The organism is Quyinboa ferrireducens (genome assembly GCF_042436675.1).
GTDB lineage: Bacteria > Bacteroidota > Bacteroidia > Bacteroidales > UBA5342 > JBHJHP01.
The window spans coordinates 173,014-230,684 of sequence record NZ_JBHMVA010000003.1; the positions used below are offsets into that span (position 1 = coordinate 173,014).

Annotated in this window: 40 protein-coding genes (2 of these 40 only partly in view); 28 read left to right on the forward strand and 12 right to left on the reverse strand. The window is 39.9% G+C overall.

The window, feature by feature from the left end:
- The 3 genes from ACE01N_RS06855 to ACE01N_RS06865 form a co-directional block, all read left to right on the forward strand.
- Window positions 1-1,812 carry the 3' portion of a malectin domain-containing carbohydrate-binding protein gene (locus ACE01N_RS06855; protein WP_380586166.1) on the forward strand. It extends 1,542 nt beyond the left edge of the window, so the window shows 1,812 of its 3,354 coding nt (coding positions 1,543-3,354); its start codon lies off the left edge, out of view; the stop codon is at window positions 1,810-1,812.
- A gap of 54 nt (window positions 1,813-1,866) precedes the next feature.
- Window positions 1,867-4,497 carry a glycoside hydrolase family 3 C-terminal domain-containing protein gene (locus tag ACE01N_RS06860; protein ID WP_380586169.1) on the forward strand — a complete coding sequence of 877 codons (2,631 nt, stop codon included), beginning with the start codon at window positions 1,867-1,869 and terminating at the stop codon, window positions 4,495-4,497.
- A gap of 153 nt (window positions 4,498-4,650) precedes the next feature.
- Window positions 4,651-8,019, forward strand: coding sequence for a CotH kinase family protein (locus tag ACE01N_RS06865; protein ID WP_380586172.1), 3,369 nt, complete (start codon window positions 4,651-4,653; stop codon window positions 8,017-8,019).
- Window positions 8,020-8,175: 156 nt separating this feature from the next.
- Here the strand turns inward: ACE01N_RS06865 and ACE01N_RS06870 are convergent, their stop codons facing one another.
- The 4 genes from ACE01N_RS06870 to ACE01N_RS06885 form a co-directional block, all read right to left on the reverse strand.
- Entirely contained in the window at window positions 8,176-9,690 is a 1,515-nt protein-coding gene (locus ACE01N_RS06870; RefSeq protein ID WP_380586175.1) for an InlB B-repeat-containing protein, read from the reverse strand.
- A gap of 75 nt (window positions 9,691-9,765) precedes the next feature.
- On the reverse strand, window positions 9,766-12,579 hold the full coding sequence (locus tag ACE01N_RS06875) for a pectinesterase family protein (RefSeq protein WP_380586179.1): 2,814 nt from the start codon (window positions 12,577-12,579) through the stop codon (window positions 9,766-9,768).
- Between the two features lie 16 nt (window positions 12,580-12,595).
- Window positions 12,596-13,840, reverse strand: coding sequence for a pectate lyase family protein (locus ACE01N_RS06880; protein ID WP_380586182.1), 1,245 nt, complete (start codon window positions 13,838-13,840; stop codon window positions 12,596-12,598).
- A 255-nt stretch (window positions 13,841-14,095) separates the two neighbouring features.
- On the reverse strand, window positions 14,096-15,520 hold the full coding sequence (locus ACE01N_RS06885; RefSeq protein ID WP_380586185.1) for a DUF1593 domain-containing protein: 1,425 nt from the start codon (window positions 15,518-15,520) through the stop codon (window positions 14,096-14,098).
- A 337-nt stretch (window positions 15,521-15,857) separates the two neighbouring features.
- On the opposite strand from ACE01N_RS06885, the gene ACE01N_RS06890 reads away from it, so the two are divergent.
- A complete protein-coding gene (locus ACE01N_RS06890; protein WP_380586188.1) occupies window positions 15,858-18,242 on the forward strand; it encodes an alpha-L-rhamnosidase-related protein in 2,385 nt (794 codons plus the stop codon).
- Between the two features lie 3 nt (window positions 18,243-18,245).
- Here ACE01N_RS06890 and ACE01N_RS06895 read toward each other — a convergent pair whose 3' ends face one another.
- Entirely contained in the window at window positions 18,246-19,490 is a 1,245-nt protein-coding gene (locus ACE01N_RS06895) for an outer membrane protein assembly factor BamB family protein (protein WP_380586191.1), read from the reverse strand.
- A gap of 229 nt (window positions 19,491-19,719) precedes the next feature.
- On the opposite strand from ACE01N_RS06895, the gene ACE01N_RS06900 reads away from it, so the two are divergent.
- From ACE01N_RS06900 to ACE01N_RS06915, 4 genes are all read left to right on the forward strand, one after another.
- Window positions 19,720-20,958, forward strand: a complete 1,239-nt coding sequence (locus ACE01N_RS06900) for a DUF362 domain-containing protein (protein ID WP_380586194.1) — start codon at window positions 19,720-19,722, stop codon at window positions 20,956-20,958.
- Between the two features lie 57 nt (window positions 20,959-21,015).
- Complete coding sequence (locus ACE01N_RS06905) at window positions 21,016-21,909, forward strand: permease (protein ID WP_380586197.1); 894 nt, start codon at window positions 21,016-21,018, stop codon at window positions 21,907-21,909.
- A 262-nt stretch (window positions 21,910-22,171) separates the two neighbouring features.
- Window positions 22,172-22,795: a YdeI/OmpD-associated family protein gene (locus tag ACE01N_RS06910; RefSeq protein WP_380586200.1), complete on the forward strand. Its 624-nt coding sequence runs from the start codon at window positions 22,172-22,174 to the stop codon at window positions 22,793-22,795.
- Window positions 22,796-22,897: 102 nt separating this feature from the next.
- Window positions 22,898-23,752: an FkbM family methyltransferase gene (locus ACE01N_RS06915; RefSeq protein ID WP_380586203.1), complete on the forward strand. Its 855-nt coding sequence runs from the start codon at window positions 22,898-22,900 to the stop codon at window positions 23,750-23,752.
- Between the two features lie 128 nt (window positions 23,753-23,880).
- Here ACE01N_RS06915 and ACE01N_RS06920 read toward each other — a convergent pair whose 3' ends face one another.
- Window positions 23,881-24,831 carry a glucosaminidase domain-containing protein gene (locus ACE01N_RS06920; RefSeq protein ID WP_380586206.1) on the reverse strand — a complete coding sequence of 317 codons (951 nt, stop codon included), beginning with the start codon at window positions 24,829-24,831 and terminating at the stop codon, window positions 23,881-23,883.
- A 180-nt stretch (window positions 24,832-25,011) separates the two neighbouring features.
- Here ACE01N_RS06920 and dnaE point away from each other — a divergent pair, with 180 nt between their 5' ends.
- Window positions 25,012-28,629, forward strand: a complete 3,618-nt coding sequence (gene dnaE / locus ACE01N_RS06925; RefSeq protein WP_380586209.1) for a DNA polymerase III subunit alpha — start codon at window positions 25,012-25,014, stop codon at window positions 28,627-28,629.
- A gap of 178 nt (window positions 28,630-28,807) precedes the next feature.
- The gene (locus ACE01N_RS06930) at window positions 28,808-29,164 is read left to right on the forward strand and encodes a hypothetical protein (protein ID WP_375728385.1); all 357 of its coding nucleotides are present in this window, start codon (window positions 28,808-28,810) and stop codon (window positions 29,162-29,164) included.
- A 69-nt stretch (window positions 29,165-29,233) separates the two neighbouring features.
- Here ACE01N_RS06930 and ACE01N_RS06935 read toward each other — a convergent pair whose 3' ends face one another.
- Together ACE01N_RS06935 and ACE01N_RS06940 are read right to left on the reverse strand one after the other, a co-directional pair.
- Complete coding sequence (locus ACE01N_RS06935; RefSeq protein WP_380586213.1) at window positions 29,234-30,397, reverse strand: galactokinase; 1,164 nt, start codon at window positions 30,395-30,397, stop codon at window positions 29,234-29,236.
- A gap of 29 nt (window positions 30,398-30,426) precedes the next feature.
- Entirely contained in the window at window positions 30,427-31,425 is a 999-nt protein-coding gene (locus ACE01N_RS06940; RefSeq protein WP_375728383.1) for a GntR family transcriptional regulator, read from the reverse strand.
- Between the two features lie 473 nt (window positions 31,426-31,898).
- On the opposite strand from ACE01N_RS06940, the gene ACE01N_RS06945 reads away from it, so the two are divergent.
- From ACE01N_RS06945 to ACE01N_RS06975, 7 genes are all read left to right on the forward strand, one after another.
- Window positions 31,899-34,553 carry a CotH kinase family protein gene (locus tag ACE01N_RS06945; protein ID WP_380586217.1) on the forward strand — a complete coding sequence of 885 codons (2,655 nt, stop codon included), beginning with the start codon at window positions 31,899-31,901 and terminating at the stop codon, window positions 34,551-34,553.
- 147 nt (window positions 34,554-34,700) lie between these two features.
- Window positions 34,701-36,161 carry a sodium:solute symporter gene (locus tag ACE01N_RS06950; protein WP_380586220.1) on the forward strand — a complete coding sequence of 487 codons (1,461 nt, stop codon included), beginning with the start codon at window positions 34,701-34,703 and terminating at the stop codon, window positions 36,159-36,161.
- A gap of 205 nt (window positions 36,162-36,366) precedes the next feature.
- On the forward strand, window positions 36,367-37,620 hold the full coding sequence (locus tag ACE01N_RS06955; protein ID WP_380586223.1) for a hypothetical protein: 1,254 nt from the start codon (window positions 36,367-36,369) through the stop codon (window positions 37,618-37,620).
- A 2-nt stretch (window positions 37,621-37,622) separates the two neighbouring features.
- Entirely contained in the window at window positions 37,623-38,918 is a 1,296-nt protein-coding gene (locus tag ACE01N_RS06960) for a hypothetical protein (protein WP_380586225.1), read from the forward strand.
- A gap of 133 nt (window positions 38,919-39,051) precedes the next feature.
- Complete coding sequence (locus ACE01N_RS06965) at window positions 39,052-39,381, forward strand: cupin domain-containing protein (RefSeq protein WP_375728378.1); 330 nt, start codon at window positions 39,052-39,054, stop codon at window positions 39,379-39,381.
- Window positions 39,382-39,383: 2 nt separating this feature from the next.
- The gene (locus ACE01N_RS06970) at window positions 39,384-39,605 is read left to right on the forward strand and encodes a hypothetical protein (RefSeq protein WP_380586227.1); all 222 of its coding nucleotides are present in this window, start codon (window positions 39,384-39,386) and stop codon (window positions 39,603-39,605) included.
- 96 nt (window positions 39,606-39,701) lie between these two features.
- Entirely contained in the window at window positions 39,702-40,358 is a 657-nt protein-coding gene (locus ACE01N_RS06975; protein WP_380586230.1) for a 4Fe-4S binding protein, read from the forward strand.
- Here the strand turns inward: ACE01N_RS06975 and ACE01N_RS06980 are convergent.
- Window positions 40,355-41,062: a hypothetical protein gene (locus ACE01N_RS06980; RefSeq protein ID WP_380586233.1), complete on the reverse strand. Its 708-nt coding sequence runs from the start codon at window positions 41,060-41,062 to the stop codon at window positions 40,355-40,357. The two genes, ACE01N_RS06975 and ACE01N_RS06980, sit on opposite strands and share 4 nt — an antisense overlap.
- Before the next feature lie 138 nt (window positions 41,063-41,200).
- Between ACE01N_RS06980 and ACE01N_RS06985 the strand changes: the two genes are divergently transcribed.
- The 4 genes from ACE01N_RS06985 (at window position 41,201) to ACE01N_RS07000 (ending at window position 47,093) form a co-directional block, all read left to right on the forward strand.
- Window positions 41,201-42,508 (forward strand): MATE family efflux transporter, encoded by a 1,308-nt coding sequence (locus tag ACE01N_RS06985; RefSeq protein WP_380586235.1) that lies wholly within the window; start codon window positions 41,201-41,203, stop codon window positions 42,506-42,508.
- Between the two features lie 56 nt (window positions 42,509-42,564).
- On the forward strand, window positions 42,565-44,775 hold the full coding sequence (locus tag ACE01N_RS06990; RefSeq protein WP_380586238.1) for a RelA/SpoT family protein: 2,211 nt from the start codon (window positions 42,565-42,567) through the stop codon (window positions 44,773-44,775).
- 206 nt (window positions 44,776-44,981) lie between these two features.
- Window positions 44,982-46,172 (forward strand): right-handed parallel beta-helix repeat-containing protein, encoded by a 1,191-nt coding sequence (locus ACE01N_RS06995; protein WP_380586241.1) that lies wholly within the window; start codon window positions 44,982-44,984, stop codon window positions 46,170-46,172.
- Window positions 46,173-46,256: 84 nt separating this feature from the next.
- Entirely contained in the window at window positions 46,257-47,093 is an 837-nt protein-coding gene (locus ACE01N_RS07000; RefSeq protein ID WP_380586244.1) for a UDP-2,3-diacylglucosamine diphosphatase, read from the forward strand.
- Here ACE01N_RS07000 and ACE01N_RS07005 read toward each other — a convergent pair whose 3' ends face one another.
- Entirely contained in the window at window positions 47,094-49,832 is a 2,739-nt protein-coding gene (locus ACE01N_RS07005; protein WP_380586247.1) for a putative LPS assembly protein LptD, read from the reverse strand.
- A gap of 194 nt (window positions 49,833-50,026) precedes the next feature.
- On the opposite strand from ACE01N_RS07005, the gene ACE01N_RS07010 reads away from it, so the two are divergent.
- From ACE01N_RS07010 to ACE01N_RS07035, 6 genes are all read left to right on the forward strand, one after another.
- Window positions 50,027-51,154 (forward strand): N-acetylmuramoyl-L-alanine amidase family protein, encoded by a 1,128-nt coding sequence (locus ACE01N_RS07010; protein ID WP_380586250.1) that lies wholly within the window; start codon window positions 50,027-50,029, stop codon window positions 51,152-51,154.
- 17 nt (window positions 51,155-51,171) lie between these two features.
- Window positions 51,172-51,957, forward strand: coding sequence for a hypothetical protein (locus tag ACE01N_RS07015; protein ID WP_380586253.1), 786 nt, complete (start codon window positions 51,172-51,174; stop codon window positions 51,955-51,957).
- Window positions 51,958-51,986: 29 nt separating this feature from the next.
- Entirely contained in the window at window positions 51,987-53,207 is a 1,221-nt protein-coding gene (locus ACE01N_RS07020) for an MlaD family protein (protein ID WP_380586255.1), read from the forward strand.
- 53 nt (window positions 53,208-53,260) lie between these two features.
- Window positions 53,261-54,145 (forward strand): lysophospholipid acyltransferase family protein, encoded by an 885-nt coding sequence (locus tag ACE01N_RS07025; protein WP_380586258.1) that lies wholly within the window; start codon window positions 53,261-53,263, stop codon window positions 54,143-54,145.
- 80 nt (window positions 54,146-54,225) lie between these two features.
- Window positions 54,226-55,125: a metallophosphoesterase family protein gene (locus ACE01N_RS07030; RefSeq protein ID WP_380586261.1), complete on the forward strand. Its 900-nt coding sequence runs from the start codon at window positions 54,226-54,228 to the stop codon at window positions 55,123-55,125.
- A 243-nt stretch (window positions 55,126-55,368) separates the two neighbouring features.
- The gene (locus ACE01N_RS07035; protein ID WP_380586264.1) at window positions 55,369-55,506 is read left to right on the forward strand and encodes a hypothetical protein; all 138 of its coding nucleotides are present in this window, start codon (window positions 55,369-55,371) and stop codon (window positions 55,504-55,506) included.
- A gap of 310 nt (window positions 55,507-55,816) precedes the next feature.
- Here ACE01N_RS07035 and ACE01N_RS07040 read toward each other — a convergent pair whose 3' ends face one another.
- Together ACE01N_RS07040 and ACE01N_RS07045 are read right to left on the reverse strand one after the other, a co-directional pair.
- On the reverse strand, window positions 55,817-56,281 hold the full coding sequence (locus ACE01N_RS07040; protein WP_380586267.1) for a helix-turn-helix domain-containing protein: 465 nt from the start codon (window positions 56,279-56,281) through the stop codon (window positions 55,817-55,819).
- Window positions 56,271-56,582: a type II toxin-antitoxin system HigB family toxin gene (locus tag ACE01N_RS07045; RefSeq protein ID WP_380586270.1), complete on the reverse strand. Its 312-nt coding sequence runs from the start codon at window positions 56,580-56,582 to the stop codon at window positions 56,271-56,273. The genes ACE01N_RS07040 and ACE01N_RS07045 overlap by 11 nt, the downstream gene beginning before the upstream one ends.
- A gap of 230 nt (window positions 56,583-56,812) precedes the next feature.
- Here ACE01N_RS07045 and ACE01N_RS07050 point away from each other — a divergent pair, with 230 nt between their 5' ends.
- On the forward strand, window positions 56,813-57,671 hold the 5' portion of the coding sequence (locus ACE01N_RS07050; RefSeq protein WP_380586273.1) for a geranylgeranylglycerol-phosphate geranylgeranyltransferase. 125 nt of this gene lie beyond the right edge of the window; the window shows 859 of its 984 coding nt (coding positions 1-859); it begins with the start codon at window positions 56,813-56,815; its stop codon lies off the right edge, out of view.

Consider the following 57,671-nt stretch of genomic DNA (forward strand, 5'->3'; position numbering starts at 1 on the left):
TGTGAAAGTGCCATGGTAAACTTATGGATAGCCAATTACTCAAAGATTAATCCATTTTGGGATAAATCAAAGCTGGACAACTTATTCATAAACATGCTGGTTTACTATGATCCTGTAAATAAAGGGATGGGGTTGCCGGGTGGTTCTTATTCAGAATGGCAGCCTTACCTTGTTGCCCATTTAGGAGGCTATGCCCTGCAGACCAACCGTTCAGATGTTTGGCTGGCTCTTCAAAAAGACATGTACGAACGCAACTACCTGAACAGAAATCTGGTATTTAATCACGAATTAGGCGTTCCACCCAAAGTGACTACACCTACCTACATCGCAACATCCACAGACGGTTCTGATGAGTATATCAGTACACCTGTTCTCTGGCGTAACTTTTATAATCTGGCAGGTTATCACTACAATCAGTACACAGGAGAGTTATGGCTTGAACCTAAGCTATTTGAGGGAGTCAGCGAATTGGATAGCATTCCGCTCATTACCCCTGAAGGATATGTAACAATAAGCTATAAGGCATCAGGAGATTCAGGCCAGAACCAAACCATAACGTTTACGCCTGATAACGCCGTGCAGGTGAACGCAATTTATGTTTCTGATAAATATACAGGAGGAGACAATTCAGTATCCATGGTTCAGGTTAACGGTAGTGATGTAGCTTACGAACGTACAGGTAAAGGAGATCTCAGTCACATTAAAATATCGTATTCAGGAACAATTCCTTCTTCAGGAATAAATGTACAGGTAGAAGGAGACGCCCGGATAACAAGCGGCGATGCACCTTCAACTCCAACCGGTTTTAATGCGGCCTCATCCAGTGCCAGTCAGGTCGATTTAACATGGAATGCAACATCAGAAGAGCTGCTCGGTTATATCGTTGATAAAAAAGTAGACGGAAATTTCCAGACGCTCGCCATTTTAGGACCTGATGTCACCTCATACAGCGAAATAGGATTACAGGAAGCAACCGAATATACCTATCGCCTTCGAAGTTACAATGTTTTCGGTATCTCCAACCCAACAGATGAAGTTGTAGCTGCAACACAGTCCGTAGAGGAAGGTGTTATTGTTCAGGCATACAATTTTGGTGATACATATACGGCAGTTGATGGAACAGAATATTTATCCATGCCTTCACAATATGTTTCAGGGGGAAGATCGTATTCAACATCTTCAACCAATATTGCAGGAACTGAAGACGATGAGCTGTATAAAACGGAACAATTTGGAACATTCAGTATCAATATTCCTTTGGAGAATGGAAAATACAACGTCATCCTTAAAATGGCGGAGATCTATCATAACTCACCCAATAGCAGGTTATTTAATGTCAATGTTGAAGGAAAAAGAGTCATTGAGAACCTTGATATTTTCGCGCAGGTAGGCAAAGATGTGGCCTATGATGTTATCATTCCGGTTGAGATGACAGATGGAACACTGAATATCAACCTTATTACTGTAACGGATAATGCCAAAATTAATGCGTTAGCCATTGAAAAGCTTATCACCAGCAGTTTAAATGGCTCAACGACAGATCGGAATAACGGCTTTGCCCTGAATCAGAACTATCCAAATCCTGCAAGTACAACCACTACAATTAATTACAGTTTAAACCATCCGGGACAGGTTAATCTGGTTTTGCTGGATGTAAACGGACGGGAAATCAATCATGTTGTAAATCAACAGCAAAACCAGGGATCTTATAAAGAGGTTATGAATGTTTCTGCTCTTAACAGTGGCGTTTATTATTATCGTTTAGGTGTTGATGGTCAATTTAATACCAAAAGAATGATAATTATAAAGTAAACTACGGCAATTAAATTATTTTTAAAAAATACTATCTGAAATAAACTATCGCTTATGCATAAGAATCTGCATGCCATCCTTTTAATTTTAATACTCGGAGCAATCAGCAGTGTCATGCCTGCTCAGGAGAAGGAAGTTGATTTTTCCTACCTTGATTACAACCGGTCTTTCGAGGAACGGGTGGCAATTCTGGTGAATCAAATGACTCTGGAAGAAAAAGTCAGTCAGCTTATGAATGATTCCAAAGCCATACCGAGGCTGCATATTCCAAAATACAACTGGTGGAATGAATGCCTGCATGGTGTTGCACGTAACGGGTTTGCAACAGTATTTCCCCAATCCATTACGGTTGCTGCGTCATTCAATAAAGATTTAATGCACGACATCGGCACTGTGATCTCTGATGAGGCCCGCGCCAAATACCACGAATTTGTCAGGATCAACAAGCGCGAGATTTATACCGGGCTCGATTTCTGGTCGCCTAACATTAATATATTCCGTGATCCGCGCTGGGGACGCGGCCATGAGACCTATGGTGAAGATCCTTATCTCACAGGTGAACTGGCCACCCAGTTTATCACTGGCCTTCAGGGCGATGATCCGAAGTATTTCAAAACCATAGCAACATCCAAACATTTTGCTGTTCACTCCGGTCCAGAAGCTTTACGTCATCAGTTTGATGTAGATGTGAGCGACCGTGATTTATATGAAACATATCTTCCGGCATTCAGAAAAACCGTAGAAGATGCAAAGGTCTACTCCATAATGGGAGCCTATAACCGCTTCAGGGGCGAATCGTGCAGTGGCAGCAACTTCCTTCTAAATAAGCTGCTTAGGGATACCTGGGGTTTTGAAGGTTATGTAGTGTCTGACTGTGGTGCAATCCGGGATATTGAAACCGGTCATCATTTGGCTGATACTAAAGCTGAAGCTGCTGCAATTGGCATAAAAGGTGGTTGCGACCTGAACTGTGGCAGTTATTATAAAAACCTAACAGAAGCTGTAAAAGAAGACCTTGTTACCGAAAATGATATTGACCGTGCGCTCGAAAGGGTTTTAATGGCCAGATTCAGAATGGGTATGTTTGATCCGGATTCCATTGTACCATATACAGATATTCCGGTTGATATTGTATGCTGCTCGGCAAATAACAGTCTGGCCAGAAAAGCAGCACAGGAGAGCATTGTGCTTCTGAAAAATCAAAATAACCTCCTGCCCCTTGATAAAGAAAAACTTAAAACAATTGCCGTTATAGGACCCAATGCAGATAACTGGGAATCGCTGGTGGGAAACTATCATGGTACTCCGCTTCATCCGGTGACGTTTCTTAGCGGAATTAAAAACAAGGTTGAACCGATCGCAACGGTTCAGTATGCCGAAGGATCAAACCTGGATTATGAGACCCTTAATCTTAAACCGGTTCCATCCGTATATTTACAAACGGAAGACGGTAAGCAGGGACTCACTGCCAGATACTATAGCAATACGGACTGGGAAGGTGAACCTGTTTTGGAACGAACCGATGAGAATATTGAATTCTGGTGGGAACATAAACCGATTTCCAAAAATCTGATCGATGATTTCTCTGTTCGGTGGACAGGATATCTGGTTCCGCCTGAAAGTGGAAAATATGAAATGGGGCTCTTTTCAAAAAGAGGCATGACCATAAAAATAAACGGCGAAGAAATAACCAATGGTAAAGGGTCTGCTCATCATGCCAAATATGCCACAGGCACAATGCAGCTTGAAAAAGGAAAGCGATATCCGGTTGACATTACATTCTTTAGTGATAAATCGAATGCACATGCACAGTTTTTATGGGCCATGCCTGAAAAAGATCTGATTGACGAAGCTGTTGCCGTGGCAGAAAAGGCAGACATTACGGTTCTTGTTCTTGGTTTATCGCAACGTCTTGAAGGTGAAGGAGGAGACAGAAAGGATATTGAGCTTCCTGCGGTTCAGGAAAAGCTAATGAAAGCTGTTAAAGCTACCGGTAAACCGGTGATCCTGGTTCTGAACGCCGGAAGCGCCCTGGCAATTAACTGGGCCAAAGATAATGTTGAAGCGATAATCAATGTAGGTTATCCGGGAGAAGAAGGAGGGAATGCCCTGGCCGATGTTCTTTTTGGTGATTACAATCCTTCAGGCCGGTTGCCAATCACATATTATACGTCGCTGGAAGAACTGCCGCCGTTTGAAGATTACGACATGAAGGAGAGAACATACCGGTATTATACGGGTAACCCACTCTATCCGTTTGGTTATGGCTTAAGTTATACCAAGTTTTCATACACAGATCTGAAAGTTCAGAAATCAGTAAAAGCAGGCGAGAATGTTATGGTCTCTGTTACCGTTACAAACACAGGGGAAAGATCCGGTGACGAGGTTGTACAACTGTACCTGAAAGATGAAAAAGCTTCCACACCCCGCCCACTCCACCAGCTTGAAGGTTTTGAACGCATTCATCTCAATCCAGGGGAGAGTGAAGTGGTAAGTTTTAAGCTTGAACCAAGGCAACTGTCCATGATCAACAATAAATCTGAACGGGTTATTGAAGCAGGTTCATTTACTGTTTATGTGGGAGGAGAACAGCCGGGATTCAGCAGTGATCTGCATGCAGCCACCACGGAAGTCATTAGTACAGCATTCCGGGTCAAAGGCAAAGCTAAATTAGCTGAATTATAGAAACATACGATTTTTCTGACCGATTATTGTTCTTTTGTGGTTTCAAACAAAAAAATGATAACCTGAAAGTCTTTATCTAAGATGCTTCTAAATTATTTTGCAACGGTTGTCCGATGGCTTATATTTTTAACTTTACACTAAAAGAGTCAGGATTTGATAAAACTGAGGTATATATTGTTCTTTCTTTGTATTGTTATATCGGCTTCATCTCAGGAATTAATCAGGAGTGGTACTGAATACAAATATTATAAAGGATCACAAAGCCCTGGATCGGCAAATGAATGGACCCAATTAAATTTTAACGATCAATCCTGGACTGAAGGTTTGTCGCCGTTTTGGTATGGTGATGGATCCAATGGCACCGTTCTGGACGATATGCAGAATAATTACTCATCTTTCTACCTCCGGACTAAAATTGAAATTGACTCCTTAACCAATGTTGAAGATGTTTCTTTATTTCTCAATTATGACGATGGATTTAATCTGTTCATAAACGGCCATCTTACAATTAGTGAAAATGCGCCACAAAATCCGGTTTATAATTCATTCGCTACAGCATTACATGAATCCGGTAATTTTGAAAATTATATTATGTCTCCGAATGAGTCCTTTTTAAAGGCAGGAGAAAATATTATCGCAGTTCAGGTTTTTAATTACAATTTAACCAGCAGCGATATACACTTCGATTTATCCTTAAAGCTTAGAGTGAAAGAACCTGAAATTCCAAGAACCCAGAAAGTGGAATTCAGTCATGCAGCAGGTTTTTACGACACACCATTTGATGCGACCATTACTACAAAGACTTTAGGTGATCGTATCCGGTATACACTGGATTGCTCTGACCCGCAAACTTCGCCAACAGCCATAGAAACCACCAGTCCTGTTACGGTTAAGATTGATCCGGATGCCACAGGCAACCGTCCCCGGACACCTGGTGTTATTCTCAGGGCCTGTGCAATCAGCGATTCACTGGCTCCCTCGTGGTCAGGAACCGTTTCCTATATTTTCCCGGATAAAGTAAAAACACAAAACTATCCGGGTGGTCAATGGCCTTCACAGTCAGTAAACAGTCAGATTTTTGACTACGCTATGGATCCTGATGTTGTCAACAGTTCAGTCTATAAAAATCAGATTGAACTCGCACTGACCGATATTCCATCCATGTCGTTGGTGACGTCTACCGATAATCTGGTTAATGCATCTTACGGAATATATGTGAACGCCGGAATCCGCGGTCCTGACTGGGAACGGGCAGGTTCTCTGGAACTGTTTAATACACCTAACGAAGAAGAGGGATTTCAGGTCAATACAGGAATTCGAATCCGTGGTGGATGGAGCCGGCATCCCGATAATCCCAAACATGCATTCCGTCTGTTTTTCAGAAGCGAGTATGGCAATCCGAAACTGGAATATCCTTTATTCGGTGTTGAAGGAACTGATTCTTATGACAAAATAGATCTCAGAACGTCTCAGAATTATTCATGGAGTTATAAAGGAGATAAATTCTGTACCATGAACCGGGATGTTTTCTCCCGTGATCTTCAACGCGAAATGAACCAACCTTATACCAGAAGCCGTTATTATCATCTTTATCTGAACGGCATGTACTGGGGACTTTATCAAACACAGGAAAGAGCAGAAGCCCGTTTTGCGGAATCCTATTTTGGGGGAGATAAAGACGATTATGACGTTGTAAAAGTAAATACTCAGAATTATTCATCGCGGACGATTGAAGCAACCGACGGTAATCTGGAAAAATGGGATGAGGTTTACAATTTGTTTCGTCAGGGATTCAAAAATGATGCAAACTATTATAAACTTCAGGGACGTGATTCCGGTGGAAAAATAGACACCTCTATGGAGGTTTTGGTCGACATTGATAATCTCATCGACTACATGCTGGTTATTTTTTATACCGGGAATTTTGACAGCCCCTATTCAAAGTTTGGTAATTTCATTAATAATTTTTATAACATCCGAAACAGAACCTACAAGCGAAACGGGTTTCAGTTTCTTATTCACGATGCCGAACATTCCATTCTGGCCTACCCGGCTTCACCGGGAATCGGCCCCACAGAAGACAGGGTAAACATAACCATAAATGTTCCGGATATCAATTCGTTTCAGGCACAGTCCTTGCATAACAAACTATCTGAAAACGAATTGTACCGACATAGATTTGCAGACAGGGCTTACACTTTTTTATACAACAACGGTGTGTTGACTCCGGAACGATGTAAAGCACTGTTTTTATCCAGAGCCGATGATATTCAGTATGCCATTATCGGAGAATCTGCCCGCTGGGGAGATTCAAAGTCCTCGGTTGCCTTAACCAAAGCAGACTGGCAGGGAGATGTTCAGGACATCGTTGACAGGTTTCTGGAAGTGAGAACAGATATCTTAATTAGTCAGTTAAAAACAGCAGATTTACTGCCCGAAACGGAAGCTCCCGAATTATATATGAGTGTACAGAATCAGGCAATGCAAAAGGTAAATGGTCTTAGCTTATCCATTGTTGATACTGTTCTGATAATGCTAAAAAATACAAATGGAACAGGATCAATCGTATTGACAACAAATGGTGAAGATCCAATTTCTGTAAATGGAACATTAAATCCAAATGCCATATCAACATCCGAAGATACTTATACATTAAAAGTGTCTGAAACTACCGAAATCAAATCCCGTATTCTGAATTCAGATGAAACCAGCCCATTGCGAACCGTTCACGTTTTGGACACAAAACAACCGGATGATCTACGTCTAACAGAGATCCATTATAATCCGGATGATCTGGCTGGTAAATCAGGTAAAAACTATGAATTCATTGAACTTAAAAACATTGGTGATCAAGCCATAAATATTTCTGATTTAGTAGTATCGGGCGGAATAAACTTTACCTTTAATGCTCCTCAGATATTACAAGCAGGGCAATTTGCAGTACTGGTTTCTAACCCGTATCTGTTTGAATACGCCTATCAGAAAACAGCTACAGGATGGTTTAGCGGCAATTTATCGAACGGAGGCGAACAGGTAATTCTGGCCACAGATTATAATCACATTTTAGGATATGTATCCTACGGTATTGATTCGCCCTGGCCAAATATCGTTGATCTTGCCGGTTATTCGCTGGTTCCGTCAAACCCAAATCCCGAAACAATTAACACAAACGGAGAAAACTGGATCAAATCTTCTGTTTGGGGCGGGACGCCTTTTGCTGATAATTCTTCACCAGACGGACTAGAGTTTACCGCATCCAATACACACACAAATATTACAATATATCCAAATCCAACATCGGATTTCATTGTCATAAAAAGCAATAAAGCCATACATAATGCCAGGCTTTCACTTCATGATTTAAATGGGAAACGCATTTTTGAAAAAGCAAACGTCGATTTTTCCGTTGGAAACAACTTTATACTATCGCTATCAGCACTGAATATCAGCAACGGCATATATCTGATCAACATCTCATCCGGCTCTGTTACAGAAAAGCAACGGGTTATTTACATTCAATAGCATAATTTGCATCTTTGGAAATTACACTTAGAAAGCCTGATGTATTTTTAGTTTTTAAAGCTGAACTTAAGATCCTTTCTAAAAATACTAAAATCAAAAAAGGTCCTCCCGTAACGAGAGGACCTGTATTTATATTAATTATAGTTTTGACTTAACCTATTTGGCGACCTGAACTTTTTTCACCTGACCACCAACTTTTACAATATAAATTCCTGACTGACTTGGAATAGTTGCGACAGACTCAACAAACTGTCTTGTCATCAACTTACCTTCAATAGAATAAATATTAACATCTGACGGAGAATCAACAGCTACTTTAATGTAACCTGCACCCGTTGTTATAACAGAAGATGAAACCTGTGTTTTTGATATGGCTGTAACAGTACCATGAACTGTGAAATAATCAAGGTTAAAATTAAGGTTATCACCTGTATTTAAAGTTATACCGATTAATCTCACCTTAACCATTGCTTTATTATCAGCATCCGTTAAAACAGGATCTGCATATACCCATGTATTCCAGTGTGCTTCAGAATAGAACGCACCGCCATCAACCCAGGTTGTCCCGTTATCTACAGAATAAACCAGCTCCAGATAATCAGAAACATCGCTTTGTCCTCCGGAAAAAGAAAATTCTAAGCTGATATCTTTAAAACCTGTGGTTGGAAACTGGAATTCAAAATACTGATTATGCTGTGCAGGATCTGTAAAATCACTAACCGTATTGGCATCTGTCCAGTTAATACGGCATACCTGATTTTCTCCGGTTAAAGAAGTAAAAATAGTATCCCCTTTTGATGTTAAGTTGGAAGAACCCGTTGCAGGATAGTTATCAGGATAAACCATAGCATCTTTGAAACCCGGTCTCCATGAAATAGGTAACATTACAGGTATGAACGTTTCAACATCTCCACTTGAATTAGCTACATATTCGTTATCGAATGTCCACGATGGTAATGCATAGGTTTCTGTCATTGTCTCAAATACTGCTTTTATGTCAAGATCTCCTGTTATCGTATACGTAAATGGGTTTTCAGTAGAAAGGGAATTACCACTACCATCTTCCCAGTGGTTAAACGTATAACCAGCTAATCTTTGCGCGTAAAAAAGAACCTGACTACCTTGTGAAACACTGCTACCTGTAAAATCCTTTATGACCAATCCGCTATTTTCAGGGCTCACACCAGTTGTAACAGTATAATTCGGCACATCACCTGTAAATTTAAAGTAGTCAACATCATATAGCCAATCAGTTCCTGCATTTGTATTTTTGAAATACAGATAAAAATCGTGTTTACCGGTATAGCTTTCAGAAAAAGTTGAGGAGGTATACAACTTTATATCACTATCAATAGTAGCTGTAGCTATAACAGTTCCTACAGTCGGATCAGGATCATCGAGTATAAATAAAAGCTCACCACCAGCGTTATAGCTTACAATGTTAACTTCAATCGCTGTTTCATTTCCGTCAAATTCAATTTGACTTTCTCCGGTAAAACCTATATATAAACCATCATATATATACCCTACTTTACCGGTAAGAGCCCTGGGATTGTCTCCGTCGCTTTTTACCGTAAAATCTTCCGCTTGTACCACCTGACTGGTTGTAGCATTAATTGATAGTAAGCCTGCAAATAAAAAGCTTAATGATAGTAAAAATTGTTTTCTCATAGTAAATTATTTTTAAATTAGTAATTAATATAATTGATATATAGTTAGCTATAAACTAAAAACTTAAGTCATAAATTATTTCGGTGCTTTGTAAAATTTCTTTCCGTTTACAATGTAAAATCCCTCCTCCGGCATCTGTTTCAAAGGTCGTCCCATTAAATCATATATTTTCCCGGATTCCATATCATTTTCAAGTTTCACCAGTTCTATGCCTGTACTGGTAACCACCACTGTGCTTGCTTCTCCCAGACCACCCATCTCATTTGCAGACTGTATCGTATATGTACCGTTTTCCGTTAGCATATAACTGTTCTCTGCGGTGCAGGCGAAATAAACGCCATCTTTAAATAATACGATGCAAAGTGCATCATTGTCGTTGGTCCAGCTTATCCTGCTTCCTGACACACTGACTTCTGGCGCCAACGTCTGCTGTGTAAAATCTGAAGGCATCCAACCATCATCCCTTCCAAGCACATTATATAAAGTAAATTCCGATGCTTCATCATCTGTCAGGATTGGGGTGTAAGTGTTGGTGCTGGTTGGAGAATTTCCCCTTCCTGATAAATCAAGCAGATTACCGGAATAATCCATGCTCTTATATTCATAAAAATGGGTAATCAAACCACTCATTCCTTCCCAGCCTGTACCATCAGGCTGTTTATTCATTTTAGTGTATAAATAGTAGGCACGTGGTTCATGCTGCCATGGCCTTCCCAATACAAAACTGCCACCGTCAATCGTACAATGTGAGAATACGTAGCCCCATTTCAGACTCTCGTCTGTTGCCGGAGCTGTCACCTTACTACCGCTTGCCGCACGGTTATACATCAGACAATGATCAAAAAACACATCACCACCACCACAGATATAGTCAGTTGAACCATAAATATCACAACTGTACCAATATGCACGATCGCCGGAAACGTAAGTGTCCTGAAAACTAAATATTTTTATGTTTTTAAAGATATTTTGTGATCCACGGTCATAAAGGGCTACCTGTTGCCCCTGTCCTGCTTCACCCCTGTTATTCTTTATGGTAATATCCTGCATGTAGGTGTGTCTGGCACCGTTAAGCTGAATGGTTGCTGTTGTAGATATACCATACGAATCCGGTGTATTGGTAATGATTGAATTGTCCTTACTTTGCCCTGTAATTGAAACCCTGCTTCGGCTTAGATTTGTCATGTGATCACCGGCATTACCGGTCAACTCATAACTACCATCCGGAACGAAGATATAATAACGATCGGTTCCCGAAGCTCTGTTTGCTGCAGTAATAGCCTCATCAATTGTACCGTCTACACCTACAACAAAATCAAATGTTTTTTTCGTAACTACAGGCTTTTCGCCAACCGAGAATGTAAGCGTTATGTCGCTTTCATTTTTGTTACCTGACATGTCTTCGATACTGTTTGCTTTAAGCACAAATGTATTGTTGCTGCTATATTCCAGCCCGTGGTAATAGTGCTTAATGAATACGTTATCTTCAGATCTTAATTTGGCATCAATGCCGTTTAACGTTGCTGATGCTGTCTCGCTTATCTTTACTGCTTCGTTAAACCGGAGCGAAATATAACCGTTAATCCCGGAAAGGACTTCCCCGTTTTCAATATTCTGATCAACCAAAACCGGGGCGTTAACATCGGCTTCTTCCTTGTAGCTGAATACAACATAGAACCTGCAGTAGACCTTATCAATTGAAATATTCACAGGCGTACCCGTTACATGATCCGTAATGGAAAACTTCACTTCGTCCAGCTGATTAGCGCTGGCAGCTTCATCAAAAGTGCCTGATGTAAGCGGGGTTATTGTTGCACCTTCACTTGATAATCCAAAAGTAGCTGCACCATATCCAATTAAGGATACCGAAGCCACATTGAAATTGGTTGGAATGGAAAGTGATACCAAACTGTTATTGGCATAAAATCCATAAAGTGTTGATCCACCTGTTGGTCTCCAGGTTCCATTCCCAAATCTCGTAGAGGTATCTGCGGGTGTGAGTGTATAAATGTAATCTGTCCAGGATTGTACCAGAGAAGATGATGCTACATTTGCCCAATATCCGTCATTTTCTGTTGTTCCCCTGATTTGTTTTTTCATCAGGTCATTTATGGTTATGGTAACCTTATAATCTGCAAAGTCAGTAGCCCCATGCGATATTCTCGCCGTCACCTCCACCACGTCACCAATTGTAAAATCAGATTTACTGATAATTCCATCCGTACTCATGGCGATATCAGCGTCGTTACAGGTTGCAGTATAGCTTACCTCTGCAGTTGTTGCCGAGGGCGTTACAGTAACATTCAGATCCTGATCGTAATAAGCATCTGTAGAAAACACATCATTATCCGGAATTACGGTAAAGCCATCTACTGTCATATCCTTAAGGGATACATCAGCAACAAAAGGTGCAATTTTTATAGTAAATACATTATAGACGTATCCGGAATTCACAAAACCCTTCATCTTAAAATTATAAACCACTCCGGCTTCCATATAAAATAACCAGTCATAATTTTGGGTTGAAGTCCAGCTTCCCGTATTTGCAATATCCAGTGTATCTGCATTTACAAAATCTCCGTTTGAGTTTATTATCCCTAATGCACCTCGTACATTATTACTGGATGTGGCAATAGCAGATGTAAATACAAAGTAGCCTGATACCGAAGACTGCACATCAAACGTGATGTAACAACCATCGTGTGCAAAGTCAATCAGCTGACTACCCTTAGCCACGCATTCATACCATTCCTTTACATTATCAACCAGTACATTGCCGCCGTCAGCATTTACGGCAACAACATCAGCAGCCAACACAGAACTGATACCCGTTAAAGAAAAAAGAAGGATTAGCGCAGATATTGAAATCTTATGTAAATACTTTTTCATGAGATAATTTTTCAGGTTAGTTTAAAATAAATTTACCAGTCTTGAAATTACCGGAAGACTCTATCCGTACCAGGTAGATTCCGGGGGTGTAGCCTTTAAGTGGTAAACTTTCCTGATGACTTATATCCAAATTACCAGAATAAATCATTCTTCCACTGCTTGAATAAATGCGTACTTGAGCATCCACACTGTTCTGCGATTCAAGGTAGAGTGTTTTGCTGTGCTGATCTACATAATACTTAACCTGATCTTTTGAAGCAGATACCTCATCAATAGCAGTTGCATGGTACTGGTCGCTGATATATTGTTGTGGTCCTGCCTGTGAAGTTACAATCTCCTTCACCTGGTCGGTTGGATCAAGAGTATAGCTGTAGTAGGAATCCAGATCATACGGATAAACAGATGCATTCCCATTCTGATCGCCTGAACAATTTATCAACAGATTCCCATCTTCATACATAATCCCCGGGCTGCTGATCGTCAGAGGGTCATTTACATTTTCGAACACACTGTTTTGTACAATGATCCGTCCGGTTCCACGTGCCTGATTGCCATAAGAAAATACCCTGCTCAGGTAATTATTGTACAAATGGCCTATTCCCATATCAAAGCTTGGGTTTCTTTGATTGGTCGAGTCGATCCAGTTATGATGAATCGTGAGGTGAAAATCAGGATTATCAACTCCATCTGTGATCCAACCAATACCAAAAGCCTTGTTATGATGAGTTAGCTTATTATACGAAATCGTAGCATAATCTGTACTGTGGCGCAGGTCTATTAAACCGTCTCCACAGTTTGTAAAAAAGCAATGATCAATCCACATGTGGTGGCTGTTATCCGCCTGAATGGCATCATTATCGTTGGTTTTTCCATCCCAGTCCCCCTCAACATAGGAATCCCTGATGATCAAATTACGGATTATAATGTTTTGCTTGTTAATGATGTGCAGTTCCATATTCTTTAAAGTGGCATTAGTGCCATAACCTATAATGGTTTTATTGGAGTTCACATCAATTTCCTGCCAGGATGTTGATTCAAGAACACCTTTAACAAGAATAATATATGGCCTTGAAGATCTCGCGTAGGTATTGAATTTTGCATAGGTATCTGCAATCACCACTTCACCGCCTTCACCTCCGGTAGTTGTCTCCAATCCTAACCCACTTACTGCTGCAAATCCATCCGGTTTATCCTGTGCAAAAATATTTTGTAAGCTAAACAGAGTAATTATCAAAAAGTAATAATGTAAAAATTGTTTCATAAATATTGTATTAGTTATGTTTTATTATTGAATTAAATATTCAGTTGTATTGTCCCCCATATTCCATCGCGGTCACGTCACTTTTATTAAAAGGTGAAATTAGGCATATGATATGGTTATATATGGGAATTCTTTCCCAAATAGTGGTAGTTTCATATCAGTAACTTGTCGTAGCGGATGAAGTCCCCGTTCGTACAATAGCAATCAAATGTGCCATCTTTCTAGTTACAGTGGAAGTGCCAAAGATGGAGTTTTTTATGGTATCACAGTAATAATTACCCTCTGATATCTTGTTAAAGGAGGGCTCCCGGAATCTGTAACCTCACAGATCATATGGATGGTATCTCCGGGTCTGGCATCATCCGGTACCGTAATTTTTAATTGAGCTTTTTCTGATCCGGAAATGGCTTTTCCCGAATATGTGCCTGCCTCAATGTAATTCCACCATTTGAAGGATAAGACATCTCCATCCGGATCGTATGTTTTACCGGCATCCAGCTTAACTTTTGAACCGGCTTTGGCTTTTATATTCAATGGTGTATTCTTTAAACGTACAACAGGATGATGATTGGCAGAAGCATAATCTCTGACACACCATTCCGCCCGGGCAGCAAAATCATTCTGAACATCATCCAGCCAACGCCAGATGGGCCTGAAATACCTGGTGCGGATCTCAGTCTCATCCTTAGCAGTATCATTCTCCATCTTTTTCGACCAACTGTTAGCAATAAACCAACGTCCTTGAGGATGTGTATAAGAGGAATCAGGCAGAGGATCCATCCACACATTATTAAGGACCCAAACATATCGTCCGCCCCAGCCACCCCAGCCGGGAGATTCCATGCAGCGCAGACCATTAGGAATATTATATAAAAATGAAGGAGTATCACCTTCAGCATTAAATGCTCCGTTATTATTTTCGTAGGCATCACACAACGGGCCATGTCCCTTCAGGATATGTTCCCTCATCCAGTCTGCTTCGAAATACGGTTTCACTTCATCAGGAAGTACTTTGGGCCAGATATATGCCATGCAGTCGAACTGGTCGGAAATTATAGTTGGAATATTAAACTTTTCCCAGTTGGGACGAATATAGTCCTGGTAGGTGCCATCCTGTTCCCAGATCAAAAATAAACGCAATTTCCCCGCCACCTCTTCCATACGTTCCGGATGATCTTCCTGAATTATTTTAAGCGCACGAGAAATAGTATTACATCCTCCCCATGCCTGCACCCAAACAGGACGCGAATCACTGTCATCTAACAATACCTGAGCAATCAGTTCTGCGCCTTCGGTACGTATATCATCCTCTCCGATACCGTTTATATTGCCCACTTTCCACTTGCTCAAGAGATAATCAGGCGATGGGTAATCCGGATCATGTAATTTCAGGTTATCATAAACCTTTGCATACAAATCAATATAATCTTTTACCCAGGATACAGGATGAAATGCATTCCATCCTGTCCCGCCAATCCAGTGAAACTGCGAACTGCTATTAATTATCCCCTCCACATCAAATTCATTGGAAGTTAACAAAAACCGCACCATCGAAGCCCTGTCATCTGCCTCGCCATCAGTGGTGACAATCACACGCGGTTTTGTATTCTGACTGAAAGTTTGAGTAGCTCCGGTAATACAAAATATCAGAATGAATAAAACATGAGAGGTTTTCATCATACAATTATCTTTATTATAGCTTAAACCTGTTTAAGTGATTTATTAATGCTTACACAAAGTTACCGCTCTGAAAAATAAGTAAATTTCTGTATCTCGTCAAACAAGGATAAATATTAATAATAACGCTTACGGTATAAAAATTTATTTCCTTGAAATAATGGCACCTTACAGAGGACATCGGAACTTTCAAATGCGCCATGGAGTGTCCTGCTTAATGACTTCAAAAGATACCGTTGAATTTATAACAGACAATGACGAATTATTTATCAGATACCATGTAAAAGAAAATTAAATTTGCATTTAACTGTTCAATATTAGCCACACAAATAAATTCTATATGATTGTGCGAAACAAAAAACAACGGACTATTACCATACAAAAACTTGTATTACAACTCTCTTTTCTTATCATTCCTCTTCTGTTAAGTGCACAATCCAACCAGAGCAGTCTCAATACTCAGCCAAATGAAGTCTGGAAAGCTAACTGGATCTGGCAGGATGCGGATGGTCCGCAGGACACATGGATGTGTTTTCGTAAAAATATCCGGTTGAGTAATATTCCTGAAAAAGCAACAGCACGTATCTCTGCTGATTCTAAATACTGGTTGTGGATTAATGGAAAACAGGTTGTATTTGAAGGCCAGCTCAAACGGGACCGGCTGAATGAAACCTGGTTTGACGAAATTGACCTGGCACCATACCTGATTGAAGGGACCAATACAATTGCAGCCGAGGTCTGGTACTGGGGCAGAGAAGGCTTTTCACATCACGACAGTGGGAAAGGGGGATTTTTATTTGATGCCGATTTTGGCGGGACTCCGGTTCGAACCGACAACACGTGGAAACTGAGGATACATCCAGCCTATGAACATTCTGTAGAAGGAGGACAACCCAATATGCGCTTATCGGTCTGGAATGTAAGGTTTAATGCAGCCAATGACACGATTGAAGACTGGCAACTCCCCGGCTACGATGATTCATCATGGAAATCTGCTACTGAAAAGGGCGTACCGCCAGTGCTGCCCTGGAATGCCATGGTCAAACGTCCGTTTCCGCAATGGAAGAACAGTGGATTACAGAACTATGTGAATGCTGAAGCCATTCCTGAAACCGGTAACGGAGAGGTGGTGGAAGCAGTTCTGCCGTATGATGCAAGGGTTTCAGTCTATCTGAAAGTCAAAGCGCCGGAAGGAAAACGGATCAATATGCAAACTGACCAGTATGATGGCTGGTATGATTTTGGTGAGGGACCGGCCAACCGTGCAGAATATATAACCAAAGACGGCATTCAGGAATTTGAAAGTCTGGTCTGGATGAGTGGTAACACCGTGCGTTATAGCATACCTGAAGGAGTTAAGATCATTTCACTGAAATACAGGGAACTCGGTTATCCGGCTGATTTTACCGGTAGTTTTTCATGTAACGATCCGTTTTATAACAAACTCTGGACCATGGCCCGCCGAACATTATACATTAATATGTACGATAATTTTATGGATTGTCCTGATCGGGAACGTGCCCTGTGGTGGGGCGATGTCGTGAATCAGAGTGGTGAATGTTTTTACACCCTCGATACCACTTCTCATGCCCTGATCCGGAAATCCATGAAAACACTGGTGGCCTGGCAGCGAAAAGACTGCACCCTTTTCTCCCCTACCTCCACAAAATGGAGCGCTGAACTGCCTCAACAGATGCTGGCAAGCATTGGCTGGTATGGCTTCTGGAACTATTTTATGAACACCAACGACAGTACAACCATACGTGAAGTCTATCCGGCGGTCAGGAAATACCTGGCAATCTGGAAAATGGGACCGGATGGTCTTGTCGTACATCGTCGCGGAGCCTGGGACTGGGGTGACTGGGGAACCAATATCGATATTGCAGTTCTGGACAATACATGGTATTACCTGGCGCTGAAAGCAGCCATTCCTATGGCAGCTATGAGTGGTTCTGCAGCGGACACTTCAGATTACCGCTCCAGAATGAACAGCATCTCCACAAACTTTTCAAAAATATTCTGGAAGGATGATCAACAATGCTTTCGCTCTGCTAAACTTTCTGAACCTGATGACAGGGCCAATGCCATGGCCGTTCTTGCCGGCCTGGCCCAACCGGATCAGTATGCCGGAATCAGGAAGGTATTACAGGAAAAAATGTTTGCCAGTCCCTATATGGAGAAATATGTATTGGAAGCGCTTTGCAAAACCGGCTCCGATTCACTGGCTCTGATCAGAATGAAGGAACGGTATTCCGAAATGGTTAACAGCAAAAAATACAATACACTTTGGGAAGTGTGGAACGGGTTAAGTGAAGGCACCATTAACCACGGATGGAACGCACCTAACACTGTTTTATCACAAAATATTGCCGGAGTTGCTCCGCTTGAACCGGGATGGGCGGTTTACCAGGTAATGCCACAGATGGGCGGCTTAACAGAAATCAATCAAACGGTTCCGACGGTAAAAGGTGATATAAAAGTTAAGCATGTGCTTTCTTCTGACCGTTTTACAATGAACCTCGAATCACCGCAGGGAACAAAGGCATGCATCGGAATCCCAAAACAATATGGCATTCAAAACATTACTGTAAATGGTAGAACCATTTGGAAGAATGGCAGGTTTCGACACAGTCCGGAGGGAATCTTCCGGGGTGAAGAAAACAGCAATTACGTTACATTTTATGCTTTACCTGGCACATGGCGTTTCGATGCCACGCTAAAGTAGACGTTAAGCTTTAATATTGTAGACCAGAAGTGCATCCCCATGCCTGAGAAAGAGCTTGCCGTCATAAATATAGGGATGCGACCAGTGTTGTCCACGTCCTTTTTCCACTTTGAAGGAACTGATGACTTTAAAACCTGACGGATCCGGTTTTACAAGGCCCACATCACCCGACTTTTCAACATACACATATAACAGGCCATCGGCAAACACCATTTCTCCTTTGGAATTCCATTTCTCTTCATACATCACCTCACCGGTATCCCAGTTCAGACAAACCCAGTTTCCGGCATTGTTATGGATCCAGTTCGATCCATACAGGTATCCGTCATGTTCTATTAAACCGTGATGGTGGTTATCCAGAACCGAATCGGTATAAACTTCGCTGATCACAGAAACATCATCATTGACTTCCAGCATTTTTGCCGGATAGTTATAACCGATGCAAATAAAAATCCGGTTTTCTTTTACCACGGGTGAATTTGCCCAGATCATGCCCTTGGGTTGCCATTTCCACTTTACAGGATCAAAATACCGGTAGGATGTTCTGATGGCACCATCTTCCGGATCAACAATATAAAGGTCACTGGCTGATGCCCCTAAAATGTAAGGCTTCCCGTTGAATTGATGCAAAACAGGCGAGACATAGGAACGCTGGCCATCTGTACCCGGACTCTTCCATACCTCCTCTCCGGTAATTTTATCAAAAGCCACAAATGTTGCCACAGCTCCTGCCGGCGAACAAATAACCTTGTCATCCACGATCAACGGCGATTCAGCCACACCCCAGGTATGCCAGTCCGCCTTATATGCCTTATCCACATTTATCTTCCAGTTGATCTCCCCTGTTTCCGCATTCAGACATACCAGTTCTCCTATCCCGCTGACAATATAGATCCGGTCATCTTCCAGGGTAGGCGTACTCCGGGTATTCGGGAAAGATGCTTCCCATGCCTTGCCATAAGCAACCTGCCATCTTTTGTTACCTTCAAAATCCATACAGGTCAGATAGTCCATGCTATCCTTTTTCCCGGACGCATAAATATACTTCCCGTTGGAAATTACCGAGGACCAGCCATCACCAATCCCTTCATATTCCAGCAGCAATTGCGGACCTGTTTCAGGCCATTCCTGCAAAAGTCCGTTTTCAGGAAATTTTCCATCACGATCCGGTCCACGGAACTGATAGATCTGAGCATAAGCTGTGAAGTAAAGTAAACAGGCTACAAAAGTGAGGCTTATAATTTTCATAATAATATTGTATAAGAGTTAAAAACTAATGTTCAAGATTTTGATAAAAGCATTAATGTAATATCATATCTGTAATTATGTTACACAAATATAACTTACTCATCCGATATAATTTATGCAAGCACCTGAAATCCGTAATAATGGTAGAACAATCCGTAATATATATAAATTCAATCTGTTAAAATACCTTATCTTTACATAACCGATAACAATACTCAATTTCTGTAAGATGAAAAGGCTGCCGTATTACTCCATTCTACTTATTTTACTGATCCTGTTCGTTAGTAGTTCCGCCATAAAAAAGGAAAGTCCCAAAACGAAACATCTGTCCAAATCGCTGACAACAGTAAAAACGTATGCTGATACAGCAAAGGTTTACATGACTACCGATCTAAGTCCGGAAGGTTTGATGGCGGTTTATCAGGCACTGGGCCGTGAAGCCAAAGGGAAGGTAGCTGTTAAACTGCATTCGGGTGAACCGGGTGGTCATCATTTTTTAACACCGGATTTTATCAAAGACCTGGTGCAAACTGTTGATGGGACCATCGTAGAATGCAATACAGCCTATGGAGGAAGCAGGGCAAGCACAGCCATGCATAAGCAGGTACTTGAAGATCATGGATTTACGGCCATCGCACCGACAGATATTATGGACGAAGACGGCTATGTTGGTTTACCTGTACCGAACGGAACTAATATTACCGAAGATTTTGTGGGTTCACATTTTGATAATTATGACTTCTTTATCGTACTCTCTCATTTTAAAGGCCATGCCATGGGCGGCTTTGGAGGCGCTATAAAAAATATGTCCATCGGCATTGCAGCAAGAGCAGGTAAATGCTGGATCCATACGGCTGGCAATAGCATGAGCAGCATGTGGGGCGGAGCACAGGATCCATTCCTGGAATCAATGGCTGAGGCAGCGTTTGCCGTCGACAATGCCATGGGAGACAGCATTATCTACATCAGTGTCATGAATAATTTATCGGTAGACTGTGATTGCGATAACAGTCCTGCGGCCCCCACAATGGCTGATATTGGTATTCTGGCCTCGCTTGACCCGGTTGCACTGGATCAGGCCTGCGTTGACCTGGTGTATGCGGCACATGACGGACACGATTTGATTGAACGGATGGAATCACGCAACGGGATTCATACACTTGAACATGCAGAAAATATTGGATTTGGCACCAGAAAATATAATCTGCTGAAAGTTTCAAATACGGCAATACAGAAAAATGAGATAGCAGACGAACAAATCTATCCCAATCCGGCATCTTCAAGGGTAAACATTCCGAATTTTTCAAAATACGATTATGTTCACGTTGTTGATATGCAGGGAAAGCTTATTGTAAGGTATGAAAGCAAACCGGAAATTCAAATTCAGAACCTGTCCTCAGGTCGGTATGTGATGCAGTTTATTTCGGGGGATGCTGTAATAGGTCAGGCATCATTGATGAAAGAATAAATTTGATCCGTACTTTGAAAAGGATAAAACAGAAACAGCTTTACCTGATGCCTGCACATGCTTGAAAGAGAATTTATTTATTTATGGTATTACTTTACCGTTCTTTTCAACCAGATCTTCCCGTACTGGTTAATTGGAATTTTAATTGGTTCTGTCGTTTCTGTTTTTGGAAAAACAAAGATAAATCAGCTTTTTGCTTCTGTTAAAGATACCCGGTTAGGATTACTGGGAATCATACCGGCAAGTTTACTTGGGATCGCTTCTCCATTATGCATGTACGGCACCATACCAATTGTGGCTTCCTTTCATAAACAAGGCATGCGCCAGGACTGGCTGTCCGCTTTTATGATGAGTTCTATCCTGCTGAATCCGCAGCTTATCATATACAGTGCAGCACTCGGCATGGAAGCACTGATTATTCGTATTTCACTTAGTTTTCTAGGCGGAATTTTTGCCGGATTACTAATCTCAGCGTTTTACAGAAATCGTAATTTTTTTAATTTCTCAGGTTTTTCAGAAAAAGCGAACAGAGACACGCATCCTAATCTTTTCATTCGTTTTTTAAAGAATCTGTGGCGAAACATCAGAGCAACCGGTCTTTATTTTCTGATCGGCATTATCCTGACCGCTCTGTTTCAACGCTACGTGCCCAATGATGGTTTCGTAAAACTATTTGGGGAACAAAAGGGATTTGGTGTGTTGATGGCTGCCACTCTTGGTGTTCCGGTTTATGTGTGTGGCGGTGGCACGATTCCCCTGTTAATGGACTGGCTGCATCGGGGAATGAGCCTGGGCGCTGCCGGCGCCTTTATGATCTCCGGTCCGGGGACCAAAATAACCAACCTGGGAGCATTAAAAATTGCATTGGGAACCAAAAGCTTTTTCCTCTACTTTTCATATGTCTTTTTGTTTTCCGTGATAGCAGGACTAATAATTAACCTGATATTATAATGACGCATGATTTCAAAAAAATAGTTAAAACTTTTATAGGGAAATTGGTATATCATCCTGAATAGCACATAAAATAGAGCCTTGAAATAAACCAACATGGATCATAATCCTGCTCGTTTTTACCAATTCCCGGCACTTCAACACAGGCTATTCATATGCAGGATATGAAGAAGTTAATGTACCTTGAACCACACGCGATTCCTGTTTGTTATAAAAATCAAAACCTCACTTCCACCTTCTAAAATCCTGTCAAACAAATAATATGAATCCCGAAATTGACATATATCTTAGTCAGGGCTGTATGCGGTGTGAATTTGGCGGCACTCCGCAATGTAAGGTTCACAACTGGACGGAAGAACTGAATCTGTTGCGCATGATTATTCTGGACTGCGGACTAAACGAAGAATTAAAATGGGGTGTCCCTTGTTATACCTGGCATAATAAAAATGTGGCCATAATGAGCGCCTTCCGGGAATACTGTGCTCTTAGTTTTTTCAAAGGTTCCCTGTTAAAAGATCCTGAAAGAATTTTAGATAAACCTGGAGAAAATTCACAGGCTGGCAGACTGATCAAATTTACTAACATCCAGCAGATCAATGAAAAGGAACCCGAATTAAAAGCTTATATTCATGAAGCTATTGAGCTTGAAAAGGAAGGACGTGAAGTAAAATTTAAAACGGTGAATGAATATGCTGTGCCTGAAGAACTACAACATAAATTGGATGAAGAACCTGTATTGAGGCAAGCGTTTGAAGCTTTAACACCAGGTCGGCAAAAAGGTTATCTCATCTATTTTTCACAACCAAAACAATCTAAAACCCGCGAAACACGTATTGAGAAATGCATTCCTCGAATTCTGGAAGGCAAAGGACTGCATGAACGCTGAAAAACAATCATTTTATTTAAAATTTAAATGAAAATACTAAATTAGCACCGGTGATTACATATTAAAACAACAACATATAGACCTTAAGTAAACCAGTTATCCATGAAAGTTATTCTGGCAGGAATATTCAGATTTCTTTTTCAAAGTCGCTTCTTCAAAAAACGTTTTTTTGGAATTCATAAACGTATCTTCACCCCGTTTAATCTGTTCAAGGGCGTGAAACGTACGATCCGTTTTCATGGTATAAAGCTCAACCTGCATATTGATGACTGGATCCAGGAAAACATTTATTTTCTGGGTGAATATGAAAATGCCGAATTAAAGTCCATTCATAACTTTCTGACTGAAAAATCCGTTTTTATAGATATTGGCGCAAATATTGGCCTTTACACCCTTTACGCATCAAGGTTAGTCAGCTATAAAGGAAAAGTAATCAGTTTCGAACCTTTTCCGAGAAATCATGCAGCATTGGTGAAAAACGTAAAACTAAACGGATTCAATAACATAACGTGTGAAAAAATGGCCGTTGGTGAAAGGGAAGACTTTATTAAACTGTATTATGATGAAAATGAGCATAATTTAGGCATGGTAACTGCAATGCCAGTTGATCAAGGGATAAGTGAAGATGTTAAAGTTACCTCTTTGGATGATTACCTCCAGGTTCATCCGGTAGTGAAAATCGATCTGATAAAAATTGATGTAGAAGGATTCGAATACAATTGTCTTAAAGGGATGAAAAATACATTATCCAAATTTAAACCCTCCCTGCTAATTGAGATTTTGAAAGATAATGAATCCGCACAAAATGAAAACAGCCATTCCTTACTCAAAGAATTAGGTTACAGAAAATATTATATTGATGATAACGGCAATATTTCAGAACATGAAACAAATCCTGAAAGAAGGAATTATATTTTTAAGCCAGAACATTTTAAGAGCTCTAAAACATCAGTCTAGTCTTTTCGAATACAATTTGTAATCCATTCAAAATTATAAAAATAGTCAGATCCAAAAATGCCACCTGAATACCTCAGGTTACATTCATAAGCATCGCGGGGAAATACCTCGTACTTTAATAATATAATCTATTTCGAGGGTTTATGATGTTTCAGATAAATGCGCTGTCCCGGCTGCGGCTGTGTTCCCTTATCCATATTATTCTTTTTATACAGACTACGCAAACGTATACCGTAACGTTGGGAAATTTCGCGCATAGACTCATCTTCCTTAGCCACATGAAACTCATAATTTTTTGACCGGTTACGTTTTGGCTGAATATAAACAACCTGTCCTGAAGTAAGATAAGCATCCTCAGGCAAATCGTTATATTTATACAGTTCCCAGTCACGCAGGTTAAATTCCTGCGAAATACTCTGAAAACTATCTCCCGGACGCACTTTCACATAATTTACTTTATTATTGGAATAGATCTGATGCGACGAAAACGGTTTGATCACAAAATTATCCACCGGTTCCTGTTTTCTTGTTTTACGGGTACTGATGACCTCATCTTCGGTGAACTCAACTTTTACACCACGGTCGTATAAAAACAATTCATTGTCTTCTATAATTTTTATAAGACGGTTGGCATATTGAGGATCAGTGGCATATCCGGCTTTTTTCAGTCCTCTCGCCCACCCTTTGTAATCTGTCACCTTTAATTCAAACAGAAATCTGTAACGCTCCCTGGATGTCAAAAATTTTGAATGATCCTCAAACGACTCTACTGGTTCTTTATATTTACGGAAACATTCATTCCGCATATCATCGTCACGGTGAACCGAAGGACCTGTCCAATCGTGGCACTTAATGCCGAAATGGTTATTGGCAACCCGCGCCAGATAACTGTTTCCGTTTGATGACTCAAGAATGCCCTGCGCCAGGGTAATGCTGGCAGGAATACCATATCGCTGCATCTCTCTTATAGCTATAGGAGCAAACTTTTCTACATAATCTTCGCGGGTAAGTGTCTGTGCATTCATGGCAAATATCACCATTAACAGAACAGAAACAAGGAATGGTCTTTTCGGTATCATCTTATTAAACATATGATGCAAAAATAAAAAATCAAAATCTAAACAACTGAAACACTTCGTAATACTTATTAACGAAATTTCAAGTAAAAAATTCTTTTAAAACTTGTTGATAGTTTTTTTGTTTAAGATTCATGAATCCCCCACTGACTTCACTAATTTTATTTGCTAAAATTTTTTACAATGATACCGTATACGCATCTGCACGTACACTCACAATATTCAATTCTTGATGGTGCCGCCAGCCTCAGGAATCTCATAGCAAAAGCTAAAAATGATGGCATGACTTCTCTTGCACTCACTGATCACGGTGATATGTTCGGCATAAAGGAGTTTCATGATCTGTGTAACAAAGAGGGCATCAAGCCGCTTTTAGGGGTTGAAACCTATGTGGTAAACAACCGTAAAGACAAGGACAGGTCCAACTATCATTTAATCCTGATCGCAAAAAATGAAAAAGGCTACAGAAATCTTCTGAAGCTGGTCTCCATTGCCAATATCGAAGGGTTTTATTACCGCCCCAGGATAGACAAGGAAACCCTTGAAAAATACAACGAAGGTCTTATTGTGACCTCTGCGTGTATCGGTGGCGAGGTACCTCAAAAAATTATGGCGGGCAATATGGATGATGCCGAAGAAACCATTAAATGGTTTAAAAGGGTGTTTAAAGATGATTACTATCTAGAGCTGCAACGACATAAAACGGATGATCCTGCATTGAGAGCGGATGTGTATGACAACCAGGTTTTAGTGAACAAACACCTGATAGAACTGGCTAAAAAACACGATATCAAGCTGATTGCCACTAATGATGTTCATTTTATCAACGCTGAGGATGCAGATGCCCATGACCTGCTCATCTGTCTGAATACAGGAAAAGATCTGAACGATGAGAACAGGATGCGTTACACCAAGCAGGAATATCTGAAAACCACGGCAGAAATGAACGCGCTTTTTGCTGATGTTCCTGACGCATTGCAGAATACGCAGGAAATTGCGGATAAGGTTGAAATATATAAGCTGAATGCGGATCCAATCATGCCAATCTTCCCTATTCCCGAGGAATTTGGAACTGAAGCGGAATACCGGGCTAAATTCAACGAAGAATCACTAAAAGAAGAATTCGGACCGGCTTTTGATCGTCTGGGCGGTTATGAAAAGGTAATCAGAGTAAAGCTTGAATCGGATTATCTGACTTATCTGACTTATAAAGGAGCTGAAAAAAAATATAAAGACACCCTGGAAGAAAAAAGGGATCGTATCGACTTCGAGCTGGAAACCATCAAAACCATGGGTTTTCCGGGATACTTCCTCATTGTGCAGGATTTTATCAATGCAGCCAGAGAAATGGGTGTTCTGGTTGGTCCGGGACGTGGTTCTGCAGCCGGTGCCGCCGTATCGTATTGTGTCGGGATCACCAATATTGACCCCATAAAGTACGACCTGCTGTTTGAACGTTTTCTGAATCCTGATCGTATTTCGATGCCCGATGTGGATATAGACTTTGATGATGACGGACGGCAACTTGTATTGGATTGGGTAACCAAAAAATACGGAAAAGATAAGGTGGCGCACATTTGTACCTTTGGAACAATGGCAGCAAAACTGGCTATCCGCGATGTGGCGCGTGTTCTTCGATTACCGCTGCCTGAAGCGGACCGCTTAGCTAAAATGGTGCCTGAAACACCTAAAATCACACTTAAAAAAGCATTCAAGGAGGTTCCCGAACTGGAAAAGGAGAAAGAGTCGGATAATCCGTTGGTGGCTCAAACCCTTAAGTTTGCAGAAACACTGGAAGGTTCTGTACGCCAGACCGGTGTACATGCCTGTGGAATCCTTATCGGCCGTGATCCTTTGGATCAGCACGTACCTTTAATGCCTGCCAAAGAAGCACAATTACTCACCACCCAGTACGATGGTCGTTTTGTTGAATCCATCGGCTTATTAAAAATGGACTTTCTGGGTTTAAAGACCCTTTCCATCATAAAAGAAACTCTGGACAACATTAAACGATCGAAGGGTATTGAGGTAGATATTGATCACATACCTGAAGATGATGAAAAAACATTTGAGCTGTTCAGTCGTGGTGAAACAACTGCTATTTTCCAGTTTGAATCACCCGGAATGAAAAAGCATCTCCGGGCTTTGAAGCCAAACCGCTTTGAGGACCTTGTGGCCATGAACGCCTTGTATCGTCCGGGACCAATGGAATACATCCCCGATTACATTGATCGCAAACATGGCCGTAAAAAAGTGGAATACGATCATCCAATGATGGAAGAATACCTGGATGAAACCTACGGAATCACTGTATTCCAGGAGCAGGTGATGCTTCTGTCGCGCCATTTGGGTCAGTTTACCCGCGGTGAATCGGATTCGCTGCGTAAAGCTATGGGTAAAAAAATCAAGGCTATGATGGACAACCTGAAAGTGAAGTTCATGGAAGGGTGTAAGTCGAATCCCGCTTTTATTGAAGGGTGTAAGGAAGTAGATAAAAAACCGGATACACTTATCGAAAAGATATGGAAGGACTGGGAAGCTTTTGCAAGTTATGCTTTCAATAAATCGCATTCGGTATGTTATGCCCGCATCGCGTACCAGACAGGCTATTTAAAAGCCCACTACCCTGCAGAGTTTATGGCAGGCGTGTTGTCGCGTAACCTTAACGACATCACCAAAATAACCACCTTCATGGAAGAATGCCGTAGAATGGGTCTCGTGGTTAAAGGTCCGGATGTAAATGAGAGTATTCACAAATTTGCAGTAAATGACAAGGGTGAGGTTCTTTTCGGCATGGTTGGAGTAAAAGGCGTGGGACAAAATGCCGTTTCCGATATCGTTGAAGAACGGGAAACAAACGGACGGTTTAAAGATATTTTCGATTTTGCAGAACGGGTGAACCTGACTTCTGTGAATAAAAAGAACTGGGAAGCGTTGGCAAAGTCAGGTGCCTTTGATAACCTGAACCTGCAGACCAGAGCCCAGTTTTTTGCCCAGGCACCCAACGATGAAAACACCTTTATCGAGAGCATGATCAAGTACGGCAACATGTTTCAGAACGATAAGGCATCGCAGCAGAATTCGTTATTTGGAGATATGGGAAGTTCAGCCATTCAGATCAAAAAACCAGACATCCCGGATTGTGATCCATGGTCGAAACTGCATGAGCTGAACGAAGAAAAGGATGTTATTGGCATTTACCTTTCGGCTCATCCTTTAGACAGTTACCGGTTTGAGATAGAGAATTTCTTTAACATCCAGATGCCTATGCTTGATAACATGGATGAAATGCTGGGAAAAGAAATTACAACCGGAGGCATGGTGACAAAATTCAGAACCGGAACAACAAGGAACGGGAAATTATTTGGAATACTAACCGTGGAAGACTATCATGGTCCTTTTGACTTTGCTTTTTTCGGTGAAGATTACATTAAATTCAAGAATTTCTTCCAGGTTGGTTATATCATCATGATTAAAGGTCGTGTTCAGCAACGTAGATGGGATAATACAAAATATGATTTCAGTATAAAATCCATCAATCTACTGAGTGAAGTCAGGGAAAAGCTGGTAAAAAAGATGACCCTTAATATGGATCTGGGATCCGTCAACGAGAATAATGTGAATGACCTGTATCAGATGTTTGATAATAACAAAGGGAGCGTATTGCTGTCATTTAAAATTGTAAATCCCGAAGATAATCATGTGGTTAGCTTTCATTCACGCGGAATCCGTATCAATGTTACCGACGAATTGTTACAGAATCTAAACGAGATGGAAGGAGTGTCATATTATGTTAATTAACATATCTTCAAGGTCTCTAACACATTAAACACCAATGAATTTGGTTTTAACAAAAAAAATAATTTAATATTGTACAAAACATCTGACTTGAATACTGTTTGTGATTAAAAAATATTTTTATGTTTGTAGTCACATAAGAGCTCTGAATTTTTAGTTTAACATTAAATTATTTTTTAATATGAGCCAGGTAAAACCACGTGTAATAAAAGATTACGACAAACTTGATGCAGGCATTCTGGAACAGATTAAACTTGTATATCCTTACGGATTTACTGAAAATCTGATCACCTTTACAAACAAAGACGGAAAGCTTGTGAGTGCATTGCCTTTTGAAACGGATGAAAAGTATTACATGATCAGGATGACCGCAGAAGAAGCTGAAATCATTATTGACCAGGACGACGATTACGATGATGACGGTGTATTAAAAACCGAAATCAAGGAAGAATACGAAGACAAGTATTCAGATCTGGAATATCTGGCCGATAACGTGGAAGACGACGCGGAAGAACCGATGGAAAGAGAAGAAGATTAACACACGTTATAAAATATTAAAGGCTGTCCGGTTAAGACAGCCTTTAACTTTTATATTCGTTCAATTTTCTTATTCCACCCTGTGACCACCGTCACCGATTTCGGCTACATAGAATTCTGCAACCAAACCTGTCTTTTCGGTATATTCCTTACCTACTTTTTCAATAAATTCATCCACGTATTCATCTTTTACAAGACTAACGGTTGATCCACCAAAACCGCCACCAGTCATACGCGAACCAATGGTACCTTCAATCTTACGTGCAGCTTCAACCATTGAATCCAGTTCATGGCCTGTTACTTCGTAATCATCGCGCAATGAATCGTGCGATCCGTTCATCAGCTGTCCGAATACTTCAAGATTTCCGGCCTGTAATTCAGAAACAGCTCTTGTGGTTCTGTCAATTTCACTCACAACGTGGCGTGCTCTGCGCATTACTGTTTCATCTTCAATTTTATCGGCTACAGATTTAAACTGTTCCATGGTCAGCTCACCCAGATTATTGATAGGAATATGTGGTTTAATGGCATCAACAGCTGCATGGCATTCGCTTACGCGTTTGTTGTACATACCAGAATCCAGGGAGTGAGGTGAGTTAGTATTACCAATCACAATCTTCACACCATCCAAAACAACAGGAACAAGGTCATATTCCAGTGTATCGCAATTCAGGAATACAGCGTTATCCTTCTGTCCCATTCCTGAGGCAAACTGATCCATAATACCGCACATTACACCGGCAAACTCATGCTCGGACTTTTGTCCGTATTTAATCAACGTCAGTTTATCCAGGCCAAAACCATAGGTATCATTAACCGCAACACCGGTTACAACTTCAAGTGAAGCAGACGAAGAGAGTCCGGCTCCGCCAGGCACATTACCCCAGATCAGAATATCAGCACCTTCGGCAGGCACATGACCATTTTTAACGAACTGAGCAATTACACCGAGTGAATAGTTAGCCCAGGTTCCTTTGGGAAGTGGTTTTGTTAAATCCTCCAGCTTAACCTCAACTACCTGAGGCATATTCAGTGATTTGAATTTGAAAACATCGCTGCCGTTTTTACGAATCAGGCAGTAAGTTCCGAATGACAAAGCGCATGGAAATACAAAGCCACCATTATAGTCTGTATGTTCTCCAATAAGATTAACCCTTCCAGGAGAGAAAAATACACCGATTTCTCCTTCCCCGTAAGTTTTCACGAACTCTTGTTTAAGTGTTTTTACATCCATTTTATTAAATCGATTAGTTAATATTTGTGTTATAACGATTTTCTAATTATCAATTGCGAGGGGTTTTCTTTTATCTCTTTTGTTCTGTCCAGCACCATCCGGGCCATCTCCTGTCCCATCAGTTTAAAGTCGGTTGAAATCGTCGTGATCCCGCCCGCTACAACTTCTTTGAGGTCCGTATCATTAAACGAAACAAGACCAATATTCTTGCCCAAGTGCAGCTTAAATTTCTCCGTTTGTTTTATGATCTGAATCAGGTGTCTGTCGTGCGTTACAAAATAGACTTCACCCTGCTTAATTGTTTTTCCATCCAACGATTCCAGCAACTCGTAGTCGAAACTGTTCTCCTTGCAAAAACGGACAAAACCCGTTTTACGCTCTTCCGGCTCTTTGCCTTTTGGTGAAACCAAAATCAACTTTTCATATTTCATCAAAAACATCTGTCCGGTTACCAGCGCGTCGTAAATATCTTCTTCAAAATTCTGATAAATCGTGCCATACAAATAAGGTAGCTCAGATTTTCTGTCCAGTATATACGTACGCTCAAACGGAAGTTTTTTAATAACAGGAGCAATATTATCAATGGATCCCGGCATGATCACAAACGAAGTATATTTGTATTTGTTCTCCTCAACCAGGGTTTCCATAACCTGACGATTGAAATGATGAAAATAAATATCAACCGCAGCATTATTTCCTATCTCACCGATAAACCCGTTGTACAAATCCTCCTTAAACGCATTGAATTCATCAAACATCAGAAAAATTTTCTCCTTCTGTTTGATATTGGTTGTGGAAATATAATATCCCTTACCGGGTGTGGATGAAATTATTTTCTTATCCTTAAGTTCTTTAAAAGCTGCCAGAACGGTATCGCGTGACAATCCAAATTCATCCTTGATCTGATTCAAAGACGGAATTTTGTCTCCGCGTTTCAACTCTCCTGTCTGTATCGCCTGAAAAATTGAATTAATAATCTGCTTGTACTTTGGCACTTCCAGATCGTTATTAATTTGTATCAGGTTCATATATGCATTTTTACGTTTTCAATTGACCCTAAATTACTATCAGGCCGTGTATTTAAAAGCTATCAAATATAATTAAAAAACACATCTATAAAACATGTTTTGCAGCATACCAGTACCTACCAGTTGGCATTTAGAATAACAAGAAATTCTTAAACTCCACTTCTTAAATTCTGAAAGCCAAACACTTAAAATTATTAAGACGGCAGAACGATAAAAGTATGATTGTCGCCATAAAAAATGTTATATTTAAATATTATTTCAGTACGAAATCCGGTAGATTCTGTAAACAGAACATCCATACCTTGGGGAATGCCTGACTTAAATTTTTCTGCTTATCAGATCCTTTGTTAAAACTTTGCTCAAACCATACATATCTGTCACTCAAGAGACAAAACATTAAAAGTTTTATTAAATTCGTCCTTTTAATATACAGGACAACCTGTTTGGGTGATATTTTTACGTTTGCATAGAGGATGAAACGATTTACTTGGTTTATAACAGTTCTGATTCTGGGTTCAGGAATTAATATAAATGCGTCTACAGATTCATTGACATTAGATTTTAATCATGAACGCGGTTATTATCGTGATGCCTTCAACCTCACCATAACTTCATCTGATCCTTCAGCTATTATTAAATACACATTAGACTGTTCGGATCCGCTTTCGAACAGTAGTATGGCATACACCAACAGCCTGTCGGTAACTAAAACAACAATCGTCAGAGCAGTAGCCTATTCCTCCTCAGACACATCGGAGCTGATTACGCAGACGTATCTTTTTCCTGAGGATATTAGCAGGCAACCTAAAAATCCCTCTGGATTCCCGGCAACCTGGGGTGGATCAAGTACAATAAATGCTGACTATGAAATGGATCCTGAAGTAATTAACAATCCTGTTTATTCAGATAAAATTGAAGCAGCACTGAAATCCCTTCCCGCATTATCACTCACCATGGAAACCGATGAATGGTTTGATCCAGTATCAGGTCTGTATGTTGGTTATCCTAATACAAATATCACCAGGGAAAAACCTGTCAGCGCGGAATTCATTTATTCGGATCCCAAAGAGAGCTTTTTAATTAATTGCGGTGTCCAAAACCAGGGCGGCACCAGTATCGTGGACTGGAAATCACCCAAACAATCCATGAGATTGCTGTTTAAGAGCCAGTATGGCCCGAAGAAATTAAAGAAAAAACTGTTTCCGGATTCTGAGATTGAATCCATCAATACCCTGGTGGTTGACGGATTATTATATTCGTGGATCCATCCATGGGATAATACACAGCGGAAGACATCGCTGTATTTCAGAGATCAGCTTGCATCAGATATACAAAACCAAATGGGCGGATTAAGTTTTCATGGTATTTATGTCAATGTTTATATCAATGGCCTTTACTGGGGCATTTACGATCTCCACGAACGACCGGATGAGGATTTTATGGCAGAGTATTATGATGCCCGGACAGAGGATTTTGACATCATTAAACATAATCCGAATACAGTTGTAGCAGGATCAAACGTTTCATATCTCAATCTATTAAAAGAGGCCAGAAAAGGTTTCACGGATAATACGCCACTGGATGAAATAAAGAAACTCCTTGATCTTCCTAAGTTTATTGACTATATGATACTGAACTTTTACCTGGGAAATTACGATTGGGCACATCAGAATTTTTATGCGGCAGTAAATAAAAAACTGAATTCAGGTTACAGGTTTTACACCTGGGATGCTGAGCATGTGATGCGGTATTCAGATGTAAATTACAATAATACAGGCAAAAATGATTCGGGTGGTCCAACGGAAATCCACCAGTTATTGAAAAACAATACGGAATACAGACTTATGTTTGCCGATGCATTTTATAAACACGCATTCAATAACGGTGCCTTGACTCCTGAGAATTTTGAGCGCGCTTTTAATAAGCGTAAAAATGAGCTTGACCAGGCAATCATCCTGGAATCTGCAAGATGGGGAGATTATCTTGAGAGTTCAACCAATACAGTTTACACCAGGGATGACTTTTGGATACCTGAAGTGGATAAAGTTTTATCAGAATATATTCCTAAGCGTTTAAACAAGGTTTTGGACCAATTCAGACAAAACAGTAACCGTCTGTTTCCTTCTGTAATGCCACCCATATTTGATAAAGAGGAAGGTATAGTAGAAAGCGGGGCAACTGTTTCTATTTCCACTACGAATTATGTTCCTGGCAAAATTATTTACACACTTGATGGCACCGATCCCAGAAAAGAAGGTGGTAGCATACAAGGCACCGAATACAAAACTCCAATCGCGATCAATAAAACAACAACAATTAAAACCAGATTCTTATCAACCGAAACCAACGAATGGAGCGCACTTGCTGAGGCCGGTTTCATACCTGAAAGCGATTACAATGCAATAATGATAAGTGAAATTATGTACAATTCCGCTTATCAGGATCTTGAATTTATTGAACTCCTGAATAATGGAAAAAAAGAAATCAACATCAAAGGCTACACGTTTACTGACGGCATTGAATACACTTTTGACAACGATCTGATTTTAAATCCCGGAGCAGTAACAGTATTAGCAAATGATGGAACAATGTTCTCCTCCTTATTTAACTTTGATCCCTACGATATATATTCAAAACGCCTGAGCAATGACGGAGAAACTATTTTACTGGCCAACAGTTTTGGGGATACAGTGGATTCCGTCAGTTACAGCAACGCATATCCATGGCCGTGGGAAGCTGATGGCCATGGCAGATCTTTAGTACTTAAGGACCCGAACAGTGATAATGCAGTAGCAACCAACTGGGAATTATCAACAGAAATTTATGGTTCACCCGGAAATTACACATCGGTTAATATTGGGACTAATACAATCAAAAACAGTGTCTATCCTAATCCATTTAAGAACCTGATCCGGATCAGAATAGATGCCACGAAACAATCCGAAACCCTTTCATTCGGGATATACAACAGCATGGGACAGCTTGTTAAGAGTTTCCAAAGGCAAGCCCAACAACATCCGTATGAATTTGATCTCAGCTGCTTAAACACAGGAACATACTTACTCATTGTAAATGATGTTGAAAGTAGGGATCAACTGCTGAATACGTTGATTGTGAAAATTGAATAAAACAAACAGTGTCCAATTCAGCAAGTGATTCACCCCTTCTTCTAAAGTGGTTAAACGGAAATACGATACCTCTAAAATTTGCTTTATCCTTCAAGATTATTTTATAAAAAGCAAATTAAATGGTTTTCTTTGTGTTAAATAACGAATATGAATCCAGGTACATACATATACATTCTGGTAGCTTATTTCGGTGTGTTATTCCTTATTTCGTTTATAACCGGCAAAAGCAGCACCAACGACACCTTTTTTACAGGGAACCGGCGTGCACCATGGTATATCATATCTTTTGGAATGCTGGGTGCTTCATTGAGCGGTGTCACCTTTATATCTGTTCCCGGATGGGTTATGAGCACCAATTTCACCTATATGCAAATGGTTCTGGGCTATGTAGTTGGATATATCGTTATTTCGCAGATCCTTTTACCTATATATTACAAACTAAAGCTGCCTTCAATCTACTCTTACCTGGACGAACGATTTGGTAAAAACACATATAAATCCGGATCATGGTTTTTCATATTATCCAGAACCATAGGTTCAAGCTTCAGGTTGTTTCTGATGGCTAATGTATTACAGATTACTATTTTTGAACAGTTGGGAATTTCATTTTCTGTGACCGTTGTCGTAACGATTCTGCTTATTTGGCTCTACACCTTCAGAAGCGGCATAAAAACCATCATATGGACAGATGCATTACAAACTTTTTTACTGCTGGCAGCCCTTGTTATAACGGTTATTGAAATTTCGGGCAAGCTTAACCTGACAGCAGGTGAAACGTTTAGCACTGTATACAGCAATCCATTATCAAAGATTTTTATATTTGATGACTTCGCCAGTAAACAGAACTTCTTCAAACAATTCCTTTCTGGTGTCTTCATCACCATTGTGATGACAGGTCTCGATCAGGACATGATGCAGAAAAACCTAAGCTGCAGAAATTTAAAGGATGCGCAAAAAAACATGCGTTGGTACGGTTTTGCTTTTGTTCCTGTTAATTTTCTGTTTTTATCTCTTGGTGTGCTTTTAGTTATATATGCCAACCACATTGGAATGCAAATTCCCGAACGCAGCGATGATCTGTTCCCTACGCTTGCAACCGGAGGTTATCTTAGTCCGTACCTTGCCGTAATATTTATGCTTGGTCTGGTCGCAGCAGCCTACTCCAGTGCTGATTCAGCCCTAACTTCGCTGACTACTTCATTTTCGGTCGATATCCTAGGCTATAATAAAGAGGACAATGAACTCCCAAGGGAAAAACGAATTCTGGTTCATTTTGCATTTTCCGTAGTACTTACCATCATTATTCTTTTATTTAACAAGATCAATAATCAGGCCGTTGTTAGCGCCATATTTATGGTTGCCGGTTATACTTACGGACCACTTTTGGGCGTTTATTTTGCAGGTTTATTTACCAGACTGAAACCGAATGACAAGCACATACCATATGTTATGATTGCATCTCCACTGGTATCAATTGCCTGTTATTACGGTTTTAAAGCTTTATGGGACTACACACTGGGATTTGAAGTTTTACTACTTAATGGTTTTATAACTTTTTTAGGTCTGATACTGCTTCACTTCATTAATAAAAACTACCTGACCAGGTGAATTTAATTCCGGGTTGAACAAAAAAATTTAACACTTGTTAAATTGATAGGTTAACAAATATTAAATAACCTTGTGCTGGCCCAATTGTATTTTGCAATTTGCATCTCTCCCTGATTAGTTCATTCCCCGCTCATAGTTGACTTTACTCAATGTAACTCTCTGTTTAGTATTGAATTTTCAGATTACTAATCAAAAATAGAGCATCATGAAAACAACCGGGATTATTTGTCTTACCCTTTGGGTAATAGTGGCACTGCTCCCTCTAAACCTTTATGCCGAAAATGGAAATGACAACGAAGGCATGTATGCCAGGAACAAAATGTATACAGCCATTCACAATGATTTGGATATCGATATCAGAAATCGCTTTTCTGACGGAGATAAGTTATCAAATGCTATTGCAGCAACATTAAGCCTCTCATTTACATGGTTCTTCATTAACAACAGTGGTTTAATTGCGCAACTGGATTATTCCAGAACGCTCACTAACAATGAATCCACGTACAGCTTTACCCAAATTGCCAGAACTAAAATGCTTTATGCCGGATATATTTACGGCTATCAGTTATCACAGACCTTGGGTCTTTATGGATCAGCCATGCTTGGAATTGGCGCGGCAAGAGACTATTTCCGATATGTGGATCAAGCCGCAGGTAACAACTCAAAGGCACTTTTAACAGGTGCCCGGCTGGAACTGGGAGCTTACTGGTGGCCTATCCTTGCACTTCCTGTTCTGCTTCAGCCAAGAATAGGCTACGCACTTCGCAACCAGGCAAATGATAGTTATAATACAGTAACATCAGGTTTGTATATGTCTGCAAGTATTATTGCTGCTTTGTCGTGCAATGATTTTTACTGCAGAAACAGCAGTATTGCAAAAATTATGAATCCATACCTTCCGGGGTTAATCTTCATCACAACAGGCCTGAATCCTTTTCTGCAACTTGGAAGTATTACATCAAAATACACAGATGCACAAAACAGTGTAAACAATTATTTCAATACGGGTTTGCAGTTAGGATTTGGAATATACCTGATTCAAAACCTTGCAGCACTGATGTATCTTAACAGCTATTCTAATAAAACAACACAGCAGGATAGCGATTATGGCAACAGGGATTCCGGATTTAAATTTGGTGTAGGACTCAGGTATAACCTTCCTTTTATCAATTCTTGTCTGAATAACCTGTATGCACAGGCAAAAATTGGTTTTGGCAATCGCGCATATGAGTATTTAAACAGTGAATCCAGTACTAATAAAGACAAAATCTTTGCCTATTCAATGGGTATTGGTTATGCTTACTTCCTTACATCATATATGGCTTTAACAAGCACGGTATTATATGAAGTAAATAAATATACAAATTCAGTATCAAACTTTAAATCCGTGTATTCAGGTCTGGCTATAAGACTGGCACTGGCGTTTTACATTAGCAATATGAATCTAATAAAAATGTGATCATGAAAAAGAATTATTTGTGGAACACACTGGTTTTATTTTTAGCAATTATTGTGCCTTTAAACTTGTTCGGTGAAGAACCAAAGCAAAAAAAGGAGTTGAGTAATACTCCGGTAACGGCAATTAATATGGATATGTTCAACCAGGGAAATTCAATCACTGACGTTGGTTACTTATTAAAATGGGATGCCTACAGTCAACGCAGTAGCGGTCAGAAGTATGGCGGTGGAAATTCACAGGATGTGTACATCAGATCGACCAACATGGTAAGGGACAATATTGGAATTACAGCTGGCCTGGAATACGACAGAACAGCATGGAAACCCAATAGCGGTATGGATAATATTACAAAATACCGGGGAATTACTCTGGGTGTTCTTTATGGGGATCAAACACAGTCAGGTATTGGTTACTATGCCGGACTTGATATTAATGCAGGATATAATACCGACAAATATTACAGCTATAATGATGGCGGCTATGATCCTAGAAAAAACAGTAATCCGGCAGCAGGATTTGAGATCAACACCGGAATACTCATGCAAAATTTCAGTAATAACAGCATCCTTACCAAAATCAATGCCGGTTATGACCGGTTCACAAATTATTATGATACCTATAACAATATTGATTCACGGGTCTGTATCGATATAAACACAGTGGCCGAAGTAGGATGTGAAGACTTCTACTGTAAAATGGATGATTACGATTTCCCTTCCAGAATAGACAATCATCAACAGGGTAACTTCTATTTTGATTCGTATAATCCAATATGGGTAAGTTTTGGATCAGAAAAAAATAAATACGATAACGGGACTATTAACAGTTGGGGAAATTTTTCGGGAGGGTTTGATCTTTCCTTAAACTATTATGTAATAGACAATATCAAAGTTAAAGGTGGAGCTTATCTGGATCTTTATGGTGACCATAGTAAAGATGATGAATCCAAATACAAAAGCAATGATTTTGGCGTATACCTGGGAGGCGGTATCAATGCACCAACTACGGACTGGTTAAATAATTTTTCCGCAAACGGTGAAGTGGAGGTTGGCAAGAGCAATTCAGAATCAACAGATTACATGGGAAACGTATCTTATACAAATTCAGATCTCAAACTTCAAATCAGTGGCTATGTCAGGTGGGAGGTTCCGCTGACAGAAAAAGTGTCGGGATATATTGACGCCGGATTAAAAAGGACAAGTTACAGCGACACAAATTCAGATTATTCCTATAATCGGTTTGGTCCATTCGCAGAATTCGGATTGTACGCCAACTTTAATACTATCCGATCGTTTTAACCTGTTAATTATTAACATAAATTCTCTCAAAGCAGCCTGTTTTTCAGGCTGTTTTTTTATGTGTAACATTTGTTACCTTTTTTCTTTTTTTAAGCACTTACCTTTACCGAATCCAAATTTTAAAATTTATATTATGACCAATGGAGTTTTTGATCATTCAAAACCATACGTACTAAAAGAATCCGTTCAATATGCGGAAGGATCAATTGTAAGTAAGATTATAACTCGAAACATTGCAGGAAATATCACATTGTTTGCATTTGATGAAAATCAGAACCTGAGCGAGCACACTGCCCCGTTTGATGCTATTGTTCAAATTCTGGAAGGCAATGCCAGGATAATTATTGACAAACAACCCTACACTCTTTCCGAAAATGAAATGATCATCATGCCGGCTAATATGCCTCATGCCGTTGAAGCCGATGGTAAGTTTAAAATGTTGCTCACAATGTTAAAAGCCTGAAGATGATCCGAAAGTCATTCATATTGCCACTTTCGGTTTCATTGTTCATCATTGCTCTGTTAGTTCCGGTTCAGCTGATGGTAAAAATGCGCATGCTAATGCTGGATCGGTTCATCCCCGGCGGCGGCTGGATTGAAATTGTTGCTGTTGCTTTTTATGGAGGTTTTGTTGCCTTTAAAATGCAGGAACCGGCCAATGTGCCCAAATGGCGATTACGAACATGATCTGTATTCAGCTGGTTCTTTTTTATTCAACTGATTCTTGGACTACTTATTTCAGAGAAGTTTCTTCTTACCGGCAAATTACATCTTCCCATTCCAATGATGATAATAGGCGGACCGGTTTACCGGGGCCATCTTTCAGTCATGACCCTGTTGTTTCTAAGCACAGTTATATTAACCGGACCAGCCTGGTGCAGTCATTTATGTTATTTCGGAGCATTGGACGGACTGGCAGCCAATAAAAAAGGAAGACCTGCAAAGCTCAAAGCGCTTAAAACATTCAAAAACAGCATGGTTATCCTTATTATTGTTACAGCTCTTGTTCTTCGTTTTTCAGGAATATCCAATCTTTGGGCCACAATTATAGCCGTTGCTTTCGGACTGGCAGGAGTTGCAATAATTCTTTTTGTTTCAGAAAGAAAAAAACAGATGGTGCATTGTATTCAGTATTGTCCTGTTGGTACTGTGGTCAGTTATGCAAAATATATTAATCCTTTCCGGATGCAAATTGATTCCAACTGCACAAGCTGTATGGTATGTACCACAACCTGCCGTTATAATGCTCTTAAACCAATTGATATAGAGCAGAAAAAACCGGGAATAACATGTACTTTATGTGGAGACTGTGTACAATCATGTCATGCAGAGTCTATTCAGTACAGGTTCTTTAAAATGGAGCCGGAAAAGGCCCGAATGCTTTATCTCTTCCTTACTATTTCCTTTCACGCGATATTTATGGCACTGGGTAGAATTTAAAATTTGAACCCGTAAACCATCCCAATCTGCAACGTACTGAAATTAATCTGCGTTTCCGGTATTGTAAAGTTGGTGGTATAATTTGTAGTTTCATAAGGTCCTAAAGCTGTTTTCGACATAAAAATATATTCTGCATTAAGAGCCCAGAAAGATACCTTACCCTCAGTCAGAACCAGCGACAATTTCCCATCCAGTCCAAAAGAATAATTACGATACTTTGTTGCCTCTACACTCGTATTATCGCCTGCATTTAAAGAAATTAACGGTCCCAACGAAAACTCAAAATGCTTAAAAGGCCGGTATGTATAATGCAGCCCGGCAGAAACAGAATGCAGTGAGACAAATAAATAACCTTTACTTTCGCTGTAACCACTGACTTCGCCCAGATAGGCATAGCGCAAATCGCCCCCAATACCGCTTTTCTCCTTATAAAAATTGGTATACGAACCTGACACAAAAATCTGAGGACCGGAAAACTTAGGATGATTAATTATCTCACCTGCATTAAAAAGCCATCCTGTCGTTGGGTCGTTGTAACCATATGCATTCATCAGGTCCGTTATTTGACCGGGCGCAACAGAACCAGAATAACCAAGGCTCAAATCAAACCTGTTCTTCTTATTTTTCTCCGGGTTATTGTTATCAGATTGCCCTGAAGAAACCAGGCTAATCAGAAGAAAACCGATAAAGAAAATATATTTCATTGCACTTATTTTTAAAACATCTCAAGTTACGAAAAAGCATTTATTTAATCCACACTACTCATTCCTTACCATATTTGACTGAATTTTATTATCCTGAGTAAACAGTAATTACCGTATGCTTTTCTACTTTTGCATCCTATGAAGCAACTGGATCGCCGGATATTAAAATTTGCCATTCCAAACATCATAAGCAATATTACTGTTCCTCTGCTAGGGTTTGTGGATATGGCATTAATGGGGCATCTGAATTCTCCGGTTTATATCGGCGCTATTTCACTTGGAACTGTAATCTTTAATTTCATCTACTGGAGCCTTGGATTTTTACGCATGAGTACCAGTGGCCTTACAGCCCAGACATATGGCAGAAAGGACCATGAACAGGCTGCAAAGATCCTTTCGAGAGCCTTATTTATCGCGATCATTTCCGGTTTTTTCATCCTGCTTTTCAGGAATATAATAAGTGATGTAGGGTTTAATCTACTGGATGGAACCGATGCCGTAAAAAAAGAAGCTGTTATATATTTTAAGATTCGTGTATTTGCCGCGCCTGCCTCTATTGCCCTGTTTGCATTTTCTGGCTGGTTCCTTGGAATGCATAACGCAAGGGTGCCAATGATTGTCTCTATTCTGATTAATGTGTTCAACATACTGATTAGCGTGTTGTTTGTTGTCATTCTGGACTATAAATCAGATGGGGTTGCAATAGGAACGGTATGTGCCCAGTACATAGGGCTAGCCTTGTATATCTTCTATTTATTCCGCAAATTCCCAAATCTGATTAAACATATCAGCTTAAAAAGTATTACACCTTTTAATGAGTTAAAAAACTTTCTGTCAGTTTCAGGTGATATATTTTTCAGAACACTGATGGTGATCCTCGTATTTACATGGTTCACCTCTGAATCTGCCGGACAGGGTAATACAATACTGGCTGTGAATTCACTTTTCCGTGAATTTCTGATGTTCTTTTCCTTTTTGATGGATGGATTTGCCTATTCTGCAGAACCACTCATTGGCGGGGAAATCGGTGCCGGAAACCGAAAAGATATCCGTTCGATTGTGCGCAGAATTTTCAAATGGGGAATCGGCATCACTGCTTTAACTACTTTAATTTATGGAGGCTTAGGTTACCAGGTCATGTCCCTGTTAACGAATCAGGCAATTATTTTAGAAACAGCAAAGCCCTACCTGTTTTATATAGCTTTGATTCCATTGGCATGCTTTGCTTCTTTTTTATGGGATGGCGTCTACATAGGAGCTACAGCGTCAAGGCAAATGCTACTCTCTATCATGATTTCTACATTTGTCATTTTTTTCCCCGTTTGGTACATCTTTAAAAACAGCCTGGGAAATCATGCCTTATGGGTAGCCATGTTGCTTTTTATGTTCAGCAGGGGTATCTACCTGTGGGCAGTGAGCGAAAAGCATATTTATAAAAAGCAATAAGAATTCCGTTTTTCTACATTCAGCTTTTTCCTAATTTTGCAACAAAATTAATTTGCATGTCAGACACATCATTATTTACACCGGAAGAACAGGAAAAACTTTATGTAACATTCAGGGAATTACTAAAGGACGCTTCTGTTTTTAAGGAAGATGATGCCGAAGCCCATGTTCACAAGGCTTTTCATATTGCCATGAACGAGCGTGGGAACAAGCGCGTCCGTTCCGGAAGACATGCAATCTATAAAACTCTGGATGTTTCCAAGATAGTGGTGAACGAAATCGGACTCGGAAAGACATCACTGATCTGTACATTGTTATACGATGTTGTTCATGCCAACCACATACCGCTTGAAGAAATAAAACAGGAATTCAGTCAACAGGTTGTAGAAATTATACGTGGTTTGGATCAGGCATCGGCATTGTATGAAAAAAGTGCCGCCATAGAAACAGAAAATTTTCGCCAGCTGCTCCTGACATTTGCCCGCGACATCCGGGTAATCCTGATCATGGTGGCAGACAGGTTGCACACCATGCGGCACCTGCAGTACTTCAGCGAAGAAGATCAACTGAAAATTGCCAGGGAAACATCGTATCTGTATGCTCCACTCGCACACCGTTTAGGTCTGTATACAATTAAGTCTGAACTCGAAGATCTTTCACTGAAATATACAAACAGGGAGCTTTACAAAGAGATAGCCAAAAAACTGAATGAAACAAAACAGGAACGCGAAACATACATAGCCAACTTTATTGATCCCATAAAAAAGAAACTGGAGAAAGAAGGTTTTAAATTTGAGATCAAGGGGCGTACTAAAACCATTTTCAGTATTCTGAACAAAATGAGTAGGAATACCCCTTTCGAGGATATTTACGATCTATTTGCCATCAGAATTATTCTTGACACCAAACTGAAGAATGAAAAATCGGACTGCTGGAGGGTTTACTCTATCATTACTGACATGTATTCGCCTAATCCAAAACGCTTGCGCGACTGGCTGTCTATACCTAAAAGTAACGGTTACGAATCCCTGCATACAACAGTAATGGGGCCCGACGGTAAATGGGTTGAAGTACAGATCCGGACCGTACGAATGAATGAAATTGCAGAAAAGGGTCTGGCGGCTCACTGGCGCTATAAAGGTATTAAAAGTGAAAAAGGACTGGATGAATGGCTAATGAATATTCGTGAGATCCTTGAAAATCCTGAGAAAAATGCAGTTGATTTCATCGACGACTTTAAGCTTGGTTTGTACGAAAAGGAAGTGTTTGTGTTCACCCCAAAAGGTGATTTAAAAAAGCTGCCTCTGCGTTCAACTGTACTGGATTTTGCTTTTGATATCCATACCGCCATTGGCAGTAAATGTGTCGGAGCAAAAGTTAACGGTAAGAATGTACCTATCCGACACCAGTTGAATAACGGTGATCAGGTTGAGATATTAACCAACAACAGTCAAAAGCCAAAACAAAGCTGGCTGCAGATAGTCACCACATCAAAAGCCAAAACCAAAATTAAGCAAGCCCTGAAGGAAGCACAGTTCAAAGAAGCCGAACTTGGGCGTGAAATGCTTCGTCGCAGGTTCAGAAACTGGAAAATAAACATTGACGATGGCCGGTTTCAGCGCATGGTACATCATCTGAAATTCAACACAACTACAGACTTTTACTGTGCAATATCCAATGAAGAAATAGAACTTGCATTTATCAGGGAAACTTACCAGGAACTTGAACGCAAAGAGACTTCCAGCACTCCCGAAAGTCAGGAAATTAAAACGGCGGGGAACTATAACCTTCAATCAGATATAGCAGAGGAAGGTGAAGATGTGCTTACGATAGATGAACACCTGAAGAACATCGATTTTACCCTTGCCAAGTGTTGTAAACCTATTTACGGTGATGATATTTTTGGTTTTGTAGGCTCATCAGGCGGTATAAAAATCCACAGAACAGATTGCCCTAATGCGCCTCAAATGATCAACCGGTTTGGCTACAGGATTGTAAAAGCTCAGTGGTCGGGCAAAGCCGGAACGAAGTATGAGGTTACAATCCAGGTAACAGGAGAAGATGATATTGGAATTGTCAGCAATATTTCTTCAGTGATTGCAAATGAACTTAAGGTTAAATTACGTTCAATTAACATTGATTCCGGCGACGGGGTATTCAATGGCACCCTAACACTATCTGTATCAGATATTTCACATCTAAACAGTGTCCTAAAGAAGATACAATCCATACGTGGAGTTCTCAATGTAAAGCGACTTTATGAATAAATTATTTCTTTATTATTTATTTTTTTAATGTGACCAAAATCCTTTATATGTCACTTTTTTACAAATTTATTTTGTTATATTAACAATTTATTAATAATTTTGTACGTGTAAGAAAGTTCTCACCTGTCATTAGTACAGTTAGCCCACTTTTAAGTCTCAGAGATAGATCAAATGTTAATTTTAACATTATATTAAACTTAAAAGTTATGAAATATTATCTTCTTACCGTACTTATTGTCCTGCTGTCGCTGATTCATTTCTCATGTGAGAATAACAGTGAATCTGACATCAGTCAAAAAATGGAATCTCCGGATCTGTTTCCTAAAGAAGCCGGAAAGGAAATTATATACGTATCCAATGTTCCTGAATTAATGGCTACAACAAGGTTGACCAAAGATGGAAATAAGGTTGTGGTTATAAAAGACGGTGAGTATGAAATTTCTGCACCTATTCGTATTGCCGGAGATGAAATCATCTACCGAAGTGAATCAGCCAATCGTGATCGCGTTATATTGAAAGGGAAAGGTATAAACGGAAGCATAAGCCGCATCTTCACAATTTCGGCAAACAATTTCGCGGTTAAGGATATCACGATTGGAGAGGTAAGTGGAAACGGAATAAAAATACAGGGAGAAAAGGATGCCGATAGCATTTATGTTCAGAATGTCCGGTTCTATGATATTAAAAGCCAGATGGTAGTTGCAACCTACGATGAAGATTACTCAGGCGATCATGCAGATTACGGCACTGTTGAAAACTGTCTGTTTGAACTAACCGACAGCAAAGCACAGAATAATCAGTGCGGTGGAATTGATATCTATGGCGGAACAGACTGGCGCATCAGCAATTGTACATTTAAAAACCTTAATTCCAGTGATCAGAAACAATCCACTGGTGCTATCCGGTTCAGAAATGCATCAAAAAACTGTATTGCAGAAAACAATGTAATTGTAAACTGTGACCGTGGAATTTTATTTGGGTTCAACAATGAACCGCACTCCGGTGGAATTATCCGCAATAACATGATTTCGGTTATCAGGGAATCGGGAATTTACATTTGTAATGCAAAAGATGTAAAAGTATATAACAATACCATTTATAATCCCTCTGATTATCCCTATTCCATTGAATGCCTGGACGAATCCGGAAGAGTTGAAATTATTAATAACCTGACCAATAAAAACATAGATTCGAACGACCTGGCTATTATCAGGATAGAAAATAACATTACACATGCTGACGAAAGCTGGTTTAAAAATGTTTCACGTGGCAACCTTCTTCTCGCCAAAAATATTTCCGAGGTTGTAAATTCCTCTATCTCGCTGGAAGATGGTTCACGCAATAATTCAGATCATGAGATATTGTATTTGGCAGATATTGGTGCCAATAAACGCTAAATCCCTTTCGTTTTTTGTAATATCATTTTCATTACAGATTCACACTGTTATAATGTTTTTGTGTTACTTTTACCAAAAACTTAAATGAATCTACCACGCAATGTTGAAGTTGCAGTCATCTCGGATATTCATCTTGGAACCCATGCCTGCAAAGCGAGAGAACTAATCAACTACCTGAAAGGCATTCATCCGGAGAAACTTATTTTAAACGGCGATATCATTGATTCCTGGCGGTTCAGCCGGAGTTATTTTCCAAAGACACATCTCAAAATCATCCGTTTACTGATTAAATTTCTTGAAAACGGAACAGAGGTAATCTACATTACGGGAAATCATGATGAAGTTATGCGCAACCTTTCCGGTGTTTCATTCCAGAACCTGAAAATAGTCAATCAGTATGAGCTTGAACAGAACGGATTAAAGACATGGATTTTTCATGGAGATTTTTACGACCGCATCATCCATCAGCATAAATGGCTCGCCCGAACCGGAGCTGCACTATATGGCCTGATCACTATAACCAATAAAGCTATTAATAAAATCCTATCGGTGTTTGGTTTGGGATCTGTGATCATTTACAAAACCATAAAGGAAAAGATAAAAACACATCCTGAAAAGTTATCCGGTTTTGAGGAACGGATTATTAACCATGCCAGAAGAAAAGGTTATGGTACAGTTATTTGCGGTCATACGCATGCCCCTGTAAACAAGATTATTAGCGACAAAAGTGGAACAATGAACTATATTAATTGCGGCGATTGGGTTGAACATTGCACCTCAGCAGAATACTCGAATGGGAAATGGACACTTAAAACATTTTCACAAACAGAATCCACGCCGACTTTTGATGAACCGGTGGTTTTAAACAAGAAAAGCCTTTATTACCTTATGCTCAAAGAATTCCCCTTGCTTTCAAACTGATTATTGGTTCCAGCCCGGGTTATCCCACGGCGAACTCCGCTTTTCGTACTTAAGATCCTGAAGCATAGAGGAATTCACATGGATGGTGAAGTTATATGTTTTATACCGGCCAAACGGCACAGCATTGAAACTCATTGACCAGCAATGAAGGTTTCTGCTTATCGATAAGTTGGTCGAGGTTATCTCACGATTTTTAAAATCATATCCGGAAGAAAAATTCATGGACCATTTTTCTGTCAGGGTCAGACTACCGTTAAAACGAAAGTTTGACACCCCGGTATATTTGAAATCATCCAGTGCTTTATCGTAAGCTCCACGTAAGGAATAGGAATAGCTGAACGAAAGATTCCATGGTATTTTAAATAAAAGATACCCGTCGTCATCGTATTTTGAATCGCTTTTTGATTTGCTTCCTGAAGGTTTCTCCTCGCTGTCATCCATTGTTTTGGTATCAGCTTCAGTTTCACCTCCACCACCTCTGAATCCCTTCAGGAAGGATTTCAGCTTGTCGTTATTAAATGAATACCCGGTAGACAGCGTGAGGTTTTTCAGTTTACCAATACTCCGGTCCCTCTCCCAGTATGTCTGGTTGATCCGAACTGCATCCCCATAACTATTAACAGTAGTAACATAAGGATCGAAGGTGGCACCGGCATTGATAGATAATCCTTTAAATAGCTTTGTTCTTCCCCTTACTGAAATATCAGACCACCGCATGGAATCGACGGCCATGTTATAACTTGTAGCAAAATTCAGGCTCTCAAGCAACTTAATCTTTTTAAACACATTTCCTCCTGTTGTATCGGCGTCATTTTTCACTTTCATCTCCACGTTATTACCTACAGAAAAACTGGCCGCTCCGTATTTGCCACTCCCAGGAGTTCCATACAATGATCCCTGAAAATGAGAATATTCTCTGGTCGTCCATACGTCTCGGGCAGCATTATATTCCTTATAGGTATCGTAATAGCCCCATTTTTCCTGCCCAAAATCAGGGCGATAACTCAAACTTACAGAAGGTGTCATGACGTGGCGGATAGCCTCAACCTTGTCACCGAACAACTTTTTCACAAAGGAAGCAGGCCTGTACATACCGTACAGTTTTGTTGAAGCACTTACCGAAGCACTGTAATCGTAAACCCTGAAAAAACCATTGGTTGTATCGGTAACAACTTTGGTTGTCATATTGTCAAGTGTATCTACTGTTTTATCAATACTTTCTGTATACCAGCGTTCAGTATAACTGACACTTGGGGAAATGGAAATATTTTTTAAAATATTAAAGGATGTTGACACGGGAATTGAGTGTCTTACCCCATTTCTCCAGTGAACCGAAGGATCTCCATTCAGAATAGCTGCCTGTTTATCGTTTACACTATTACTAAGTGTAGCAGAATAAGACATTCCTATTTTTTCATACCACCTGTCCCTTCCTATTTTCTTTTTACGTTTAAAAGGATAAATCCTTGACATATTCAGGTTCAGCTGCGGCAATGTCAGGCTTAACGATGAATCGGCTGCATTTTGTGAAGCCAGCAGTGTTGATGACATAGAGAAAGGTGTTCCGGGAAAGGTTCTTGAATAAGATACACTGGAACTCTTCTGGTTTCGTGCCAGATAACCTGGATTGTACACAACGGACTCCACTCCGATACTGTTCTTTTCAAAAGACGTTGAGGTAAAATCCACGCTGGCTGAGAAATTGGAATAAGCCGCTGCTTTACTATCCTGGGAATGTGTCCATCGGATAGCAAAGTCCTTGGTGGCACTATAATCTCCCGGAATAGCTTTTTCACCTACAACGTTATTGATGTAAGATATGTTTACACTCCCGTTAAACCTGTATTTAAGTCTGTAGTTTGAACGTGCTCTTACAGCCCATGAACCTTTGGAATAAATATCCCCTGTTGCTGAAAGATCAAAATAATCATTCAACGCAAAGTAATAACCGCCATCTCTCAAATAGAAACCACGGTTATTCTCCTCACCGTACGATGGCATTACAAAACCTGATGAATAGCTTTTAGTGAAAGGGAAAAATCCAAAAGGTATAAACAACGGATAGATCGGTACATCCTCCATCACCATATATGCCGGTCCGGTAACAATATTTTTACCCGGCCTGACCTTGGCCTTTGTCATCTTTAAATAAAAATGCGGATGATCGTGATTTGCACAGGTCGTATATTCTCCGTTTTTCATACAAAATGCATCCTCACTAATGCGTTTTGTTGTTTCGCTGGTCACAAATCCCTCACCCTGCTCCGTTACTACATTCTTAATTAACGCCTTGCCTGAATTGTAGTTATATGTAAGCTCCTCTTGTTTATAGGTTGTACCATCATCCGTAAACTCGGGAGTTTCTACAAGCGTATTTGTACTGTCAAGCCGGCCTCGTGCATAGATAAGGCTGCTGTCAAGGTTCATCCAGATGTAATACGATTTAAGATCTGTCTCGCCATAAACCACACTGGCATTCCCAAACATCTCCACTTCGCTGGTACCAATCATTACTATGGAATCGGCATTATAGTCAACATCGGCGGCAAATAAGGATTTTGTCGGACTTATCATTGCTATTCGTTCCTCTGATGTTATAACTTTTGCAGAGTCCTTTGTAATTGTGTCAGCAGCAACCTTATCCGGAACACTCCGGATTGAATCCAACTGAAGCACAAGCGAATCTCGGTCAGCATTCTGAGCCAACAAAGCCTGTCCGCAAAAGAGGCAAGAAATCACTAAAAAGATTAAAAAATTGCGGTTAAAAAGATATATACTAAATTTTTTTAACAACTTTAATCAATTATTTTTGTGTCTGTTAAATTCAAACTGGTATTAAAACGGCAAAGCTATCTAAAAACATTAAAAATATAGCAGCCAAAAACAATTTTTAACGTTAAACAAACATAACAGGGTATATTAATATGACATCGTTGCTTTGGAAAAAATTCGCCGTGGGGCTGAAGGTTATTTTTGTTTTAACATCGATCTTTTTTATCCCGAACAATCTGGAGGCTCAGGCATACCAGATTAAAACTATTGTCATCGATGCAGGACATGGAGGAAAAGATCCGGGAGCCATAGGCAGGAAAGCAAAAGAAAAGGATATCAACCTTGCTGTGGCTTTGCTTACAGGTCAGTATATTGAAAAATATATGCCGGATGTTAAAGTTATATACACAAGAAAAACGGATGAATTTATCGAGCTGCATGAAAGAGCAAACATTGCCAACCGTAATCACGCCGATCTGTTTTTATCCATACATGTAAATGCAGTTGCTAATTCAAGGGTTACGGGAGCTTCTAGCTGGCTGTTGGGTGTTGGAAAATATCAGTCGAACCTTGAGCTGGCAAAATTGGAGAACTCGGTAATTGAAATGGAAGATAATTACGAGGAGGTTTACCAGGGGTTTGATCCTAACAAGGATGAATCGTATATAATTTTCAATTTCAATTCTACTAAAGCATATTTTGAGCAGAGCCTTAACCTGGCACAGGAAATTCAGGATCAGTTTAAAAACAGAGTTGGCAGACGTAATTATGGTATACACCAGGGACCTTTCCTTGTATTGCACCGGACAACCATGCCTTCGGTACTTATTGAGTTGGGATTTATTACCAATTCAACAGAAGAAAAATTCCTGATGTCGAAAGAAGGACAAGAGTTTATGGCCTCAGCAATTTTCAGGTCAGTACGAACTTACAAACAACAAATTGACGCTAAAAACAAAAAAACTGTTATCTTAGCAAACCAGAAAGAGCCTGAAAATGAGAATTCTGTCGTCGAAGATCATGGCATAACTTATAAAGTTCAGTTTCTGTTATCTAAAACCGAACTTGCACCAGATGATCCGGCATTTAAGAATTTAGTAGCTGTTTGGAAATATAAAGATGGGGCCTTTTACAAATATACAACTGGCAGCTCAAGTGATTTGAGTGTAATAAAAGAAATACAGAACAACATTAAAGACAGGTATCCAGATGCATTTATTGCAGCATTTAAGGACGGGGAACGCATTTCGATATCTGAAGCCAAACGCCTTATTAAAGCTAAAAATTAACTAAAATAACCTTGACTGTGGTAAATCTGAGTTTTTTAAAGTCGAAAGAAGCCCGAACTGGTGCAATCATTGTGCTTGCAATTATTGTTATTATTATAGGTTTTAACATCGTTAAGCGAAGTACGACTTCAAAAAAAGAAAAATTGGAAATGCTGGCCGGTAAAAACAACAAACTTGGCGTCGTTGAAGGCATTGAATATGATCGCAAAAGTGATAAGTACATTATTACCATTGTGTTTCAGAAAAATGATGATTTACCCAATCTCCCCGGTGGCATTGCCACAACAGATACAGTGACCATAACAGTAGAAAAACATTTACTGAGACCAGTGCTGAAAAACTATGAAGTACCGGAAAACATTACAGCTTTAAAAGATGTGATGATTGAGGACACTGAAAAAAGTGAAGGTGAAACCAAAACAGAAATAACAAAACCACAGACTGAACAAAAGTCCGTCCCTGAAGCAACGCAGGTTAAGGCAGAAGCAAAACAGGTAAAACCTACAGAAAAGGTTCAAAGAATTGATGCATCCGGTGTTGTGTTTAAGATACAGTTTGTTATGTCGGACAAAGAACTATCCATGAATGATCCCGGATTAGCCGGCATTCCGGATGTTTCATATTATATGGATGGTAGTTTTTATAAATATACTGCCGGAAATGCCAGGGATTTTAACGCCGCTAAACAAATCCTTAATGATCTGCTAGTGCGTTATCCAGAGGCATTTATAATTGCGTTCAACAACAACGAACGTATTCCGGTACTCGAAGCTAAAAAAATTGTGAGGGACTCTCGAAAGTAATTCCTACTTTTGCACCATAAATTGAAAGTATGAAATTGAAAGTTCTCAAATCAAGAGAAGCACAGATTGGTTTATTAATTGCCGTAATACTTGCCCTTTTTATCTGGGGTTTTAATTTTCTCAAAGGCCGCAACCTCCTTACTCCGGCTAATTACTATTATTGTGAATTTGAAGATGTAGGTGGTTTGATGGAGTCTAACTTTGTTATGGTAAGAGGATTCAAAGTGGGACTTGTAGAAAATATTGAACTTAGTGATGATAACAGCAAGCTTATCGTGACAATGGTTCTGGAAGATGAAAAATTGAAAATTCCGAAAGGCTCCAAGGCTGTCTTATACGATCTTGATTTATTGGGAACCAAAGCTGTAAAACTGGAACTGGTTCCTGGTGGTGGATCATACTACGAAAACGGAGATACATTACCAAGCAATATTGATAAAGGCATGTTGGGTGGACTTGAGGACCAACTTGGCCCTGTTAAAGAAAAGATTGCAGAGTATGTAAAAAAACTGGATGATCTGATTGCCGACAGTACCATCAATCATTTGAGTACATCAGTGGCAAATCTTGATGCCACAACAGAATCTATTAAAAATCAACTGGGTGAAAGAGGAGATCTGACAGCCACGATAAGAAATCTCAGAAGAATCACACAGGACTTAAATAACAGTGAAACCGGGTTAAGAGCTACGTTAACCAACGTAAATGCCATAACCGATTCGTTGGCATCTTCGGATTTAAAACTTGCTATTTCACGCATAGATACAGCTGTTGCCAGTCTGAATTCCATATTGGTTAAAGTAGATAATAACGAAGGTACGCTGGGTAACCTGGTGAACGACAAGGCACTGTATGACAACCTGAATGCGACGACAGAATCGCTTGACAAACTGCTGACCGATATGCAACAGCAACCATCAAAATACGTTCATCTTTCACTGATTGATTGGGGTAAGGATGTGTACATTGATGAAAACGGTGTTACAAGAAATGTGGACGATAATACATATTTCTCGGTATTGGTAAAACAAACCAGCAATGCTGTAAATATTGACACCGAAAATTTTACGGATCCTTCTGTCATTAATGAGCATCAACAGAAAGGCGTATTCTACTATTCCATTGGAAACTTCAAGGATTACGGTTCTGCGATTGACGCAGCCGACAAAATCAGACAAACATATCCATCTGCCGAGGTCATTACATTCGACGGAAACAAAATAGTTTCGTTGAAAAAGGCCATTAAATAGGCGTTGTTCCGATTTTGCGTCCTGATTCTTTTTGTTTTTTTAATGTTACAACCTTGGGGAAACTGGTTTATATATTACTGAAAATCTTTGCAAAAATCACTTCCTTTATTCCGTTTGCCTTTTTTTATGCGTTTGCAGATGTCATTTATATTGCCCTTTATTATGGCTTTAAATACAGGCGGAATATAGTACGGTCAAATCTTGCCTCCTCATTTCCTGAGAAAACTGAACATGAAAGATTACTTATAGAAAAGAAGTTTTTTCATCACCTGGCCGACATTTTTGTAGAAAGCTTTAAAGCCTTTGGCATGAAACCGGAAGCCATAACCAAAAGGCACCATCTGATTCCTTCAGAAAGTTTCTCAACATACGAATCCACAAATCAATCCATACTAGTGGTTACCGGCCATTACGGTAACTGGGAATGGGGTGCACTTTCAGCACCTCTACAAGCCGGGTTTAAATTTGTCGCCATCAACAAACGCATCAAAAATCCTCATATAGATGCATTTATTCACAAAAACCGTAGCCGTTACGGCACGGTTCTCGATCAAATTAAAAATACCTCCGACATATTTCAGCATTACCACGATAAACATGCAGCATTTATACTGGTAGCTGATCAGAGTCCCGGAATTAAACACATGGATCAGGCCTACTGGATTGATTTCCTGAATCGGGAAACACCTTGTTTACACGGACCGGAAAAATATGCCCGTAAATATAACCTTCCGGTTATTTACCTGGAGATTATGAAAATAAAACGGGGATATTATGAATTAAGGACAGAAGAACTGGTGAGTGATCCTTCGGCTCTTGAAGATGGAGAGATTACCAAACGCTATATGAACCGACTGGAAAAAACAATCCGTGAAAAACCGGAGTACTGGCTTTGGTCGCACCGGCGATGGAAACGCCAACGTCCTGCAAACGGTTAAGACTGTCACAGTATTTTAACGGGAAAGTTTTATTTCCAACAGATCATTTTTATACATTTGAGCAAATAACTGTAATCATTATGAAACCAAGTTCTCTTTTAAAAACTATCGTAATAGTTATTATTTACGTCACTAGTTATAATTCAGCATTTTCACAGTCCTCCAAACCGTTCAGTTTTGTGTTCATGACTGATATCCATCTTCAGCCGGAAAAGCACGCAGTGGAAGGTTTTGAAAAAGCTATTGCAGAGATCAATCATCTGAAACCGGATTTTGTAATTACAGGTGGCGATCTGATCATGGATGCACTGAAGCAGTCATATGGCAGAGCTGATTCATTATATGAGCTCTATGATAAAGTGAGCAGCGAATTGAATATGCCGGTTCATAATACCATGGGAAACCACGAGATATTCGGTATTTGTAACACAAAAACGGATCTAAGCCAAAACCCGGAGTACAACGAAAAAATGTTCGAAAAGAGGCTTGGTAGTTCCTACTATACATTCAGTTACAATGGTTGGAAATTCTTTATTCTGAATTCTGTGGAAAAGGATGATATGGGGTGTTATATTGGATGGATTGATGACCAACAAAAAGAATGGATCAAAAAAGAGTTGTCAAAAACCGATAAAGACACACCCATTGCCATCACCACGCATATTCCTTTTATTACCACATTTAACCAGGTTTATTACGGCAGTAGCTTAGGAAACGACTCATCCCTTGTGGTAGCCAATTCAAAAGATATTCTTGACCTGTTTAAAGATCACAACCTGAAACTGGTAATGCAGGGACATACACACATTGCCGAAGATGTGTATATTGACGGCATCCATTATATTACCGGCGGTGCCATCTGCGGTGCCTGGTGGAATGGCCCAAACCGCAATACGGAAGAAGGATTTGCACTGTTTAAAGTAGATGGGGACAAATTTAACTGGGAATACGTGGATTACGGATGGGAGGTAAAAAAGTGACGGGTTACGAGGTGACAGGTTACGTCGTGAAACGTTATTCGTGAATCATTAAATGAGCATTGTTTTCAGAATTTAATAGATACTGTGCGTTTGGCCGCTGCAAATGGTGAGGACTTGCGCGGAAGGCAATCTTACTGGTTTTGTATTCCGATCGGATGTTGCAGTTTATTTGCAGCAGGCATTTTTGGAAACTTTTGATGCCACAAAAGTTTCAACTGGGTGTGGGTGTTAAATCCCACATTTTTGCCATGCATATGCTATATTAACCGTCAGTGGAACAGCCCGAACCATGATACGGAAGAAGGATTTGCACTGTTTAAAGTGGATGGGGACAAATTTAACTGGGAATACGTGGATTATGGATGGGAGGTAAAAAAGTGACGGGTTACAGGTTACGAGGTGACATCGTGAAACGGTATTCGTGAATTGTGAAATCATCAAAATTTAATTATTTGTCTACTTCCTTATTGGATATTACTTTGATTGTATTTACCGAAGTAGTATCTGATACCATTATTGTTTGATTTTGTTGTATTCTGGTTTTTTGTTCCGTTTGAAAAAAATGAGTTGTAATTAAATCATAAATATTACATCCACCTCCAAATATAGATAGAGCAAACAACCACCAAAAAATCAAATTTAGTAACAGCTTAATTATAAGGTTTATTCTCCAACCTGCAAACCACTTCGATTAACCTATTGCCGGATTACCCCTTCCGGAAAAATATTCTTTAATTGAAGGAGTATTCAAGAGCTTTTCTCTTTTTTCAGGCTCAAGTTTTACACTTTTACCGCTAATCAATGATTCTAAGGGTATTTCCAAATACCGGTTTAATAAAGTTATCATTTTCAAAGTTAATGGCCGCTTCCCTCGTAAAACTTCTGAAACTCTCGTTTTTCCACCAAACAAAGGTGCAATGTCTGCCTGTTTTAAGTTCATTTGTTCCATTCTGAACTTAATTGCTTCTATAGGATTTGGTGCTTCTATTGAATAATGTTCCTGCTCATATTTCTCCACAAGCAATGATAAGAGCTCCATCTCTTCACCTTCCGGGCTATCCGGATCAATGGCATTTTCAGAACTATTGATTAACTCATATATACGTGCACAAGCCTCATTATATTCCTGCTCTGTTTTTAATATTTTAGTTTTCATAACTTACCGTTTTTGCATCTATTTTATCATACTCCGCATGAGTTCCAAACCAAACCACAAACACAATCTTTAATTTATATTCAATATCAACAATTAACCGAAAATCATTGCCTTTAATATTAAACACAACCCTTTTTGAACTTATTATACTGGCATTGCGGTATTTCAATTTTAGTTCGTTAGCATTGTTCCATATCGAGAACCGAACCTCATAAATCCAGGATTTTATAGATTCCTCCGCCTGATTATATCTACTAAGCCTGCAATATTCCGTTAAAGTTTTTTCCTTTATTATTCTCATGCATTACAAAGATAACACAAAGTTACCAAATAAGGTAACTGTATGTATCCGTTTTAGATTTATTCAGGTATCTCGGCGGCTCCGTCACGCATAGCGTCCACCCAATGTGAAAATTAATAAAATCAACAGGTGAACCAACAGCAAGTTGATAAGTATTACAATCTATAAAATCATTTAAAAGCAATCCAATCATTTTCGGATTTGGTTTAATTTCTTACTTTTGATACCCGATGAATTTTTTAAAACTTATACGCGTTAAGAATCTGGCATTCATCATTCTTATTCAGGTGATTGTACGATATGCCATCCTCTACCCGCTGCTGACCATTTTTAAAACGGATCTGGCTACGGGCAATATCTATTTTGGGTTACTGGTTGCCGCTACAGTCTTTATCGCTGCCGGAGGTTACATTATCAACGATTACTTCGATACGCGTATTGATGAGATCAATAAACCTGAAGAGGTCATTGTCGGAAAAGCTATTTCACGAAAACTTGCCATGACCCTCCACCAGTTGCTTACAGGCGTTGGTGTTGCCATAGGTCTTTTGCTCAGCTGGCGTGCGCACAGTTATGCTGTTGCTGTTATTTTTCTGTTTATTCCGGGTCTTTTATGGTTTTATTCTTCGGTTTACAAACGGCAGTTCCTCATTGGGAATATCATTGTATCGCTTTGCAGCGCACTGGTTCCGATGACCATTGTACTTTTCGAAGTTTACTTCCTGCGGTTTAAGTTCGGAACAGAATTCATTGATAACGGACTAATTCATCTTATTTTTAACTGGGGACTTCTTTTCAGTCTGTTTGCATTTTTTACCACGTTGATCCGGGAACTTGTGAAAGACATGGAAGACGAGGAAGGCGACCGCGAACTGGAATGCAATACCGTACCCATTGTGCTCGGACAATTCTGGACCAAAGTCATAGTATTGGCATTAACTACATTGACCGCCGGATACATGATTTATAAATTCAGTCAGTATCAGGTAACTATCGAGAATAAATTCGTTCTGTTTTACTTCTTCCTAGCATTAATATTTCCATTTCTCTATTTTGCCATCACATTTTACAAAGCGCAGAAACCAGGCG

Bases quoted from the DNA above. Each gene is read 5' to 3' on its own strand.
- ACE01N_RS06860 (WP_380586169.1), top strand. From the start codon at position 1,867: ATGCATAAGAATCTGCATGCCATCCTTTTAATTTTAATACTCGGAGCA.
- ACE01N_RS06870 (WP_380586175.1), bottom strand. From the start codon at position 9,690: ATGAGAAAACAATTTTTACTATCATTAAGCTTTTTATTTGCAGGCTTA.
- ACE01N_RS06875 (WP_380586179.1), bottom strand. From the start codon at position 12,579: ATGAAAAAGTATTTACATAAGATTTCAATATCTGCGCTAATCCTTCTT.
- ACE01N_RS06880 (WP_380586182.1), bottom strand. From the start codon at position 13,840: ATGAAACAATTTTTACATTATTACTTTTTGATAATTACTCTGTTTAGC.
- ACE01N_RS06885 (WP_380586185.1), bottom strand. From the start codon at position 15,520: ATGATGAAAACCTCTCATGTTTTATTCATTCTGATATTTTGTATTACC.
- ACE01N_RS06890 (WP_380586188.1), top strand. From the start codon at position 15,858: ATGATTGTGCGAAACAAAAAACAACGGACTATTACCATACAAAAACTT.
- ACE01N_RS06895 (WP_380586191.1), bottom strand. From the start codon at position 19,490: ATGAAAATTATAAGCCTCACTTTTGTAGCCTGTTTACTTTACTTCACA.
- ACE01N_RS06900 (WP_380586194.1), top strand. From the start codon at position 19,720: ATGAAAAGGCTGCCGTATTACTCCATTCTACTTATTTTACTGATCCTG.
- ACE01N_RS06905 (WP_380586197.1), top strand. From the start codon at position 21,016: ATGCTTGAAAGAGAATTTATTTATTTATGGTATTACTTTACCGTTCTT.
- ACE01N_RS06910 (WP_380586200.1), top strand. From the start codon at position 22,172: ATGAATCCCGAAATTGACATATATCTTAGTCAGGGCTGTATGCGGTGT.
- ACE01N_RS06915 (WP_380586203.1), top strand. From the start codon at position 22,898: ATGAAAGTTATTCTGGCAGGAATATTCAGATTTCTTTTTCAAAGTCGC.
- ACE01N_RS06920 (WP_380586206.1), bottom strand. From the start codon at position 24,831: ATGATACCGAAAAGACCATTCCTTGTTTCTGTTCTGTTAATGGTGATA.
- dnaE (WP_380586209.1), top strand. From the start codon at position 25,012: ATGATACCGTATACGCATCTGCACGTACACTCACAATATTCAATTCTT.
- ACE01N_RS06930 (WP_375728385.1), top strand. From the start codon at position 28,808: ATGAGCCAGGTAAAACCACGTGTAATAAAAGATTACGACAAACTTGAT.
- ACE01N_RS06935 (WP_380586213.1), bottom strand. From the start codon at position 30,397: ATGGATGTAAAAACACTTAAACAAGAGTTCGTGAAAACTTACGGGGAA.
- ACE01N_RS06940 (WP_375728383.1), bottom strand. From the start codon at position 31,425: ATGAACCTGATACAAATTAATAACGATCTGGAAGTGCCAAAGTACAAG.
- ACE01N_RS06945 (WP_380586217.1), top strand. From the start codon at position 31,899: ATGAAACGATTTACTTGGTTTATAACAGTTCTGATTCTGGGTTCAGGA.
- ACE01N_RS06950 (WP_380586220.1), top strand. From the start codon at position 34,701: ATGAATCCAGGTACATACATATACATTCTGGTAGCTTATTTCGGTGTG.
- ACE01N_RS06955 (WP_380586223.1), top strand. From the start codon at position 36,367: ATGAAAACAACCGGGATTATTTGTCTTACCCTTTGGGTAATAGTGGCA.
- ACE01N_RS06960 (WP_380586225.1), top strand. From the start codon at position 37,623: ATGAAAAAGAATTATTTGTGGAACACACTGGTTTTATTTTTAGCAATT.
- ACE01N_RS06965 (WP_375728378.1), top strand. From the start codon at position 39,052: ATGACCAATGGAGTTTTTGATCATTCAAAACCATACGTACTAAAAGAA.
- ACE01N_RS06970 (WP_380586227.1), top strand. From the start codon at position 39,384: ATGATCCGAAAGTCATTCATATTGCCACTTTCGGTTTCATTGTTCATC.
- ACE01N_RS06975 (WP_380586230.1), top strand. From the start codon at position 39,702: ATGATGATAATAGGCGGACCGGTTTACCGGGGCCATCTTTCAGTCATG.
- ACE01N_RS06980 (WP_380586233.1), bottom strand. From the start codon at position 41,062: ATGAAATATATTTTCTTTATCGGTTTTCTTCTGATTAGCCTGGTTTCT.
- ACE01N_RS06985 (WP_380586235.1), top strand. From the start codon at position 41,201: ATGAAGCAACTGGATCGCCGGATATTAAAATTTGCCATTCCAAACATC.
- ACE01N_RS06990 (WP_380586238.1), top strand. From the start codon at position 42,565: ATGTCAGACACATCATTATTTACACCGGAAGAACAGGAAAAACTTTAT.
- ACE01N_RS06995 (WP_380586241.1), top strand. From the start codon at position 44,982: ATGAAATATTATCTTCTTACCGTACTTATTGTCCTGCTGTCGCTGATT.
- ACE01N_RS07000 (WP_380586244.1), top strand. From the start codon at position 46,257: ATGAATCTACCACGCAATGTTGAAGTTGCAGTCATCTCGGATATTCAT.
- ACE01N_RS07020 (WP_380586255.1), top strand. From the start codon at position 51,987: ATGAAATTGAAAGTTCTCAAATCAAGAGAAGCACAGATTGGTTTATTA.
- ACE01N_RS07030 (WP_380586261.1), top strand. From the start codon at position 54,226: ATGAAACCAAGTTCTCTTTTAAAAACTATCGTAATAGTTATTATTTAC.
- ACE01N_RS07040 (WP_380586267.1), bottom strand. From the start codon at position 56,281: ATGAAAACTAAAATATTAAAAACAGAGCAGGAATATAATGAGGCTTGT.
- ACE01N_RS07045 (WP_380586270.1), bottom strand. From the start codon at position 56,582: ATGAGAATAATAAAGGAAAAAACTTTAACGGAATATTGCAGGCTTAGT.